This is a genomic window from Bacteroides sp. (genome assembly GCF_028690125.1).
Taxonomy (GTDB): domain Bacteria; phylum Bacteroidota; class Bacteroidia; order Bacteroidales; family Bacteroidaceae; genus Bacteroides.
On the sequence record NZ_JAQVBV010000031.1, the window covers coordinates 1 to 53918 of the forward strand.

79 protein-coding genes (1 of these 79 running past the window's edge) are annotated in these 53918 nt (G+C 39.6%); 2 read left to right on the forward strand and 77 right to left on the reverse strand.

What is annotated here, in order from left to right; translation table 11 throughout:
- A partial coding sequence (locus tag PHO71_RS17765) for a hypothetical protein (protein ID WP_300205893.1) occupies window positions 1-194 on the reverse strand: 194 nt, incomplete at its 3' end.
- A gap of 88 nt (window positions 195-282) precedes the next feature.
- Window positions 283-516: a hypothetical protein gene (locus PHO71_RS17770; RefSeq protein ID WP_300205895.1), complete on the reverse strand. Its 234-nt coding sequence runs from the start codon at window positions 514-516 to the stop codon at window positions 283-285.
- Window positions 517-948: 432 nt separating this feature from the next.
- Between PHO71_RS17770 and PHO71_RS17775 the strand changes: the two genes are divergently transcribed.
- A complete protein-coding gene (locus PHO71_RS17775; RefSeq protein ID WP_300205897.1) occupies window positions 949-1239 on the forward strand; it encodes a hypothetical protein in 291 nt (96 codons plus the stop codon).
- On the forward strand, window positions 1236-1508 hold the full coding sequence (locus PHO71_RS17780; RefSeq protein WP_300205899.1) for a hypothetical protein: 273 nt from the start codon (window positions 1236-1238) through the stop codon (window positions 1506-1508). Before PHO71_RS17775 ends, PHO71_RS17780 begins: the two co-directional genes overlap by 4 nt.
- A gap of 227 nt (window positions 1509-1735) precedes the next feature.
- Here PHO71_RS17780 and PHO71_RS17785 read toward each other — a convergent pair whose 3' ends face one another.
- The 75 genes from PHO71_RS17785 to PHO71_RS18155 all read right to left on the reverse strand — a co-directional run.
- Entirely contained in the window at window positions 1736-1975 is a 240-nt protein-coding gene (locus PHO71_RS17785; RefSeq protein ID WP_300205901.1) for a hypothetical protein, read from the reverse strand.
- Window positions 1976-2117: 142 nt separating this feature from the next.
- The gene (locus PHO71_RS17790) at window positions 2118-2288 is read right to left on the reverse strand and encodes a hypothetical protein (protein WP_300205903.1); all 171 of its coding nucleotides are present in this window, start codon (window positions 2286-2288) and stop codon (window positions 2118-2120) included.
- A 14-nt stretch (window positions 2289-2302) separates the two neighbouring features.
- A complete protein-coding gene (locus PHO71_RS17795) occupies window positions 2303-2593 on the reverse strand; it encodes a hypothetical protein (RefSeq protein WP_300205904.1) in 291 nt (96 codons plus the stop codon).
- A gap of 60 nt (window positions 2594-2653) precedes the next feature.
- Window positions 2654-2845: a hypothetical protein gene (locus tag PHO71_RS17800; protein WP_300205905.1), complete on the reverse strand. Its 192-nt coding sequence runs from the start codon at window positions 2843-2845 to the stop codon at window positions 2654-2656.
- A complete protein-coding gene (locus PHO71_RS17805) occupies window positions 2835-3008 on the reverse strand; it encodes a DUF6011 domain-containing protein (RefSeq protein WP_300205907.1) in 174 nt (57 codons plus the stop codon). The genes PHO71_RS17800 and PHO71_RS17805 overlap by 11 nt, the downstream gene beginning before the upstream one ends.
- A gap of 137 nt (window positions 3009-3145) precedes the next feature.
- Window positions 3146-4087, reverse strand: coding sequence for a DNA polymerase III subunit delta (gene holA, locus PHO71_RS17810; RefSeq protein ID WP_300205909.1), 942 nt, complete (start codon window positions 4085-4087; stop codon window positions 3146-3148).
- Window positions 4084-4905, reverse strand: a complete 822-nt coding sequence (locus PHO71_RS17815) for a hypothetical protein (protein ID WP_300205911.1) — start codon at window positions 4903-4905, stop codon at window positions 4084-4086. The genes holA and PHO71_RS17815 overlap by 4 nt, the downstream gene beginning before the upstream one ends.
- Window position 4906: 1 nt before the next feature.
- On the reverse strand, window positions 4907-6826 hold the full coding sequence (locus tag PHO71_RS17820) for an AAA family ATPase (protein WP_300205913.1): 1920 nt from the start codon (window positions 6824-6826) through the stop codon (window positions 4907-4909).
- The gene (locus PHO71_RS17825) at window positions 6826-7077 is read right to left on the reverse strand and encodes a hypothetical protein (RefSeq protein ID WP_300205915.1); all 252 of its coding nucleotides are present in this window, start codon (window positions 7075-7077) and stop codon (window positions 6826-6828) included. Before PHO71_RS17825 ends, PHO71_RS17820 begins: the two co-directional genes overlap by 1 nt.
- A gap of 44 nt (window positions 7078-7121) precedes the next feature.
- Window positions 7122-7397, reverse strand: a complete 276-nt coding sequence (locus tag PHO71_RS17830; protein ID WP_300205917.1) for a hypothetical protein — start codon at window positions 7395-7397, stop codon at window positions 7122-7124.
- A gap of 1 nt (window position 7398) precedes the next feature.
- Window positions 7399-7740 (reverse strand): hypothetical protein, encoded by a 342-nt coding sequence (locus PHO71_RS17835; protein ID WP_300205919.1) that lies wholly within the window; start codon window positions 7738-7740, stop codon window positions 7399-7401.
- Complete coding sequence (locus tag PHO71_RS17840) at window positions 7737-8087, reverse strand: hypothetical protein (RefSeq protein ID WP_300205921.1); 351 nt, start codon at window positions 8085-8087, stop codon at window positions 7737-7739. The genes PHO71_RS17835 and PHO71_RS17840 overlap by 4 nt, the downstream gene beginning before the upstream one ends.
- 56 nt (window positions 8088-8143) lie before the next feature.
- Window positions 8144-8347 carry a hypothetical protein gene (locus tag PHO71_RS17845; protein ID WP_300205923.1) on the reverse strand — a complete coding sequence of 68 codons (204 nt, stop codon included), beginning with the start codon at window positions 8345-8347 and terminating at the stop codon, window positions 8144-8146.
- Window positions 8348-8503 carry a hypothetical protein gene (locus tag PHO71_RS17850; protein ID WP_300205925.1) on the reverse strand — a complete coding sequence of 52 codons (156 nt, stop codon included), beginning with the start codon at window positions 8501-8503 and terminating at the stop codon, window positions 8348-8350. It lies immediately after the preceding gene.
- Window positions 8500-9048: a DUF6011 domain-containing protein gene (locus tag PHO71_RS17855; protein ID WP_300205927.1), complete on the reverse strand. Its 549-nt coding sequence runs from the start codon at window positions 9046-9048 to the stop codon at window positions 8500-8502. The genes PHO71_RS17850 and PHO71_RS17855 overlap by 4 nt, the downstream gene beginning before the upstream one ends.
- Before the next feature lies 1 nt (window position 9049).
- A complete protein-coding gene (locus tag PHO71_RS17860) occupies window positions 9050-9268 on the reverse strand; it encodes a hypothetical protein (RefSeq protein WP_300205929.1) in 219 nt (72 codons plus the stop codon).
- Complete coding sequence (locus PHO71_RS17865; protein WP_300205931.1) at window positions 9265-9567, reverse strand: hypothetical protein; 303 nt, start codon at window positions 9565-9567, stop codon at window positions 9265-9267. Before PHO71_RS17865 ends, PHO71_RS17860 begins: the two co-directional genes overlap by 4 nt.
- Before the next feature lie 63 nt (window positions 9568-9630).
- On the reverse strand, window positions 9631-10761 hold the full coding sequence (locus PHO71_RS17870; RefSeq protein WP_300205933.1) for an AAA family ATPase: 1131 nt from the start codon (window positions 10759-10761) through the stop codon (window positions 9631-9633).
- The gene (locus PHO71_RS17875) at window positions 10762-11349 is read right to left on the reverse strand and encodes a hypothetical protein (RefSeq protein WP_300205935.1); all 588 of its coding nucleotides are present in this window, start codon (window positions 11347-11349) and stop codon (window positions 10762-10764) included. It abuts the gene before it with no gap.
- Window positions 11346-11900: a hypothetical protein gene (locus PHO71_RS17880; protein ID WP_300205937.1), complete on the reverse strand. Its 555-nt coding sequence runs from the start codon at window positions 11898-11900 to the stop codon at window positions 11346-11348. Before PHO71_RS17880 ends, PHO71_RS17875 begins: the two co-directional genes overlap by 4 nt.
- Before the next feature lie 13 nt (window positions 11901-11913).
- Window positions 11914-12396 (reverse strand): hypothetical protein, encoded by a 483-nt coding sequence (locus PHO71_RS17885; protein WP_300205939.1) that lies wholly within the window; start codon window positions 12394-12396, stop codon window positions 11914-11916.
- On the reverse strand, window positions 12396-13163 hold the full coding sequence (locus PHO71_RS17890) for a hypothetical protein (protein WP_300205941.1): 768 nt from the start codon (window positions 13161-13163) through the stop codon (window positions 12396-12398). Before PHO71_RS17890 ends, PHO71_RS17885 begins: the two co-directional genes overlap by 1 nt.
- Before the next feature lie 13 nt (window positions 13164-13176).
- Window positions 13177-14280, reverse strand: coding sequence for a hypothetical protein (locus PHO71_RS17895; RefSeq protein ID WP_300205943.1), 1104 nt, complete (start codon window positions 14278-14280; stop codon window positions 13177-13179).
- A 14-nt stretch (window positions 14281-14294) separates the two neighbouring features.
- Entirely contained in the window at window positions 14295-14867 is a 573-nt protein-coding gene (gene folE, locus PHO71_RS17900; RefSeq protein WP_300205945.1) for a GTP cyclohydrolase I FolE, read from the reverse strand.
- The gene (locus PHO71_RS17905) at window positions 14868-15521 is read right to left on the reverse strand and encodes a radical SAM protein (RefSeq protein WP_300205947.1); all 654 of its coding nucleotides are present in this window, start codon (window positions 15519-15521) and stop codon (window positions 14868-14870) included.
- A 2-nt stretch (window positions 15522-15523) separates the two neighbouring features.
- Complete coding sequence (locus tag PHO71_RS17910) at window positions 15524-15886, reverse strand: 6-carboxytetrahydropterin synthase (protein ID WP_300205949.1); 363 nt, start codon at window positions 15884-15886, stop codon at window positions 15524-15526.
- A 61-nt stretch (window positions 15887-15947) separates the two neighbouring features.
- Window positions 15948-16793 (reverse strand): hypothetical protein, encoded by an 846-nt coding sequence (locus PHO71_RS17915; RefSeq protein ID WP_300205951.1) that lies wholly within the window; start codon window positions 16791-16793, stop codon window positions 15948-15950.
- Window positions 16794-16842: 49 nt separating this feature from the next.
- Window positions 16843-17853: a hypothetical protein gene (locus PHO71_RS17920; protein ID WP_300205952.1), complete on the reverse strand. Its 1011-nt coding sequence runs from the start codon at window positions 17851-17853 to the stop codon at window positions 16843-16845.
- 15 nt (window positions 17854-17868) lie between these two features.
- Entirely contained in the window at window positions 17869-18417 is a 549-nt protein-coding gene (locus PHO71_RS17925; protein ID WP_300205954.1) for a hypothetical protein, read from the reverse strand.
- Entirely contained in the window at window positions 18414-18800 is a 387-nt protein-coding gene (locus PHO71_RS17930) for a hypothetical protein (protein ID WP_300205956.1), read from the reverse strand. The genes PHO71_RS17925 and PHO71_RS17930 overlap by 4 nt, the downstream gene beginning before the upstream one ends.
- A 78-nt stretch (window positions 18801-18878) precedes the next feature.
- Window positions 18879-21182 carry a DNA polymerase gene (locus PHO71_RS17935; RefSeq protein ID WP_300205958.1) on the reverse strand — a complete coding sequence of 768 codons (2304 nt, stop codon included), beginning with the start codon at window positions 21180-21182 and terminating at the stop codon, window positions 18879-18881.
- The gene (locus PHO71_RS17940) at window positions 21183-21839 is read right to left on the reverse strand and encodes a hypothetical protein (RefSeq protein WP_300205960.1); all 657 of its coding nucleotides are present in this window, start codon (window positions 21837-21839) and stop codon (window positions 21183-21185) included.
- Window positions 21840-21893: 54 nt separating this feature from the next.
- Window positions 21894-22448, reverse strand: coding sequence for a helix-turn-helix transcriptional regulator (locus PHO71_RS17945; protein WP_300205962.1), 555 nt, complete (start codon window positions 22446-22448; stop codon window positions 21894-21896).
- 100 nt (window positions 22449-22548) lie between these two features.
- Window positions 22549-23538 (reverse strand): toprim domain-containing protein, encoded by a 990-nt coding sequence (locus PHO71_RS17950; RefSeq protein ID WP_300205964.1) that lies wholly within the window; start codon window positions 23536-23538, stop codon window positions 22549-22551.
- 130 nt (window positions 23539-23668) lie between these two features.
- Complete coding sequence (locus PHO71_RS17955) at window positions 23669-24955, reverse strand: DnaB-like helicase C-terminal domain-containing protein (protein ID WP_300205966.1); 1287 nt, start codon at window positions 24953-24955, stop codon at window positions 23669-23671.
- Window positions 24952-25527, reverse strand: coding sequence for a hypothetical protein (locus tag PHO71_RS17960; protein ID WP_300205968.1), 576 nt, complete (start codon window positions 25525-25527; stop codon window positions 24952-24954). The genes PHO71_RS17955 and PHO71_RS17960 overlap by 4 nt, the downstream gene beginning before the upstream one ends.
- Before the next feature lie 113 nt (window positions 25528-25640).
- The gene (locus PHO71_RS17965) at window positions 25641-25955 is read right to left on the reverse strand and encodes a hypothetical protein (protein ID WP_300205970.1); all 315 of its coding nucleotides are present in this window, start codon (window positions 25953-25955) and stop codon (window positions 25641-25643) included.
- Window positions 25956-25969: 14 nt separating this feature from the next.
- Entirely contained in the window at window positions 25970-26596 is a 627-nt protein-coding gene (gene thyX / locus PHO71_RS17970; protein WP_300205972.1) for an FAD-dependent thymidylate synthase, read from the reverse strand.
- Window positions 26562-27071 (reverse strand): dATP/dGTP diphosphohydrolase domain-containing protein, encoded by a 510-nt coding sequence (locus PHO71_RS17975; RefSeq protein WP_300205974.1) that lies wholly within the window; start codon window positions 27069-27071, stop codon window positions 26562-26564. Before PHO71_RS17975 ends, thyX begins: the two co-directional genes overlap by 35 nt.
- A 65-nt stretch (window positions 27072-27136) precedes the next feature.
- Window positions 27137-27967 (reverse strand): helix-turn-helix domain-containing protein, encoded by an 831-nt coding sequence (locus PHO71_RS17980; RefSeq protein WP_300205976.1) that lies wholly within the window; start codon window positions 27965-27967, stop codon window positions 27137-27139.
- A 152-nt stretch (window positions 27968-28119) separates the two neighbouring features.
- The gene (locus tag PHO71_RS17985; RefSeq protein ID WP_300205978.1) at window positions 28120-28428 is read right to left on the reverse strand and encodes a hypothetical protein; all 309 of its coding nucleotides are present in this window, start codon (window positions 28426-28428) and stop codon (window positions 28120-28122) included.
- A gap of 2 nt (window positions 28429-28430) precedes the next feature.
- Complete coding sequence (locus PHO71_RS17990; protein WP_300205980.1) at window positions 28431-28844, reverse strand: hypothetical protein; 414 nt, start codon at window positions 28842-28844, stop codon at window positions 28431-28433.
- A 59-nt stretch (window positions 28845-28903) separates the two neighbouring features.
- Window positions 28904-29206, reverse strand: a complete 303-nt coding sequence (locus PHO71_RS17995) for a hypothetical protein (RefSeq protein WP_300205982.1) — start codon at window positions 29204-29206, stop codon at window positions 28904-28906.
- A complete protein-coding gene (locus PHO71_RS18000; RefSeq protein ID WP_300205984.1) occupies window positions 29199-29420 on the reverse strand; it encodes a hypothetical protein in 222 nt (73 codons plus the stop codon). Before PHO71_RS18000 ends, PHO71_RS17995 begins: the two co-directional genes overlap by 8 nt.
- Complete coding sequence (locus PHO71_RS18005; protein WP_300205986.1) at window positions 29410-29982, reverse strand: hypothetical protein; 573 nt, start codon at window positions 29980-29982, stop codon at window positions 29410-29412. The genes PHO71_RS18000 and PHO71_RS18005 overlap by 11 nt, the downstream gene beginning before the upstream one ends.
- Before the next feature lie 12 nt (window positions 29983-29994).
- Window positions 29995-31635 (reverse strand): DEAD/DEAH box helicase, encoded by a 1641-nt coding sequence (locus PHO71_RS18010; protein ID WP_300205988.1) that lies wholly within the window; start codon window positions 31633-31635, stop codon window positions 29995-29997.
- A 107-nt stretch (window positions 31636-31742) separates the two neighbouring features.
- Window positions 31743-32210 carry a YopX family protein gene (locus PHO71_RS18015; RefSeq protein WP_300205990.1) on the reverse strand — a complete coding sequence of 156 codons (468 nt, stop codon included), beginning with the start codon at window positions 32208-32210 and terminating at the stop codon, window positions 31743-31745.
- A gap of 61 nt (window positions 32211-32271) precedes the next feature.
- Window positions 32272-32670 carry a hypothetical protein gene (locus tag PHO71_RS18020; RefSeq protein ID WP_300205992.1) on the reverse strand — a complete coding sequence of 133 codons (399 nt, stop codon included), beginning with the start codon at window positions 32668-32670 and terminating at the stop codon, window positions 32272-32274.
- A gap of 18 nt (window positions 32671-32688) precedes the next feature.
- Complete coding sequence (locus PHO71_RS18025) at window positions 32689-32826, reverse strand: hypothetical protein (RefSeq protein ID WP_300205994.1); 138 nt, start codon at window positions 32824-32826, stop codon at window positions 32689-32691.
- Between the two features lie 135 nt (window positions 32827-32961).
- A complete protein-coding gene (locus PHO71_RS18030; RefSeq protein ID WP_300205996.1) occupies window positions 32962-33501 on the reverse strand; it encodes an N-acetylmuramoyl-L-alanine amidase in 540 nt (179 codons plus the stop codon).
- Window positions 33498-33803, reverse strand: coding sequence for a hypothetical protein (locus tag PHO71_RS18035; RefSeq protein ID WP_300205998.1), 306 nt, complete (start codon window positions 33801-33803; stop codon window positions 33498-33500). The genes PHO71_RS18030 and PHO71_RS18035 overlap by 4 nt, the downstream gene beginning before the upstream one ends.
- A 352-nt stretch (window positions 33804-34155) precedes the next feature.
- The gene (locus PHO71_RS18040; RefSeq protein ID WP_300206000.1) at window positions 34156-36627 is read right to left on the reverse strand and encodes a hypothetical protein; all 2472 of its coding nucleotides are present in this window, start codon (window positions 36625-36627) and stop codon (window positions 34156-34158) included.
- Window positions 36627-37601 carry a hypothetical protein gene (locus PHO71_RS18045; RefSeq protein WP_300206002.1) on the reverse strand — a complete coding sequence of 325 codons (975 nt, stop codon included), beginning with the start codon at window positions 37599-37601 and terminating at the stop codon, window positions 36627-36629. The genes PHO71_RS18040 and PHO71_RS18045 overlap by 1 nt, the downstream gene beginning before the upstream one ends.
- Window positions 37598-37903 (reverse strand): hypothetical protein, encoded by a 306-nt coding sequence (locus tag PHO71_RS18050; protein ID WP_300206003.1) that lies wholly within the window; start codon window positions 37901-37903, stop codon window positions 37598-37600. The genes PHO71_RS18045 and PHO71_RS18050 overlap by 4 nt, the downstream gene beginning before the upstream one ends.
- Before the next feature lie 29 nt (window positions 37904-37932).
- The gene (locus PHO71_RS18055; RefSeq protein ID WP_300206005.1) at window positions 37933-38451 is read right to left on the reverse strand and encodes a hypothetical protein; all 519 of its coding nucleotides are present in this window, start codon (window positions 38449-38451) and stop codon (window positions 37933-37935) included.
- 18 nt (window positions 38452-38469) lie between these two features.
- Entirely contained in the window at window positions 38470-39084 is a 615-nt protein-coding gene (locus PHO71_RS18060; RefSeq protein ID WP_300206007.1) for a phage tail protein, read from the reverse strand.
- Window positions 39085-39087: 3 nt separating this feature from the next.
- A complete protein-coding gene (locus PHO71_RS18065; RefSeq protein ID WP_300206009.1) occupies window positions 39088-39912 on the reverse strand; it encodes a putative phage tail protein in 825 nt (274 codons plus the stop codon).
- Window positions 39913-39949: 37 nt separating this feature from the next.
- Complete coding sequence (locus tag PHO71_RS18070; RefSeq protein ID WP_300206011.1) at window positions 39950-41044, reverse strand: baseplate J/gp47 family protein; 1095 nt, start codon at window positions 41042-41044, stop codon at window positions 39950-39952.
- A gap of 31 nt (window positions 41045-41075) precedes the next feature.
- On the reverse strand, window positions 41076-41498 hold the full coding sequence (locus tag PHO71_RS18075; RefSeq protein WP_300206013.1) for a DUF2634 domain-containing protein: 423 nt from the start codon (window positions 41496-41498) through the stop codon (window positions 41076-41078).
- The gene (locus tag PHO71_RS18080; protein WP_300206015.1) at window positions 41495-41857 is read right to left on the reverse strand and encodes a DUF2577 family protein; all 363 of its coding nucleotides are present in this window, start codon (window positions 41855-41857) and stop codon (window positions 41495-41497) included. The genes PHO71_RS18075 and PHO71_RS18080 overlap by 4 nt, the downstream gene beginning before the upstream one ends.
- An 8-nt stretch (window positions 41858-41865) precedes the next feature.
- Window positions 41866-42903: a hypothetical protein gene (locus PHO71_RS18085; RefSeq protein WP_300206017.1), complete on the reverse strand. Its 1038-nt coding sequence runs from the start codon at window positions 42901-42903 to the stop codon at window positions 41866-41868.
- Window positions 42875-43636, reverse strand: coding sequence for a phage baseplate protein (locus PHO71_RS18090; protein WP_300206019.1), 762 nt, complete (start codon window positions 43634-43636; stop codon window positions 42875-42877). Before PHO71_RS18090 ends, PHO71_RS18085 begins: the two co-directional genes overlap by 29 nt.
- Window positions 43629-45485, reverse strand: coding sequence for a tape measure protein (locus PHO71_RS18095; protein WP_300206021.1), 1857 nt, complete (start codon window positions 45483-45485; stop codon window positions 43629-43631). Before PHO71_RS18095 ends, PHO71_RS18090 begins: the two co-directional genes overlap by 8 nt.
- Window positions 45486-45676: 191 nt before the next feature.
- Window positions 45677-46060 carry a hypothetical protein gene (locus PHO71_RS18100; RefSeq protein WP_300206023.1) on the reverse strand — a complete coding sequence of 128 codons (384 nt, stop codon included), beginning with the start codon at window positions 46058-46060 and terminating at the stop codon, window positions 45677-45679.
- A 33-nt stretch (window positions 46061-46093) separates the two neighbouring features.
- Window positions 46094-46549 carry a phage tail tube protein gene (locus tag PHO71_RS18105; RefSeq protein WP_300206025.1) on the reverse strand — a complete coding sequence of 152 codons (456 nt, stop codon included), beginning with the start codon at window positions 46547-46549 and terminating at the stop codon, window positions 46094-46096.
- A gap of 18 nt (window positions 46550-46567) precedes the next feature.
- Window positions 46568-47917: a phage tail sheath family protein gene (locus PHO71_RS18110; protein WP_300206027.1), complete on the reverse strand. Its 1350-nt coding sequence runs from the start codon at window positions 47915-47917 to the stop codon at window positions 46568-46570.
- Between the two features lie 14 nt (window positions 47918-47931).
- Window positions 47932-48381: a DUF6838 family protein gene (locus PHO71_RS18115; protein WP_300206029.1), complete on the reverse strand. Its 450-nt coding sequence runs from the start codon at window positions 48379-48381 to the stop codon at window positions 47932-47934.
- 11 nt (window positions 48382-48392) lie between these two features.
- Window positions 48393-48746: an HK97 gp10 family phage protein gene (locus tag PHO71_RS18120; protein WP_300206031.1), complete on the reverse strand. Its 354-nt coding sequence runs from the start codon at window positions 48744-48746 to the stop codon at window positions 48393-48395.
- Between the two features lie 83 nt (window positions 48747-48829).
- Complete coding sequence (locus PHO71_RS18125) at window positions 48830-49222, reverse strand: hypothetical protein (RefSeq protein ID WP_300206033.1); 393 nt, start codon at window positions 49220-49222, stop codon at window positions 48830-48832.
- Window positions 49216-49590 (reverse strand): hypothetical protein, encoded by a 375-nt coding sequence (locus tag PHO71_RS18130; protein WP_300206035.1) that lies wholly within the window; start codon window positions 49588-49590, stop codon window positions 49216-49218. The genes PHO71_RS18125 and PHO71_RS18130 overlap by 7 nt, the downstream gene beginning before the upstream one ends.
- Window positions 49591-49614: 24 nt before the next feature.
- Window positions 49615-49821, reverse strand: coding sequence for a hypothetical protein (locus PHO71_RS18135; RefSeq protein ID WP_300206037.1), 207 nt, complete (start codon window positions 49819-49821; stop codon window positions 49615-49617).
- Between the two features lie 15 nt (window positions 49822-49836).
- Window positions 49837-50913 (reverse strand): major capsid protein, encoded by a 1077-nt coding sequence (locus PHO71_RS18140; protein ID WP_300206039.1) that lies wholly within the window; start codon window positions 50911-50913, stop codon window positions 49837-49839.
- Window positions 50914-50947: 34 nt separating this feature from the next.
- Window positions 50948-51616, reverse strand: coding sequence for a hypothetical protein (locus tag PHO71_RS18145; protein ID WP_300206041.1), 669 nt, complete (start codon window positions 51614-51616; stop codon window positions 50948-50950).
- 30 nt (window positions 51617-51646) lie between these two features.
- Window positions 51647-52294 carry a phage scaffolding protein gene (locus PHO71_RS18150; RefSeq protein ID WP_300206043.1) on the reverse strand — a complete coding sequence of 216 codons (648 nt, stop codon included), beginning with the start codon at window positions 52292-52294 and terminating at the stop codon, window positions 51647-51649.
- A gap of 92 nt (window positions 52295-52386) precedes the next feature.
- On the reverse strand, window positions 52387-53918 hold the 3' portion of the coding sequence (locus PHO71_RS18155) for a phage portal protein (RefSeq protein ID WP_300206045.1). The gene runs 94 nt beyond the window's last position; the window shows 1532 of its 1626 coding nt (coding positions 95-1626); its start codon lies off the right edge, out of view — the gene reads right to left on this strand; its stop codon occupies window positions 52387-52389.

A 53918-nucleotide genomic window follows, 5' to 3' on the forward strand; every position in this document is an offset into this window, starting at 1 on the left:
GTTCTTATAAAATCTTCGAGGCGTTGTCTATTGTTGTCGGCTATAAAATAAGCACGACCTCTTTTCCTTGTGTACCTTATTGTGCTTACTCTGCGTTTGCCTGCAGTATTACCATTATAGTAACGATACACTACTTTATCATACGGTCCGCTGTGGTCTATCCCAATAATTCCGTATCCCCCGAATTGTGTCATTTGTTTATAGACCAAAACTTTTTCATTTAGGGTTGATATATCCTTTGGTTGAATGTGTAATCCTTCTCTTGACACGATTATTCCTCCCTTACCTTTCTGTTGTGAAGGTCAACACCAGTTTGTTATTGCTATCATGAACTTCCGACAGCAGTTTTCCTTTGGAGTTTACTCTGCTAACAATCTTAAAGGCTGTTACTATTTCTCCGTTATCTCTTTGGTAGATTGTTGTTGTCATTCCGTCGGTCTTTGCTCTCGGCCCTCCAGCAACTTTGCTTTCACGCCCGTCAATCGAAGCCTCTACCCAAAAATTTCTTACTGCCATTTTCTTTGCACCTCTTTCGTTTTTTGTCGGTATCGGAAGTTGCGTGTGCAACTTCTTTCTACATCTTAATTGTAGCAGGCGAAACAGGGAATAGCACGAACATTATATCACCCTAATCAAAAATCTTTCGGTTTTTAAACGGTTTGCTTCAATTATATATATAGCACTCAAAATCCGCTGCTTTCCTCAACTATTTCTGCGAAATTTTAGGAATGAGCTGGGGTAAGCTGTTTGCACGAACAAACACAAGCACAACTTTCTTCCCCTTGCTTAAAACGCAATCTCGTAGACGGGTTTTTCACACCAATTCACAAAATATTCAAAAACACCTTAAAATTGTCATTTAGGGTAGTATAATGTTATGTACTTCTCCGTTTTAGCCTGTTATGCTTATAGTAGAGAAAAGAGCGTATGCAATTTCTCCAATAAAAAATGAAAGAAGGAATGAAGATGTTATTATTCCACAAGAAAGACAGCAAGGATTATTTGACAATCGCCGGGAGTGCTATGATACTGCACGAATTTCCGGAGGAAGAAGAAACCACTGAACAAGTTTCCTTAGTGCTGAGAAACAAAGACGGTTCGGATACTAAAATACGATTTGACAAGATAGACGGAGAGTGGTTAGAGGAATATGACTCGGACCTCAAAGACTATATAATGGATTTTCTTAAAGGAGACCTCGCGGTAAGCAAATACAAGAAAGGAGATTTATATCTATGATTATCAAAGACCGGGAAAGTAAAGACTTCGTAATTATAGGACCGGGGGTTGATTACTGCTCCTTGCACGAACACAATCCTAGTAAGTATACCAAAATGAGAATAACCACTTTATGCTACACCGAGTTAAGAAGAGCTACGGTTGTTATCTCTACATTTAGTGAAGGAAAATGGGACACCTCAGAGTATGTGACAGACGAGGTGTATAAGGAGAACTATAACAGAATTGTTTCATTCCTCGGCAAAAAAACTACAGAAACTGTTTACTAAAGAGGACAGAGGCTTCAACCTCTGTCTTTTTATTGTGGTAATTTTAGAACAACCTCGAGGGGCTCACCTGCCGTAGGCCGACTGGGGCTCACCCGGGAGGTCTCCTTGTGGAATTAGGTTATGTACCCCTACGGCTATGCCTACCGCTGTTTGAGAAAACGGACCAGGACCACCTTTGCACTTTACTGTTTGTGCCTTAGGTTGGGCCTGGTCCACTTTTGCACTTTTCAAATATTAAAAATTCCGAGTGCATAACAATACATAGCAACCCGATAAATAATCTCCCTACGAATAGCATAGCCATTAGACTTTTCCATACATAACAAGTCCTCACACACATAGCCGTAATGTCCGGCGGGTGTGTATTTTTTTCTGTACTCGTCTGCCTTAAAATAATATTCCTCAAGCATTACACCGTATGTTGTGTCTTTGAAAAATTCCTTTGATAAAGAAATTGCCTTAGCCATCTGTTTCTCGGTCTCTAATTTGCTATCCAAAATCCCTAGGTACCCATATAAACAACGCTCAATATACCTATATTGCCAGTTGTGCAGTATCCTCAAAATCCCTCACTCCTTAATCATCAACTCACATAATTTTTCCAGTTTATCATTCTTCATTATTAGCGTCCTTTTTTAACCTAAAATTACTTAGCACGATTAACTCCTTACGACAACCATAACAAGGGCTTCCTTTTTCCATTGTTTCGTCACAATACACACACTCCCTACAGAAGTTGTAGCCTTTGATTTTGTCTGTTTTCTTATCAATCGCTATCATCAAAAATTCCTCCCTTATTTATATCTAAAATCAATACCGAGTTCTTTGTTGACCGTTTCCTCAATCTCTGCGAAATCAACATAACCTTCATTAACTGCGTCAAAGATTTCCTTTACCTGTTTCATAAATCTTTGACCTCGCTGCTCTCCAAATCCCAATTTGTCGTGCAAGCAAAGAGCTAATACAACGCTGTACCGGTGTACTGTCATTGAGATTGCTTTCTTTATCTCTAGGTCTAGGATTGCAGTTAGTTCTGCTTCGGATATTTTTCCGTTGAGTATTTTTCTCTTAGTTTCTCGGTTCATTGTTTGTCCTCAACTTGCATTTTAGCCAGCATCTCCTCAAAGCACTTGTTTTTGTGCCCATTAATTGTTCAACTCCTTACTTATAGATAAAGATATTTGCCTAATCTTTTTCAGGTTGTCTTTTATAAGTTGGTTTTTTCCGTATCTTGCCAGCCACTGCTTTTCACCCTCGGTAATCTTCTTCTGTATTTCTTTTTCTCTTGCCTCGGCTTCATCAAGAAGGTATCTTATCACCGCATACTTATTCATCATCTTTCTTTCCTCCAATCTCAAACAAAACCATTGAGTTTGCTTCTCTTACCGCTGCCTGTTCCTTCATCTCTTTCTTCAAGCAAGTATTACCTATTCCTTGCAGTTTCACTTTTGCATTTTTCAGCCTGCGATGACATCTTCGGCAATGTACAACCTCGTTCATCTCCATGGTCTCCTCCTACCGCAGTATAGCATTTGTAACTGCATTGTAATTTTCCTCCTTTGCGATACTTGTGCTCAGGTTGTAAAAAAAACCGTTTCCCACAAACACTACAAAACCTTTCCCGCAAATCAATCACCTCATAGAATGTTTATTAGTAAGTAATCTACCGCAATAATTGCTTCGATTTTACCCGTTTTAATACCTTCTTCTACTGATTGTAATAAACGCATAGCCCTTACCATTTCGTCAATCCCATAAGCACCGCACATTTCTTTGGTCTTGCGAATTTGCCAATTAGTTAAGCCTGTTTTTTCTTCTAAATCACTTTCGCCGCGTGTTGAAACAACTAAAAGCATATTTTTAAAGTTATTATACAAAAGTTTGACAATGTACAAAGCGTTTTGAGCTGGGTTAATTATCTCTTGCAACAAAGTATATGCTTGTGTTTTTTCCCGTCTGCACACGCAGTTTACGAAGTCAAAAACAACATCTACCTGCTCTTTGCTAATCAACTTTGCTCTAACCAGCGATAGAAATGCTTCATTTACCGTTATCTCTTTAGCCTTAGCATAAGTGTAAATTTTATCAACCTCAAGAAGTATTCTGCTGTAATTACACCCGCACCACTCAGCTAAGTTTTTACAAAATCTCATTTCCATCCCAGTTTCTTGACTAATCCTCTTTGATAAAATACTTTCTGCCACGGGATCGAATGTAGTAATAATCTTTTCGTGGGCCTTATAGAACTTCCCCCGCTTGTCAAGCTTATTGCATACTAAAATTACGATGTTATCCCCTTGTGCTGTTTCAGATAACAACTGGGGCCATATCTTCTCTTGCTTCATATACTCCGTATCGTCGATAATGACATAACAAGTCGGCACAGAAAGCATTGATTTCGCTTGCAAATTGCCGAAAACCGAGCTAACAGAGTCCGTGTAGGTCAGCTTAGTTTTTGATATATCGGCAATCTTAATGATATACATCTTACGAACTTCAACTTCTTCCCCAGTGAAAACATAAAACTTATTAGTCACTCCGGCTTTCAAATCGGTTTTTATCTGAACAATGTTTCTCATTCTTCCACCATCCAAACACTTCGCATATCGAGTATCCACATATCTACTAAGGTTTTCTTGTCTATGCCGTTTATCGACAGTTTTGTAATAACACCTCCGCAGAGCTGTATCGTTTTATGATACCTAATATCAAAGTCCTCAAGATTGTGCAAGCATAAGTTCATTATTGCCCGCATAAACAACTTAATGTCCCAGCCTTTTTCTTCGGGCTTGTATGCGAACCTTCTTCCAATCTTTAGAGCGTTTGCCCCGTTTACTACACCTATGTTAGCAAGAACAAGCTCAGTAAATTCCTTAAATGCGGTAATATCCATTTCTGCAAGCATATCAATATCCCCAGGGGAAACAGACAGCCCTCGCACATAGTCTTTTACTTCCGCGGTCATAGTATAACCTTTCTCGTCTATATACTCCATCAAGTCTTTATATGAGTATAAATCCATAGGCAAATCATAACTGCGACTTAGTAATGTTGGTAACACATTTCTACGGTCTTTTGCTGTTATGATAAAGTAAGCTTGCCGGGGCGGTTCTTCTGTTACTTTCAATAATGCGTTTTTGGCGTTAATGCTCATATCGTCTATATTCGGGAATAAGTAGATTACAGGTTCGCCTTGCTTGTATGCAAGTGATATAATTTCACGAACTTCTTCTACCTTTATTCCGCAGACTATAATAGGAACGCCCATTCGTTTCGCTATTTCTTTAGATAGTATTTTCTTCCCGCTCTTTTCACAGCCAGTAATAAGAACAAATCTGGGAAACCCTTTTGCTATCAGTTTGTCAACATTTTCCAAACATTTTATTTGACCTATCATATTAGTCCTCCTGACATAGCATAATCAAAGATGCCTCAATTAAAGCTTTTGGAGTAGTGTCCCACTTTAATGTGTTGTTCAGCTTAATGGTTTCTCCTAACAAATACTTGATAAATTTAAAATCTCTAAGCTCGGTTAGCTGTTTAGCATAAGTATCAGGCATCTGTAAGAATTTAAAGTCACCAAATAAACAGTATTTAGCTAAGTCTAATAAGAACTGTTGGTATTGCTTCATAAACTGCTTCAAGTCAAGGCCTCTACGATACACATCCTCAATAAGCAGTAACGCTTTGTCCGCCTTGCAATCAAGAATGTGGTTTGTTAGGTCAATGAAAGTATCATAGTCTACTGTTCCTAATGCTGTTGTGACATTCTCAACTGTTATTTCAGGGTCATAGCTTATACACTTATCAAGCAAGGTAATCGCGTCCCGCATACCGCCGTCTGCTATTTTTGATATATACTCCAATGCGTTTACTTGATATGTTACTGCCTCGTGTTTACAGATAAAGCGGAGTCTTTCAACAACAGAGTCAAAGGTTATTCGTCTAAAATCATATCTTTGTACCCTTGATAGAATTGTTGCAGGAATCTTCTGAGGGTCAGTTGTGCAGAAGATAAAGATTGTTTGGGCCGGTGGTTCTTCAATAATCTTTAGCATAGCGTTCCAAGCACCTGTTGATAACATATGACAGTTATGAACAAGAACACCATTAGCATAGTATGATGAATGGTCGCTCACTTCAAGGTCATAGAGTTCGATATAACCGCTATCTCTTTCTGTATCCGTAAGATAACTGTCAAACAATCTGTTAGGATTTCCTCGTTCGTAAAGCGTAACACTTTCCACCCCAACTCGGTCAGCAAATCCGTTTTCTTCAAATCTTTTAATGTGTTCCTTTTCGACCTGTGGTTTTTCCCATCCACCTCTATCGCCAACTTCATTTCGGGATAAGCAAGGTCTACTTTGTATGATGTTGGGTACCCAAGTCCCCTCGGTACTTTTGTAGGAACTGCAAATTCTAACACCCAAGCACTCGGTAAGGCCTGGTACAGCTTTATTTGCGGTACTGTATAGCTCCCGTTCCCGCCTCGATTGTATTTCAGATTGTCTAATGTTCCGTTCACTGTTTTGGTTTCTATCATCTTCTGAATAGTTTCTTGGGAGTTCATCGGATTGTTTTTTAGCATCCGAGAACTGCTCTCTGCTCGTTGCTGTTTCCCTCGTGCTGTCTGCATTGTCCGGTGTTCTGTTATCGCTATCTGTTTCTTCATACACTCTTTGGAACAGGTCTTTCTCTTTGTCCGACTTACAAATGGCACTCCGCAAACTTGGCAAATCAAATCTCTCATATAATAACTCTCCTTTGTTGAGTAGCTTAGCTTCTACCCACCCGTCTTTTGTGAAGAACAGATGGTCAATGGTTGTAAGCATATGTGAACCATCTGTCAAAGTTATTATACACAATCTGTCCAAAGAAATCAAGTTCTTAAAAACATTTTTTACCGTTCCTTTTCCTGTCAGGTTAAGAACAGTATCACCAATAGCAACATCTTTGATAGCCTTGCTTCTATCGGGGTAGAGTATTTGGGTATCTCGATGAAAGCACTCGTCCAGGATGTAGATTTTGAATTTGGAGTCGATAGCTTTAAACTTCGCTCCGTCAATTATTTCCCGAACATTCTCTACCCCGTTATTACTTGCGGCGTCAATCTCAATTGGATTGCCTTGCCCTTTATTTAGCTCATTCGCAAAAATGCGGGCACAAGTAGTTTTACCTGTGCCTGCGCCGCCGGTAAATAGATAACAGTTCTTTTGTGTGCCCGTAGCTAATTGTTCCTGCAATATCGTTTTTATCTCGCCTTGCTCCACAACATCATCAAAGGTTTTTGGTCTGTACTTTATTGCAAGAGCTTTCATTAGTTCATATCCTTCTTTCCTTGGATTATTTGAAATGACTTTCTAATCTGGTCTGCGTGTGAAAGACCTTCATCTTCTCCTAATTCACAAGTGTCATGGAGGTATTTAATCTTAGCCAATGCTTCATCAAAGGTAATCTCGTCTTGTACTGCTAAATCTTTTACCAGTTGAACGAAAGCATACATAACCAAAGCCTCTTCCCCAGTGACAACTAACCTTGCTTCGCCCTCTTCATTAAGAGTAAATGCCACAGCACACTCTTTACCTTGTAATATTTCTTCAACGCTATCCAAAATCAGTTGCCCCCTTCGTCTTTTTTCTCAGATTTTTTCCTCAATGCAAGAGCAAAGATTGGGTAAACTTGCAGGAGGTGAAGAATTGTTTCCTCTGCTTTCTTGCCGTTTGATTTGGAGAAATTCTCAACAATATTCAGTAGCCCGAATATAATCGCTGCCCCTGTTCCTTTGATAGTAACTACTGTATTGCCGTCCTCGTCACAAACATAACTTACTTCCGCTTTCGGCCCTGCTTGAATAACTTTGTCCCTTCTTTCATCGGTTGTCGTTTCCATTTTAATCTTCCTCTTTTCTGTAATACTCTTGTAAATCCTTGAACTCTTTTTCCCCTATGATATAATAGTTTTCCTTATTCCCCAAACCGCCAAAGTTGAAAGCTACTGCCCAGTGGGCTTTACCAATCCCAATAGCTTCCTGTTTCAGCTTCTTTATCCAGTCTTTCTTGATAGACATTGACGCCTTCTCAGTTGTCTGGGTTTTGCACTCAATACAAAAGTCCTCTGTAACAACATCACCCTTATCAAACGCTGTCGCACCGCTATTGGCTTGCCTTTTACCGGCAACAACTTTAGCTACCTGTTTTTCTTGTGCATTACTAAATACTCGGGTTGCAATCATATAATATCCTTAATAACAAGAAGCCCCGGTTCAATACCTAACCTTCTTGCAATATCCCCTTTAGTAAGTATAACCTTAGTCTCTTCTTCTTGTTGCCAAATAGTTATATGGTCGATTTTATGGAAACTTTGATTATCTCTAAGTAATTTAGGTTCCATAACTTGCACAATATCATAGTTAGAATCTCCGTTACGCATACAAAGGGTTTCCTCATCATACTTTGATAAACTCATAGTACCCTCAGGTCGTATGAATTTAACTTCGCCATTACGGGTAGTACCTAATTTGTAACGATTTCCGTTTCTTACTATAACTAACATACCCGGTTTAATTTCTGACAGTTTCATAGTTTCCCTCTCTCTCTTTTTATTAATTTAGTCTTACATATAATATATTGAAAAACTCAATATTCCTTAAAGTCAATATAAGCAAAACCTGAAAGCTTCGCGTTCTCTTTGCTTTCCTCAATGTGTGCTGAAATAAATTTAGTAGCCTCTTGCTTTGTTGTCTTTTCAAACCTGTGTGGTGTGTTTTCCTCTATAATACGGATTACAATTAATTGTTTTGCTGTTGGTAGTTCTACTAAATCATCTAATGGTATCTGCATTTAATCCTCCAACTTTTGGGACCAGCAATCTTTTCTATCCGCCCCACGCTCGTCTGTGAACGCATAAGCCTTTTCCTTTATCTCGTCAATATTGTCCCCTTCAATAATTACCGAATCTTCACAGCCCCACACTTTGTAATGAATCCTAAATTTCATATCAATTCCTCCATATTCTCTATCGCGGATTTTATTATCCAACCGTTCCACATAACATTTTGCAGCTGCTTTCTGACTTCTGCCACAGCTTGCCTAAGCTGTTCCTCTGTTTCAAACGGGTTAATATAGCTATGATTACCACACTCAGGACCTACTCCAAAGTATTTGCTAACGGGGTTAGTTAATGTCCTGCCGCATACTAAACAATGGTCCGTTACCTTTTCAGTTATGTCCCCGTGTAGTTCCATTTTGAACATTCCTTTTGTTTCTTGAACTATCTTTCCGACCATTGTTCTCATTGGCATTGGCGTATCGTTATTCCATTTAGTATGGAAATCAAATTCTGGTGTAGCTGGTTTAGTCATATATTGTCGAACTGTTACCTTAAATACTTTATCTACTTTTGGCTCTACAACCGTCGGCTTAATGCTAATAGTTAATTGTCCTTGATAGTCAGAAAAAGCTTTTATGGCTTCATCTATATTAGCAAAGTCTTTTCCGTTTACTGTTAATGCCCCTTTATAGTCTGCTATTAAGTGTAACATCTTAGTCCTCCGTAATTTCAGCTAAATCGCATATCAGAATATTTTGGTGTACTTTTTTACCGTCGGGGCGAATTCCAGCAACTGTGTAAACATCACCAACGGTGTACACATCAAAAGGCTCTACCGCAGTTACTATTTGACCTTCATTGAAGCGGTGATACACTTTATCAACACCTACATTAATAACCTTATACTGCTTGCCTGCTTCTATCTTTATCATAATGCCGCCTCCGCCTTAGTTCTTTCTTCTTTGCTGAGCCTATGAACAAGTGCTATCCAGCGTGAGTAAGTCATATCAGCGGGCCAATCATCTTCTTCAATATGCCTTGCTAAAAATTCTCTTGCCTTCATTGGGTCACCTTGTCCGCAGTATAAGATGTGTCCCCAACTCTTCCCTTTGCTTCTTGACCTCTTGATTAAAGAGATACAATCGTGGTAAATCATTTTGTACGGTTCTCTTAGTTTTGTCGCCACTTTCAACAACTCCTTCTTCGTTTTAGTATAGTAAATTTGTATCATTTACTTTAATTCATTATATCACGACAAAGAGAAGGACAGCAACATAAATCGCTGTCCCTCGTGTTAGTTTTCAATAACCTTATTAATCCTCTCTACAATAAAGTCCTTTAATTCCGTATTCTCTTTTAATAGGTCGAGAACAGCTGGTCGACCTTGAACTTTGATAACATCATCGTCACCATCAACAACTACTTCTCCTGTTTCTAAATCAACGAAATTAAACCAGCTACCAGATTGTTGCACAATACCTAATGCAATACCTAGGTCTACAATGTCTGAAATCACATCGACCCCGGCGTCATATTTGAGTGTATAATAGCCAACTCGTCTATCTGGTTTGCAGACCTTTGTTTTTACAATGGACATTTTAACAAGATTTCCCACAGGGTTCTCTGCCGACATTTTCAGCTCGTTGCCCTTTTCATCGACAAAGGCTCCTTTTTTGAATAGCAGGCGGACCGAGCAATTATGCTTCCAACCTTTGCCCCCTGTTGTAGTTAATCCGCCATATGAGCTATTCATATCTTCCCGCACTTGATTGATACCGATTAGTGTGCAGTTGAATTTTGAACAAGACAATTCAGCCTTTTTACTAAACAAGGTTAAAGCAGCAGCAATCCCGCCGTAAGTCTTTTCTTCCATTGTTTTCTCATAAGCTTGGGCAGAAAGCATAACACCTAAGCTATCAATAACAACCAGGCCTACTTCATCGGTTTCAATAAAGTTTAAGAGCATTTCAAAAATCTGCTCCGCTGTTTGTGTCATTGGTTTCATTACTAACATACTATCAACATCTACCCCGATAAGTTTTGCCCAATCTTCATCTAAGGTATTTTCACAATCTGCATACAGAACTATTTTAGCACCCCTGGCCTTGAGATAGGACAACCGCTCTTGCTGTGTCTTATTAGGCTTTTCCAGTTCGTTGAGTGCATCAACTTCCTCTTGCCACTCTCTAACGAATAGCTTTTGGGCGTTACCAACAATATCAAGAGCAGTTGTTGTTTTACCGCTACTTTCTTCACCTGCAAACTCAACAAGTCGGCCTCGAGGAATTCCGCCGTATAGCATATAGTTTGCTCTTGGGCTACTGAATGGTATTCTTTCAGATGGTATCATAGCAATACCTTTTGCTAAAATACTCTCTTTGAACTTCCGATTGTACTCCTTAATTAGACTATCAATCTGTCCCATTTAGTCCACCTCACAAGTAATGAATTTTCTGCTTGCTAGGTAATCACACAAGTGGACAAATTTCTCAGCAGAGCTAAATGGCTTAGGCATTATTTCTTGCCCAAATTTGTTTGTGTTCCATTGCCCCATATGTGACCTAATCAAATCACACATTTCCGGCACAACATTCTCTATGAACAGCTGGTATGCAACCGGGCCGTGTATAGTTTCTAAGTAGCCAGCACAATCCGCTAAACACTTCTCAACAAAAGCACAAGCAAGCACTGGGTGTTCCGTTGCTGTCCATTGACTATTTGCGTCACCTTTCTTAATAACATCGTGGAGAATAAGGGCAGAGATTATAGTATCGTGCGGAAGATGGCTGTACTGTTCTAAGCGAAGAAGTTCCTCCGCTATCCTGACCGCCGCTTTCGTGTGTCTTACTAATCCTCCGTTACCTAGTGTGTAAGCTGGGTGATATTTACCTGTTGTGCTTGCAGGCATCGTGTAGAAATACTCCGGCGCCCTAGCTAAACAATAATCAACAAAGTCCTTTACAATGTCGCTATCAATAAAGCCTAATTCTGTTTCAAATGTCCCATTCTTCATTTCCCACTTATCCTTTCTGCTGATAATCTCGTCATTTCGTACTCGGTCATTCTTCTTGACATAACCTTTTTAACGCTCTGCAGGACTTCGTTAGCCGCTTCCATGCGAAGCTTAACCTTCTTGTAAGCTCGTTGGTAAACTAAGTGTGTTATGCCTTCATTTTGTGATGCCAACTCTGCTTTTGCGGTCTTATCTGCGATAGTCCCCGGTGCGTCACTAAAGACTTCGTTGAATACCTCAGTTTTTATTGCCCGAGCAACATCTTCTTTTATTCCTAAGCTCTCTTGTGCTTCACCGGTAAAGTATAATAGCACTGGAAGATTAAGAGTGAAATCATCAAGCTCTCGGTCAGTGGGTGGGATTTTCTTATCATCTAAAATGTCCTTAATCAATTTAATGTAATCATCAAGGGGCTTGCAGTAGTCACTTACAAGCTTATCCACTACATTGTCAAGGGCTCTGCTGTTATCTTTTATTCTAGTCTGGATTTGTCTTATAGCTTCGCTGTCTATTTCACCAGCTAAAGCTAAACTGCTGTCCTTTTTTGCCATTTATTGTCACCCCTTAAAAGTAATTCTGCAAATCGTCCAAGAACTTCTTACCCTCATAGCTAAAAAGTATACGCCTTTTAACCCCGGAAACAGGAACATTCTGCACAGTTCCTTCTTTTAGGTCTTTAACATTCAAAGACTTTGCGTCCTCAGTGCGTAGTCGGTCAAGCTCTTGAATGGGGACAAACGCTGTAATATCGTGGTCGATAAACCAAACAATCACTCCCGCAAATACTCCGGTTATCTTTGCTTTCTCTATCAAGCCACTCCATTGCGCCTCAGTAATATCACCTTTGAAATTTAGTGTGTTCCCGTGCTTGCTTTTGCACTCAATGTACACGAAGTTTGGGGCACGAAAGACACCAAAGTCACAAATGTTTCTTACGCCGGCAAAGCCAGCCATCGGGTCCGGATAGCGGTCGATACTTGTATTAGGTACTTTTGAAAGGGCTACAAATATTTCGTGTTCAAATTCCTTCCCTCTATTAACTGCCATTACTTACCAGCCTTTCTGCATGACTCCTTGTAGTCACAGTATGCACAAGTTCGTTTATCAACATCTTCGGGGAACGGTGGTACAACAAAGCGATTCCTGTAATCGTCACAAGTTTCAATCTTACCAATTAAATCCATCTTCATCTCCGGTGTTACCTCTAATATATAAGCTTTCTTATCACAGTTGTCCCTATTCTCATATAAGAACATAACTTTGTCTATCCCGAACGCAACAGAATACGCTGTGCCCTGGGGTATATGCTCATCTGCTACATTCGTTCTGCTCTGCCACTTATATATTGTCTCCGTCTTAATTTCGAGGATATAATACTGGTGACAATACTTTATAATTCCGTCACAGAGAAAGCTCATATTTAACTCAGGATAGAACAACTTTGTTTCCATACCTTGCTTAGAAACAATCTTTAGGTGTGTGAGTTTGCGTTGTTGAATAAACTCGGCAACATCAATATATTCACATTCAACTCCTAATTTGTACATTCCTGCAATAGCTTCCTGCAATCGTGCGTGTCTATCCGAGCCTGTTTCACAGATGCCAACTAAACAAGCATTTGCCCCGGAAGCGTCACGCTCTTGCCCTGTAACTTGAAAATACATATTCCTTATGCACTTCATAGATGAAGGCTTATAAGTTCGGGAAGGTTTTCGCTTATTGAGAGCTTCGGTCTTCTCAATAGCCATCTTTAAGTCGGAGACGAACGCCTGGTTTATAGGCAGTTCGTTATTCGCGACTTCTATTAACCGCATAATATTTTTTAGACTACGCTGTTGGGCCATTATCAGTTACCCTATCATCTTCAAGCAACGCCGTAATTTGAGTTACTTCCCCAGATACCATTTTGATAGCTTTGGAATGCCCAAAGTATATCTCAATGTTCTCCTCTGCAATCGCGGATACTTGTGGTTGCCACAACTCAATATTGATACAGCAGGTAAACGGGGTAATAGTGGCAGGGGCAGTATATAATATTTCCTCGATACCTGTGCTTTGCTTACTGCTAATCTGCAAGCCTTTTTCTGTAAATGTAAGATACAGCCCATTCTTGTCATATGGGGTAATAAACAGCAACAAGCGGTCTAATACAGCGAGTAACTGGGATTTTGAGATTTTGCAAGAATTAGGGAAGTTCGCGGACAGATAACCTTGCATTCCTGCTACCGGGAAATTCTTTAATTCGTCGTTAAGTTTAGCTCCGCGGACAATAACATTCTCAGTACAGAACTCAATGTATTTGTCCGATTGCCTTACAATGATATTATCTTTGTCGATTACCGCAAGCAAATCAACAAGCTCTGCAGGAAGAAGGACAGGTTGAGCAAACACTTTCAAGTCAGAAGCACACGCCTTAAAGCCGTTAGTTGTTAAGATATTCTCACCTACATAGTAAGCTGTTAAGCAAGGAACTTCCATTGTCTTTGCCAAAGATACCTTGTTTACTGTGAGCATTGTCTTGATAGTTTTTAAATTGGTTGTAGTTTGTTCCATATCCCACTCAATATTCTTATCTCTAATCACAATGCCGTTTCCTTCTTCATCAAGAGGAATTTCAAGATTGTACTTACCATTACCAACAACTTCTAAGCTGGTGTCTTTAACTGTCAAAGATATATTATCCGAAGTCATTTTAGCTACCAACTTACTAAAAATGTCCGCTTGAACAACTACATAGAAATCTTCACCTTGAATGTCTTTAGCAAGCACCTTCAAATTGTTTGTTGCGTCCGTTGTAGTCAAGGTAAGAGTGTTACTCTTTAGCTCAATCGCAATCAACCAGGTAATCGGTATCATCTTATTGTTACTTGCCCCTTTGATTGCTTTTGATACTAACTCCTGCAGTTGCAGGGTTTTTACTGTTAATTTCATCTGCTTTCCTCCTGTTAAATCAGACTATAAAACTCTTGCCTTAGTGCCGCGTCAGTTTTAAACGCTCCGCTGATAGCACTTGTTTTTGTTATTGTGCCGGGCTTCTTTACCCCTCTTGCTGTCATACACGAATGTTCGCCTTTGATAACGATAATAATATCTTCTGTGCCTAATATCATTTTAAGCACTTCCATTATGTCCATTCCGATACGCTCTTGTAACTGCAATCGTTTACTTACCAAGTCCGCAATTCTTGCTACCTTTGATAGCCCAATCACTTTACCCTTCGGTATGTAACCTACAGAAACATCCATATTGTACATAAGAGCAAGATGGTGTTCACAATAAGAGAAGATTGGGATATGCTCTACAACAACAAGGTCACCGGTTTCAACATCTTCAAAACACTTGTTGAACATATCGGCAATTTCTTCATTTGTGTACTGCATACCTTCAAACACTTCGGCAAACATTTTAGCTACACGCATAGGTGTTTCTCTTAACCCCTCTCTGCACGGGTTATCTCGCAAAGCTTCTAAAATATTTCTTACAGACCTTTCAATCACAACGGTATCAATGGTCTTCATTTAAACACCTCGCATTGTTGGTTCCCAAACAATTTTGTGTAGTTGCACCTGCAATCTGCAATCATAAAGTTCAGGTCTTGCTAATATAAACTGGGCAATATTTACAGGCCGTATTTTATTAAACACAGGACTGACAAACTTTTGTGCTTCAATTTGGTTCTCGACTATGATAGCTGACATCTCGAACAAATCTGTGGTTGAACCAACAACAAACTTTAACACATCCTGCGGGCGTAACAGAGATAGGTTGGGCTTGCACATAAGCTCATTCATACCGCTGCTTGGGGACTTCCAGTCCATCGTTATGATAACATTATCAAAGCGAACAAACGGCTCAATATCTATGCTACCGTTTGTTTCAATGTTTACCTGATACCCGTTGCTTATCAGGTCATAAATTAGCAATCGAATATCACGATGAATAAGCGGTTCTCCGCCGGTTAGCGTTACACGCTTGATATTTGGGTACCATCGTTTACAATGCTCAACTATTTCCTCTGCCGATTTCTCAGTATATTCAGTACCTGAACAACTATATCTCGTATCACAATAGCTACACCTAAGATTACAGCCAAAAAGACGAATAAAAATAGTAGGATAGCCTGCTCTAACGCCTTCCCCTTCGATACTCTTAAAAATTTCATTTACTAACAATATTAGTCCTCCTCGTAGCAAGCTATATTTCCGTTGCTTTCCTGCACAGTTACTTTGTAACAAAACGGAACATTGTCACAAATCAACTTAGCTATGTTTTCTGCTGTTGGGTTAATTCTTATGAACTCCCCACCAACTGCCTTGCCGGGCATTAGTTCATTCAAATACTTGTGGTCAAAATGGTCAGAAACATTTCGCTTGATTTCCGCAAAGTCAACAACCATACCATTATGGTCAAGACTTGCCGATTTGCAAAAGACAGTAACAATCCAATTGTGACCGTGCATATTACTGCACTTGCTTTCATAATCCAATTTAAGTTTGTGTGCCCCAGCAATCTCTAAGGTCTTTTGAATATAATACATTTGATTTCCCCCTTGTGTCATTTTTCTCTTACATATAATATATTGAAAAATTCGTCATTCCTTAAAACAAAGCCTTCAAAACATCATTAAAATTTTCAGGCCCTTCGTACTGATAAGCTTGGGCAATTTGATATGTGTATGCCATATTAAATTCAGACCGAACAACAAAATCACCTGCCAATTCATCTAGGTTGAAACCCAGCTTCTCAATCTCAGCCATTACAATATCCTGTTCGTGTTTAGTCTTGTATCGCAAATTCTCGCCTTTTACATTGCCGGAGCTTACATTAACCGGACCAAAGGGGGTAAGAATAAAGCCGTATATTGCGTACTGTAAATGCGAGGTGCTGTCTGCACTAAAGAATGGAAACTTCTTTAGTGTACTTAATACTGTCATACCCAGACAATGTACTTTTATATCAGGGTTAGAGCTTGCATGGATTGTTTTGAATATAGTATCAAAATAATCCTCTTGTTTCTTTGTTGACACACCGTGTCTACCGCCTATGCACATATATGGTATACCTGTACCATCTTCAAACTTAAACTCCAACATCTGCTTTAGATATTCAAGTTTCTCACCGAAATGAAAAACAGGCAAAAGCTTCTTAGGCTCGTCTAACCGCTCTATCATATATAGATAATTTTTCCAACTGTATTCAGCGGAGTCTTTTGCAGTTTCGTGATTAAGTATTGGAAAAGGAATTTTGTCTAACTCAATCCAATACTCAATCGTAGGGTGAGCATTGATATACGCAATATACTCGTCTATATCAATCTTTTTACCGCTATGGGCAACAGAGAAAGCACCGCTGTCAATTAACAGCGGGCCTCTGTCAGGTTGCTCTAAAAAGTATTCAATTTCCTTTTTATCCCCTGCGAAAGATAGTAGCCTCGGTGCTTTCATTTTGAATATCTGTTTATCCCCTTTATGTACCTTCCCGGCGTAAAAAAGATTAAACATTGTACCCCTCCGATATTAACTCAGTAAGCATCCGATTAATTGAGTTTGCCCAGTACTTCAAGTTTGGGTAGCCTTCCAATGGTTGCGGAATATCCCCAGTAAGCACCCCTTTCAACATCAATTTGAGTTCTTCAAAGGTGTCATACCGCCACTCATATGGTACGGTCTCTTTATAGCTTAGACGATTAGGCACAAGTGCGATATTGCCCAAAGCCATTGCCTCCAATGTTGAATACCCAAAAGTTTCCTGCCCAGCAAAAGATAGCATTATCTTGGATTTTGCCAGTAGCCTAAAGTATTCGTCACGAGTTGTTGTGTCCTTCATTGTATAGATGAATTTGAAGTTAGAAAGCTCTGGCATTTTTGCTATTTCATCAAAAAGCCACGGCTGCTTCTCAGGCACTATCCTATGTGGGAATACAACCAAATTTTCTTTTTCAGTTACAGGGAACCGCTTTCTTAGTTCTTCTGCGTAGAACGGCAATCCGGTAACTTTTATTTTGTCCTTACAACAAATAGGTGTGTTCTCCATTATTAGATGTTTGTGAAATGCTGTGGCAACAAATATCATATCAAATTCGTTAAACCAACAACGCTCTAACGCCGCACCCCAACTACGCATTCCGTTCTGACAAGTAAAGTCGTATTGGTCATAAGTTCCTGCATGAAGAACCCCTACAATCTTGAAGTCTATCTTAGTCATATTCCTAATATAGAATAAGCTCTCAATGCCCGGAAACCACAAATCCGAGAAGAATATTACATCGTTATTCTTTATTCTTCCGCTGTTAATTCTATGAATTATTTTGGATAGCTGGGAAAGTTTATAGATGTGTGTTCCGCAAGCGTCAAGCACACAGCCTGGTTGCAAAACAGAAGTTGTTTGGTCTCCTAAGATAGTTTCTGACACAATCCCCCTATCTTTGAAAGCTCGCTCATACTGCTCAACCCAATCAGCAGTATAACGGGTTTCGTATGGTTCTATCGGTATATGAAACAGCATTTTCTATTCCCCCAGTCATTGTTTTTTCTCTCCTTGATAATCACTAAATATCAATTGGTCCTCTTTGTACATACCGTCTGCCACTTCTGTGATAGAATTGCTTGTTTCCGATGTGAACTCCGTGAAGAAACATTCTTTCCCAGTATCTACCTTATAAGTTAGTTTGTTCATCAGAATATCAGCAGGAACATCAATTTCCGGTATATCAGTTCGGACTATCATTTCAAAATCGTTACGGTCCATCATGAATCGGAAGTCCGCAGTTTTGAACCACATATTCGGCTCAGTAGTTTCTAACGCTATGCTGATTCCTGCATTTCTGCAAGTGGACAACAATCGTTCAAACGCAGAAGGTTTAATAAAGATTACCTCAACTTTGCCAGCTCCGAAGTATATGCGTTCCACTATGCCGTTATAAGTAGCCCCGCGGTCATTGTATGGGGTTTCAAGCAAGTTGGTGATAAACATACAAGCTTTATCCTCTAACCTAGCACTTTCAACGAACAATGTAGTTTCACCTATATGTTTTGAGCCTTCTTTTTCTTCCCCAATCCATATTCTCATAGCTCGCTACCATTTAGGTGGAAAATCGCACCGTTCTCTCCATCTTCATTTACTTCAACCGTAATATTTCTTGCTCGCTCAAACCCACTGTTATCAATTAACCAACCGTATTTCTTAGACAGAGCCTGAGCTAACTGCTTAGCTAATCTTTCGCAAGATTTTACTTCTGGACTTATTGCACACCGAATAACTGCACACAGTTTTTCCACTTCTCTTTTGACTAAAATAAATTCAAGCTCCCTATCTAAATGCCCTACTTCGATTGTTGCTTTTACATGGAACATATGTCTGTGCGGAGTTCTTAGAAACGCAACAGCTTCTGGAGCGTCGGGGTAACAATGCACATCCTCAAACTGTGTAGTTACATAAATAAATGTTTTCATATTTCTCTCCTTTTATGTCTTGACTTGTGATTTTTTCTCTCTAAATAATATATTGAAAAAATCACAAGTCCTTAAACTTTATACTATTTTTATTTCTTCCCCATACCATCTGTCTGTGATTTCTATGTCACATTTACTCGGTATGCTTAATTCTTTTGCCGCCGCAATCATCAAGCTTCTGAACAATTCAGATGCCTCTTCAAGATTTTCTATCGGGCATTCACCAATAAGTTCGTCGTGGACCGGTAATAGTAGACGGAAACCTAACTCTCTTAGTCTTGTATTTCTACCTATCAACAGCATAGCAATCTTTGTTTGGTCAGCCGCGGAACCTTGTACTCTGCTATTAACACATTGACGAACAGCCTCAGCTATCTTCCCAGTGTTATCTATAATCAGAATGCCTTCCCGTTCTTTTGCTTGCCAAATAATCCTTTTGCGTTCATCTTGCCCTCTTGCCTTGTTCATCTTGCTGGTATAAAGACGAACCATCTGAGGGTCAACTTCTACCTGTGTCATATCGGTATCAAAGAACGGGTCAAAGTTTTCAACCTTTTTAGCGTCAGTATACATAAACACATACGGTTCAAGATTGATATTTGGCAATCTTCTCTTTCTTCCCCAGAAAGTTTCAACATATCCTCTTTCTCTCGCAGATTTTTCACTTTCTTCCATAAGCTTTTTAAGCCCGGGGAACTCTTTCATAATCCTGTCATAAATCTTCTGAGCTTTTTCTACGGAGATATTCAAGTCTTTTGCAATCGCAGGTATGCCTTTTCCGTAAGCAACACCTAAAACAATCGCTTTTGCAATACTTCTACGCTCTTTGCCCTCAGGGTTCTTAGAACCATCAGCTCTGAACTCCAAACATTCATCATAAGTAGTATCAAAAGCTATCGCCGCAATCTCAACATACAAGTCCTTGCCGTCTAAATAAGCCTGTATCATCTGCTTATCCTGTGACAAGTGAGCCATCAATCTCGGTTCCTGTGCTGAATAGTCAGATGAAATCATAGCATAGCCTTCGGTAGCCATAAACATCTTACGAATGTCCTTATTATGTGACGGAATATTCTGCATATTAGGCTCGCTACTACTGAAACGCCCAGTATCTGTGCCGTTCTGATTGAAGTTTGCATGAACCCTTTTCGTTTTAGGGTTTGCGATATTCGGCATTTTATCTATATAGGTACTTAACAGTTTCTTAATGCCCCGATATTCAAGCAGACACTTAGCAAGAGGAATGTCAATTTTAGACATAATTTCCTCAGCTGTTCCTCGAGGGTTTTTCTTATCTACAGCTTCAACCCCAATAATGTCATAGAACAGAATTGCTATTTGTGTCGGGCTTGAAATATTGATAGGTTCAGAAAGCTTACAAGCATAACCTTGTTTATCTCTGTAAGCTTGTATCTGCTTTTCATAGGAACAAGTTAATGCGACAAACTCTGCTTCCTTATCATCAAGTTTCTTATGATATTCCTCTGAAAGTTTATAGGCGTACTCATAATCAAGAGCAACCCCATTATCTTCCATTTCGGCAACATACGGAACCAGCGGCATTTCAATATCCCAAAAAACTTTTGACACCTTTTCAAGTGATTGCTCTTTGCACTCTACTGTTCCCGGGGTCAAAAAGGGAAGTTGAAACTTGAATAGCTCATAGGTTATGATAGCGTCGTGTGCCGCATAAATATACCCAACATTTACTGGTACTAATGCAAAAGATATTCCTTTAAACAAGCTATCAAAACGGAAAGCGTCACCTTCGCCTTTCATAACATACTTTTTATACAACGCTTTCAGATTAGCCTCGGGCTCATTCTCATTCAACATTCTGCTTGCAATAAAACCACAGTAATACGGTGTAATCTTAACGCCGACTTGATGCCAAATAACCCGGGCATCAAACTTGGCGTTAAACAGAATAAATTTTACTTTATTATCTTCCAATCGTTGTAACTGTGCCTTTGCACCCTCGACCGGCATTTGATTATTTGCTTCTTCTAAGGTAATGTAACTTTTGTGGTGTAGCGGGACATACACCGCTTTCTGCCCTGGGGTGTACAAACTGAAACCGACAATATCGTCACGCATTGGGTCAAGTCCTGTTGTTTCTGTATCTATTGCGACTTCCCCATTATCAATACAGGCATCAACATATTTAGCTAAGGCTTCTTCATCGCGGATAACTAAATAATCATTTTCATATTGCCCTAAGTTCTGATTGACGAGTGCGGTTATAGTTGAAATCTGCCCCATCACCCCGTTGCCGCCTCGCACACTAACCGTGGTCTTCGGCTTGGGTTGATTTACCTTTTTTATTAGGGACAAATCTCCCGCTTTGGAATTCCGCTGCGGGAGATTAAATAAGTTGTTCAATTAGAATGCCTGCCTGCGTGTTCTTGGTGTTTCATCTTCTGCCGGTACTGCTCGTCTCCGCGGAGTGTCACCGGCTGTATTTGTCGCACCTCTTTGTTGCCCTTCAACTGGGAAAAATCCGCTTTTAACATAAAACTCCAATTCATCAAAAGTCTTGTCAAGAATAATGCTACCCAACGGATTAACAGTTTCCGGTAAATCTTCCAATTTTGTGTCATCTACCGAAATTGGGAACGGTTGATATGTTGTGTTTTTGTCACCAGCTTTACCATTACGCTCAATCTCAATTACTGCACCAACAAGCGGATTGTAACGAGTGAACAACCCAGAAATCCATTGACCGAAGCCACGACCTCTTTCCCAAACTCTTACGATTTGGTCCTTAATGTCATAAACCTGAACAAAGAATTTTACCTGTATCTTAGACTTCGCCGCACATAACGGGCAGTTGTCAATTGGCTCATTATAAGTTCTCAAACAATTAACATACCGCCTCTTTCCGTCAACCTCAATTTCGTGTAGTGCATAACCTGAAAGGTCAGCAGATGTATCATACATAAATCTGACCTGTGCAACATCCTTGTCATTCTTCAATGCAAAAAAGTTGCTACCACCACTACCATAATTCTCGACTTCATTCATACCAATTTGTGCCATGTTTGTCATTCCTCCGTTTTGTGTTTTTATTAAAGTCAGCTTTCGCTGGAACTTTCATCTTATCTTTACTCTTAGCTGTTTCCTTATATTTGTCAAAGTCATTTGGCTTACGCCTAAAGTTTCTGCAATCTCTAAACTGGAATAACGGTTTATTACTAAATAACAAAACTGTTTTTCTCTCGGTGTTAGATTGCTGTCTGTTTCTATATTTAACCACATATCATCAATAGTGGGGGCAGGGGTGTCAAACCCAAGCTCTACTGCTTTGTCAAGACTATCGGTGTACATATGTACTTTTCGTTTTTGCATTGTCAAAGCAACGGTTTCTTCTTTAAATTTATTTCTTAGGACTGCCCCATAATAAGTAGAAAACTTTCCGTTTTCTTCCGCTTTAAATGTTCGTAGGCAATACTCTAATTTTTCTACTGACCAACTAGCAATATCTTCCGCTGTTAACCCGTAATATTCATGGGATATTGTTACCGCTAATTTAAAAACCTTGTAAAAAATAGTTGCAAAAATTGTATGGTTGAGTGTAGCTTGATACTCTACTGCAAGCCTCTCTACCGGCTCATTGAGTTTCTCTGGAACTACATAGCGTCTAAACATCTTTACCGTATTATACACAATATCAACCCCATTTATGTTTTTTGTCGTTTTACTTTACACTAATATTATATAACATAAATGAAGATAATACAAGCGAAATTTAGAAATATTTTTTTAAGTTTATAAATTCCTCATACGATAAATCGTTTATATCTTTTCCCTTATCTTCAATCACAACCTCAGTTATAATCTTGTATTTGCCCAAAGCTTTTTTAAATCTTTCCGAAGCTTTTCTACCTGCGGAGTCTGGGTCAAAAGCTAAGATGTAGTTTCTAACCGGTAACCTTTTTAGCTGCTCATATTGAAAATCAGTTCCTGTCCCCAACAAGGCTACTGCACATTTTCCGTAAACATAGCAAGTCAGAGCATTTATTACGGATTCACAAATATAAACCTCTTTGGCATCTTTCGGCAGTTCATACAACCCGTATACGGGCTTATTAACACCTTCGGGGTAATGAAACAGTTTTTGGTGTATTGCTCTGCGAACAAAAAAGAGTGTTCTTCCTTGTTCGTCACGAACTGGGAAAGTTATGCAAGGAATACGAACATCTTTCAGCATAAAATCCTTATCATAGCCCACATCGAACTTCTCTATGATTTCATCAGTAAGTTTCCGCTTATACATATAGCTGTGTATGTATCTGTATCTGTTTAGTTCGTATTCGCTAATGTATTCGTATGCACAAGCTTCTTGCCCCAGCTTACGAGCGAAATTTAGAGCAAGGTCTTTTCTGTATTCAACAGAAATAGTCAAAAAATTCTTAACTAACCATTCCCTCCCGTAATTTCCTATATCATCATACCCAAAACAGTGGCTAATCATTTCTTCTATTGTAGCAGAGTAACCACAAGTGAAACAATGCACTAACCCGGTATTGTGAGGGTCTTTTGGGTTTTCTGTAAGCAATCCACACGAAGGTCTTCGCTCTTGCCCGTCTTTATGAATAGGGCAACTGAACTGAATATTATTAACACCTATTTTAAATTCAGCAAATCGCTCTATTCCGTTTGCGTGTAGTTGAGCCTTTAGTTCTTGTAACACCTCGAAAGGCGTTGCAAGAACTGGCAGATTATTTACGAATAGCACTTTACTATCTCCTTAATACAACGCTCACAGTAATACTGACCTTTTACTTTACGCAGCGGGCCGTGGGACCTTCGGCATACTTTACAGACAACCGTTTCTGTTTGAATTGGGTTAAACATTTTTTTGCTCATTAAAACACATCCGTTCCGTCTGTAAATGTTTTTCGTGCTTCCTTTATTTTCTCTTGTTTCATTTCTTCTGGAGCAGAATCGTCCTCAGCTGGAATATAACTAAATATGCCGTTATCAATATCCCAAAAATAAGTGAGCTTTCCGTTTGTCGCTCCGTCCCTGTTCTTCTTTATCCCAAATTCTATCCCTGCACCACTTTGTCGCAAAGCAATTACCTTTGTAGCGTTCTGTGCAACACCGTCACTATCCCGAATATCTTCAAGTTCCGGCGTGCCACTTTCCCCTTCTTGCCTCACACCATTTCTGTTTGATTGGATTACAACAAGAATAGGTATACCTAACTCTAAACTCAATGACGATAAGTCCTCGCTTATGTTTGTTAGGCTTGTAGTTTTGTTGTCACCTTTCTTGTGTCGTTCATCTGACAGATATGTTATACCGTCTACCCCGAGAATATCAAGTTTGTTTTCTAAAACAAATGTCCGAAGTTTTGACACAGTGACTTTGTTCCCAAACTCTCTAGGGGTAGCTACCACAAAAGGCTTCTCTTCCTGCTTCAGCATTTCAATATAGCCCGAGTAGTTCTCTACAGGCTTACCTCGTAGTAATGCGGTATTAGAGAAGTTCTTCAATGCGGTGTCAAATCTGTACCCTATCTTTACTGCTGACATCTCTGGACTAATATATCCCACTCTATACCCGATTGACCAGGCGTGGCAGAGTGATTTTGTAAGCACCCACGACTTACCTTGCCCCGTTCGTGCGAAGAATACAACAAACTCTTCACCTCTTGCCCACCCATTTATTATATCGTCAAGCTCTCTGAACCCAGTTGTTATGAACCACGGCTTTTCTGCGTTCAGCTTTTCCTCGTAGACCTTCAACCGTTCCTCTGCTTGTGTAATAATATTTGTGCCAACATTACCAGTTCTAGGCTGGAGTGTTTCCATTTGTGAGCGTAGATAGTCTACTGCGGCGACGGAATCTGTTTTCAACAACTCTGCAACTTTCTGCACGACCGTTACTGATTGATAATACAGATGTTCCTCAAACAATGTGTCGAGCAGATATTTGTCAGACTCCGTAACCTCGACAATAGGAAACTCAGGAAAGCTTGATATAAATGTTTCTTTGTTTGGAACATTGCCATATGTTTTCCAATGGTCATAGATAAAGTTAAACTCTTTCTCATACCCCATAAAGTGTTCTTCAGCAAGACTATTTTTAGTTATTAGTGTAATATCTTGGGTAGCGACAACCTTGTTTAACAACTGTATCGTTATCATCGGGCACCTCGCTTATCTATCCCGACTAATTCAATTCGTCTACTTTCGTTATACACCCTACTAGCAAGACGATTTCCTAATGCTGTGAAAATGCTGTTGTCTACTAAATTACCTGTGTAAATATTTGCTTTGCCCGCAAAAATACGCTGGTCAATATAAGTAAGCAGGTTAGCGTGGTCATAATCTGACAGCTTAGTTGCGGCAATATCGTCCCATATTACAACATCTACACCGACTATTCTTGCTCTCAGCGTTTCAAACTCATGGTCACTATTCGAGATACCATCCCGTATCTTGAATAAGAAGGTGGGCACATTAACAAATATTCCCCTAACCCGAAATCCATTACCTGCCCATATTTCATTAAAGTATTGTTGTAACAACTTGACCGCCCATGATGTTTTCCCATTACCAAAGTTCTTACTGCAAATATAAAGGTTGTGACCATCTTCAACAAAACCAACAATCCCTTTCTTTATTTCCTGCAACTCAACAAACGCTTGATAATCTTGTTCTGGCGGAATTAATAATTGCTTGTACTGACGGTTCTTAGGTAAACCGCTTGTACTCATAAGAAAGTGCATTTCCATATACCGTATGCAACTATCTTTACATATCGGGCTATTGTACTTATCGCACACATCCTTGTACCAGCAATTTTTCCGATTGAATGTGTATTCGTACATTAAGAAAGCTCCCAGGCTCTGCCGTACATACTTGATATAGTCTTTGAGTAGCCTGCTCGTCTTGCCTTAAGCATTTTGATGAAGTCAAATATTTCTTCTTTGCTTTCCGCAATCCAATAACCACCACCGCTTGTTTCTTTACTGCATATAGGGTGATGTTTACGAAGGCTTGATATTACAACCTTTAGTTCCCGTGGCTTAAGTTGTGTCTGAAAACACAGCTCCCTTTGCGGTATTGCATTGTTTCTGCCTTTGGGAATGTGACTCAAAACTCGTTCCTTAAGTAAATCAAAGTAATCCCGGTTCTCTGTCATAAACAACTCTCCCCTTATCGTGTTAAATAATCAAATAGCACTGGGCCTAATACTTTAGATAATTCTTGACGGAAAATAACAATTAATTCTCGCATCTGCGGATGAGCGGCAGGGGAACCTCGCATTATGATAAAATGTCGCCATTCCCTTAAATTAGCTGTCATAATTATATCTGTTTTTAACGAGTTCGGCAAGACAGCTCTCGCTTCCTGAGCAGTACAACCGTCTTGTAGCATATTGAAATATTCGGTTTCAGCACAAGCCATTGCAATCTCCCAATGCTTATATGCGTCCGTACCTTCTGTTAAATAGAATGGCTTGATGACAGTTATCTCACTACCGAAATCTTCTTTAGCGTAATTGCAATATCGGGTGCTTTCTTGCGAATAGCTTGCAAGACGGTGACGGACAATCTCGTGAGATACACCTCTGTCACAGATAAACCTTACAGTAAACGAGAAGTGCTCCATAACGCTTTCGTGTCTATTCAAAGTAAGCCTTCTTATGAAATCCGCGGCACTATCTGCTGTAATTCGCCCTTCAGACTTATAGCAGTTTCTTCCGCACAGCTCTAATTTCTTTAGGATTGCGTCATTGTCCAGTTTATCAATTATCTCTACACTCGGGTTCACTATTAACATTTGTTCTCTCCTTTGAATATTCATTTAGTTCTGGGTGCATAGAACAAGTGGCGATTGCACAGATTAAGTTCCACAAGACAGCTCGGTCGTGTCTTTCATTATTGTCCATTCTAATCCATTTTACATAGTGACGAAGAGCCGAATTAACGAAAGCTTGTAGTGGTATTCCTTTTTCCCAATTACGCTCACCATACTTCTTTGTGCCTTCTTCAAAATGGATACTTACTTCGATTGTTGCTGTTGAAAAATCACCGCCGAATACATTTTCAATCGCACATTGTAAAGCACGATATAACCCTTCTTTATAGCCTGTTTGCATAAATTCATCAATACCTAAAAAGAAATCTCTGTGTACATCGGAGAATAAATTCGCAATTACTTTTAACGGGAGCAAATCCATTCTTCCTTTACCTTCTTGAATATCACGAACAGCCCCAGTTGAAAATTCTGTTCGTGAACCACTATCTTCAATCACATTTAAGCACCTCTCTCTTTTCGTTTTTATTCTACATAATAATATATTGAATATTTTTGCATTCCTTAAAACTTAATTAAATTTCCGTGTTCATCTTTTGCTAAAACTTCTTGGACTTCTTTAACTGATTTTACTTCCCTGCCTGCTGTGTTGTCAAATGATGGTCGGGAAAAAGCTTGCTGTCTGTTCTTTTCCCAAGGTGCAATAATTTGTAGATAGCCTCCTGCGATAGCCCCTGTTACTTTTTCGATTGCTAAATCAATATTGCCTTTCGTGTATGCTTTCAAATCATCTAAAATAATTTTCCACTGATTGGGCTGTAATCCTTTTTTCAACCGTATACTAAAGTACTCAAAGAGCTTATCCTTTAAATCCTCGTTTTGTGTAAAAGCACTAATCATAGCTTTCATTGTTACTATATCTTTAGCCTTGCTTTCTTTTTTAGTTTTAGTTACCGGGAATAAATTTTGGGTAAAATCTTCTTTGTTATTAGTCTTTGTTATATGCTTTGCTATATCCTCACTGGATTCAAGTATACCCCTACTTGTTTTCAGTGATACCCCCCCACTGTTTTCAAGTATACCCCCCACTGTTTTCAAGTATACCCCCTCGACAGGTACTAACCTTAAAATGCGTTTGTCTATTTCCATTGTTCCTTGCTTATATACTAATGTTATACTAACTAACTTCTTTTCTACTAAGGAACTAATTATTGCACTAACCCTATTTTTAGACAGCCCAAAAAACTCTGCAAAGTAAGCGTTGCTTGCAAAACATCCGTCCTCATTGTCTAAACTACTTATTTCAGCCAACATTACTTTTTCTTGGATTGTAAGTTCTTTAGCTAACCATAAATCTCGCGGAATCCATATTCCCTTGAAAGCTCTTTCTTGCATTTCGTTCTCCTCGTTTCGTCTAAAGATATTAAAAGGTACAAGCGAGTTCGTGGCTCAATCTTGTACCTTTTTGTAGTAATTATTAGTTTATTTTAGAACTCTACCACGAATAGAAGTCCTTGGCTAAAGTATAATCATATAAGCAAACTAAATCAACGGCTTTTCTTCATCATATCCATTGCTAATTCTACTTGCTTATCTACCTCAGCATTAACGGTGTCCCAAAGCTGTTCTCTTTCATGGACTAAATCTTCCTCAGAAAGAATACTCGGAACAGCCCTTTCTTCTATGTACTCAAAAGTAAAGAAGTTATCCTTGAGTTTTATGGACAGCCTGCTATGGGCTTCAATTTTAGTTGTTGTGGCAAAGTGTGTGTCAGGCGGGAGTTCTGGTCTACCTACGCTTGGCTCTTCACCTTCGTAGCACGGTTCGTTTTTCGGGTCGGTCATAAAATTTGTCATTACTACTCACCTTTCTTTTTCTTCAATATACGAAGTGTGGTTATAATTTTAGTTTCTTTAGCGGGCATAACGGCCGTGGCGTCAATCTCTTTATTGTAGATTGCATTTTCAAGGGCGTCCATATCAACATATTCTTTCTTTTTTATGATGCCTTTTACTCCTAATGCCTTGAGTATTTCAATAAGCCGCGGCTCGTTGAAGCTTTCTCTTTTACTTTCAGAGACCGCAGCTACCCAATCCCCGGCGATAAAGCGGTCAGTTTTTAACTGCCCCATATAATCTTTGATTTTAGCGTTTTCGCTCTCGGCAATTTCCTCTAAATCTTTAAGCTCGGTCTTGTGTTCTTTGTACGAAGGAATAAGCTCCATCAAGTTGTCTTTCAAACTTTGTAGGATTGCTTCTGCCTTAGTGTTCATATTTCTGCCCCCTTTTAGTTTTTCTTACTCATATAATATATTGAAATTTATGAATTTCCTTAAACATCTTTCTTCTTTTTACGCTTGCCCCAAAAATTAACTGTATAAGCTCCCATTACACCTTTCTTACCGTGGGGTAGCCATTTTTTGAAAGCTACTATCTTTGGCAAATCTTCTACTTTCCAATATCTTGTTTGTCTTGGCCCGCAACTTTCAAACATCGGCAGTTCTGGGGTGTCTGCTGGTTTGTCAAAACCGCCGTAGTACCATTTGTACCAAATATTGATTGTCGGAACAGACACATCTAAATACTGGCTAAGTTTAATCGCATTAATATATTTTTCTGATTGGAATTTACTCATTATTTTTCTCTCCTTTAAGTGTAACATCTGCGGTTAAATATTCATCCACTAATGTCATACTAATAATAGATATAAACCCGTGTTTATTAGACAACTTTTTTACGAGGTCATCAGAATCCTTTAGATTGAAGCTACCCTTTGCTTCGACAAACAGACTTCCTACACCCCCGCCTGTTTTGAATGTTACTAAATATAGTTTTGTTTTAGTTCCCATTGTATATAACCTCCTCAATTCTTGTAATGTTGCCCTGTAACCCTAAATGTGACACATCACCAGTTCTTAATACTTTGTTTGAGAGTTTATCCTCGTCTACGATAAATTCAACGATATTGCCCGATATGCTGGCGTATTGATTGTGTGTATCAGTATGTATGTCTTGCTTAATGTCCCCAACTATTACGCTAATCTCTCGCGAATTATCTAAGGTCAATATGAACTCTTTGCCCACTTTGTGCGAATAATATGTTCCCATCGCTACAATATACTTGTTATTGAACTTTCTTAGCCCATTTTCATCAGTTGTTGCCAATCTTTGCAGAGCATATTGTTTCGAGGTTTCATCTGTTATCGTTCTGTAATCCATAAAAGTTTTAAAACTGCCCTTTGTTGCTTTTGGCAATTCATAATCAATGTAGTTTTGTCGGTTACCGGCATAGATAACCTTAACTTGGGGGTTCTCAGCTTTTGGGGAAGTAAAAGTATAAGGTACAAATAGTTCTACAATTACCCCTATAACCACAATCAACGGCAATAAAAGTTTACCTTGCTTATCCATTAAATCATCTCCTTAGCTTAACAGATAGTCAATCATCTGTGCTTTATTTTGGATTGTCTTGCCATCTACTAACATATCAGCCATTGCACCTTTTTGATAAACAAGTTCCTCTATGCGTTCATCAATCGTATCCTTACAGACAAGCGTAACAATGTTTACCGTTGAAGTTGTACCGATACGATGGGCACGGTCTTCTGCTTGTTCTTTATTAGCCCTGTTCCATGGGCTGTCTAAGAAGATAACTGTTGTTCCTGCTGTTAGTGTAAGGCCTGTACCCATAGCCCCGATAGTGCCTATGATACATTTGCACTCGGTTGTGTACATAAATTTGTCCTGCTCTGCCACTCTATCTTTAGTTTCACCCGTAATGATTGCCGGGCTGTACTTAGCTAATCGGGCATACGCCCTATTTGTCATTTCTGTCCAGTTACTAAAAATAATGCACTTCTCGTCATTGGCAACAAGTTCCTCTACAATTTCTTCAAGCCTGTCAAGCTTTGCACTCTCATTAACCGCTGTGCTAAGGATATCAGTGCTTGCTGTTGCCTGTCTTAACCGAATAAGTTGGGCCAACGGGTTAGGGCTGACAGCAATTTTATCAATATTAGCTCGGATTTCTTCGGACACTTCTTTATATATTTTTTCCTGAGATTTGGACATTTCAACATATTCAGTTGTGTGTAGTTTTTCTGGTAAATCAAGTACATCTTTTTTCAATCTCCTAAGCATAATGTCGTTAAGATTAGATTGAAGCTGGTCTAAATTACGATAGCCAACAATTTCATATCCCCCAAACCCGCCCATTACACAGTAGTGGTTTCTAAAAGAGTAGAAAGTGTTGCTTTCATAGCCAAGCCATTTAAGCACAATGTACAAATCCATCGGATTGTTCATCAAAGGAGTGCCTGACAGAGCTATCTTTGTTTCTCCCCTTACCTTCAAAAGTGCTTTACCTTGCTGTGAGGTTGGGTTTTTGCACTTGTGAATTTCGTCCATTATAACCATATTGATATTGCCTAAACTAATTTGTTTTTGGATAGCAGCTACCATCTGCTCGCTTCTGAGGCTTTCAACATTCGTGATTAAGAAATAAGCGTCCGGCAGATTAACAATATCAAAGATTTTATCTTCGGTACTTTTTATTACTTTTCTGCCCTTACGATTAATTCTTGAACCTAAAATCTTGCATTTTTCATTGGAATGCGTCGCAACTTCGCTCTCCCAGTTCCATTTTAGCCCATTAACGCCGCATATAATCAAACAATGCTTGTAGCCATACATTTGTTTCCTTGCAACTGCTATGTCAATAGATTGTTTAGTTTTGCCTAATCCTTGCTCGTCCCCTAACAAAAATCTGTCTTTCTTCAAGCCGTATTCAAAGCCCTCAACCTGATGTTGAAACGGGTTCGTCTTGAATTGAAAACTTTCTGGGGCGATTGTTTTGACAGCTGACCTTGTTTGTTCACCTAAAATAGTTACTTCGTATTTATCAAAGCAGTTCAAGAGTTTTCCCAAGCGTCTTACTGGTATAACCCAACATTTCTCTTTGGCGTCCCATTTTCTGTTTGGCTGTCCTCTGAGAATGTTGACTATATCCATATTAAAGTCAAATTTGACTAAGGCATCTTCACCTGTGACTCTAATAGTAATCATTTTCGTTTCCCCTTTCGTGTCGTTTTTCTTCTTGTATTCATTATATAACGAATTGTTGCAAATGTCAACAAAAAAAGAGCAACCGATTAAGTTGCTCTTTTGTGCTGTTACAGCAGTTCTGGATTACTATAAATATCCCCGACTATATCAATGTTTGTGTTCATCAGAAATTCAAGAGGTCGAGTGTTATTGTCGAATATAGCTCTGCCCTGAAATGTTGGTTTATGAACGAAACGCATTTCAAAACGGGATTTGTCTGCGTTGAACTCAATCACCGCATTGTAATTTTCAAACGGGTAAATATTAGCTATAATAATATCACCCTCATACACAGTAACCGCATTTTTTCCTAATATCCCCACTATTTGGGATAAGGTGCTATCATCAACCGCTGTCTTGGGAAAGTCTTGGTCATCAAACCCTTGTGCGAGATCCGCAGAATAGTCTGCCAGATTTGCACTTACAATGTAGCTGTTATAAGTTATCGGGTCAAGAACTGGGGTTACTGGCATCTTGACAGGATAGCCGTATACCCAAGTCCCACCAGATATTGCTTTTGCTCGGAATGTCCGCATATTACCCTCCTATTTCATAACATATGCAATACCTAAAAGTATTATCTCCAAGTTTTTGAGTTTATTTTGGCGTTCCAAGCTTTTTATCCTCGCTTTGGTCTCCTTCTCGTACTTTTCTAATAATAGATTGGCATTGTTCAATTTCTCGTCGGTTTTCTTCAAGGATACTCTGACAACTTCTGTTTCTTTCCTGGATTCTTGCAATAAGGTCTGCGTTGTGGCTATTAATCCTTTCGAGTTCTCTAAGGATATCCTCACTTCGTCCAATTCGCTGTTCGATATTTCCAAGGCTTGTATCACTGCGGTCAAGCTCTGATTTGCTTTCCCCAAGCTCTGTTCGTATTGAATTAGCTGTGTTTCCGTTATCTGGTATACTCTCTCCGCTGAACACGAGGAAGTAAGCACTGGCAAGGATTGCAAAACAAACAACATACAAAAGGTACTTATAACTTTTAGCCACATTGTGTCACCGTCTTTCTTAGAAGATTACCGCTTTAACTATGAACCCGATAATAAACGAAATTGCACATCCAACATAAAAAGTAGTTTTGGCAAATTTGTTTTTCGCTAAAACTTCTAATTCCTCAACTTTTGCTTGAAATTCATCTTTAGTCATAGTATCACCTCGCTTCTTTTCTTAACTCTGCACTATTATATATGAAAGAAACACTTAAACCGGCTAAATCTCACGCAAATTCTTGTTTTAATCTGGGGTAAGTTTGCTGTCTAAGTGTTTCTTCATACAGTTTAATTAGCCCAGCATAGAAGAAAGATAGTAAAGAGCTTTCCCGCGAATAACAACTCCGCCCTCTCGCATTTCCCCGTCAAAGTCAGGGAGATACCATAAATCCCAACGAGTTTCGGGGTCGCCGCTGTGCGGGCCGTACCCATCTTCCGTAGCGGCTTCACAATGCGTCATAAAATTCTCCGGATTGATTTCAAGTCCGAGAGCTTTGCTTAGCACCGCAACAACCTTAGCCATGGTTTCAATTTGCTCTTTCGTCGGGGGATAGTCACCGAAGTCTGTGTTGTATCCTTCATTTGCAATTGCACCATAACAACAACAGATAGATACACCAACAGCGTCAGAATTTCTTTGCCAAGTGTGTGCTAACAAGTCACACAAATCAATGGTGCTCATAACAATTTTACCGTCACCTGTGATGTTTATGTGATAGCTTGGGAAAGTAGATTGATATTTACCCGCTGTCCAGTGCAAATAAACTTTCTTTATTGCTCCGCACGCACCATTTGCATATTCTTCAAGCTGTTCTAATGTTACCTCTTTCACTTAGTTTCCTCCTTTTCAAGAGTATCTGGGATACCGTTTCTGTCTTTGTCCACCAGATAAGTGGCTAAAAATGCAATAACGGTCGTAGTACCGGCAGAAGTTTTTGTAAAAGTGTCTAACATAACAAGGTCAGGTTTGCCTGTCGTTTTCCAATCGTCAATCCAGGCAATGATAAAAAGCAAAGGCAACGATAAATATAGCGTTGCAAAAACAATTATTACCCACAAAGGCAGTTTAGCTTTGCCAACTTTCGGCAAGTTGCTCACAACTAATTTTAATAACCCTTCGATTTTAGCTATCATTTGCAATTTTCTCCAATACTTCTAATCGGTGCGAAATTGCGTCATTTGCAAGTTCCAGCTTAATAAATCTTGCATCCGAAGCCCTTGACTCTTCCTCTAAGCGTTCACTTAGCTTTTTCATAACGCCTCGAACTTCGTTAACCATCTCACACAGGTTATTTATGCTTTTCTGAAAGGGTTGTATTATTACATAATTTAGTACATTACAAGCATATTGAATTATACCTAATATGCCTAGTATAACTCCAACTACTACTGCACCCACTTCCCAGCTCAATATACCACCTCTCAGACAATGTTTTTGTATATAAAAAGCACTCCCGCCAAAAAGTGCTTATTATTGATAGACAGATTATAAATCCATCTCTTTTGCCGTTACTTCTATTGTCGATACTGCTACATTTGTTTGTTCCGTTGTTACCGATGTTGTTGGGTAATAAGTAGGTACTGTGTTTACCCCTAAATTTTCTGTAACAGGAGTTGCAAGTTGATAAATCATCTTATATGGAGTATAACCTTCATAAGATGCAGTAGGCAAGACAGAAGTTAATCCTGTTAAATCTGTAATCTTACGCCAATTCTTAGTGCATAGGCCGTTAAAAGTATACTTTGCAGATAGTTCATCAGCAGTAAGATTAGTAAAATCTGCTTCTATTTGTGAGCCTGTCGGTAGTTCAAAGACGCGAATGTCTTTAACTGTAATCGAGTTTCCTGCCATTTTATAAAATAAACCAAATATAAAGGTATTAGTAGTAATTGTTGCTTTTGAATTTAAAATTAATTTATTATTTCCTACTGTTTTAGGGGCAGCGGCTGAACTAAATGCTCCTGAACCAGAAACTATTAAATCCCCTGTTGCAGTATTTGACACCACATTATAGAGTAAGCCATATTTAGCAGACGGCTTAATAGCAGTAGTCATTTTTATTGCACTAAAAGTAACTCCATCATCATAAAATGTTACACCACTAGAGGCAAAGGTATAAGTACCACTGTTGTTACTCCACTCTTCCCATGTACTAGGAGTATAAGGAACTTCTGATTTATAGTAAGGAGATGTTCCGTCGGCGTTGCACATCTGCCAGCCATAGAAATAGGCTTTAATTTCTGAACCACTAGGGGTAAAAGAGTTACACCACCCTGTATCATACATATTAGCACTTATATATAATCTTGATTGTACAGATAATGCCATACCATAATCATCAACATAACCTATATTATTATAACCCCCTATCTCTGCACTGTCATATTTATAGGTTAATGAAGCGTTATTTGATGAAGGATAATTAGGTGGTGTATACATATTCCTCTTGCCAGTTAACCCCAAACCAGCGTTTGCTCCCCAATCTAAACTCCCGTCTAATGTTATCCAGTCACTTATTCTTTTAGTTAGAACTCCTGTTCCCAAATCATATTCATTAGCAACACTACCGATTTTCCTTAGAGTGGGTAGGGTAAATTCTTGTGATTGGCTTGCATTATCAGAAACAGTTAAAGTTCCACTAGAGTCATAAACAGTCCAATGTCTTTTAGTAGCTGATAAATCAGAAGTTAACGGTGCAAAATAGGTTGTATACTCGTCAACGGTTAATGCTCCTGTGTTGGCTAACTGTTCGTCTGAATAAAGCTTGCTAGAATAATGTATGTTTGCAAAAATACCATTGGCAAATCTAAATGTACCACCCTGAGAGCCCCAAAACATTTGTTGTAATAATGCGGGGAAAACAGGATTAGTTTTTGTCGCTAGTTTATTACCTTGTATGAATAAAGCAAGCTCACTTGCTGAATACCTTACAGCAAATCTCAATTTCCCAGAAGTATAGCCAGTATCAGCTATACTTGCAACATATTGGACATTATTATCATCCCATACCCCTAACCACCACTTTGATACTTCATGCCATACAGCAAAACCATGGTTTGTACCACTTACACCTCTAAAACTTTCAAACAAACGTACTGGTTCAGTGTATGCAGTAAAATTAACCGGCAGAGTTACATCAAATCTTATTGTTCCTTCTTTTGGTATAGCACTTGCAGGGATTGTTAAACTTTCTGCTGAACGAGTTGTTGGGTGAAAGGAAGTGGGGTAGGGTTTCGCTTCAAGTTGAATGTTTGTGTACCTATAAGCACAAAGAGAACTTGCAACTGCTTGTTTTCTCATAAGTCTTAATTTTACATATGCACACCCCGCAGGAGTAGTAAAAGATAGTGTTCTAATGCCGTCCGTATATGTCAGGGAAGTACCAATTTCTCCCAAAAATATATTGCTACTGTCATAAAACAATAAGGTTTCACAAACTTGCTTATCAGACTGCAAAATAACATTTCGCAAAAAAGACAAGATATACAGGGTAGACGGCGTTACGCCAAATTTATTATCAAACTCTGTGTACCAAAAAATTTCCTTTTCCGACAATTCGATACCGTTAGTAACATTAACCTTAGTGGAAGCGGAGCCATTATCTAAAATAAGCGAAGTGTAGTTAATTAGGTTCGTTGTTCCTTCCTCAACCAGCACACCTTTATCCGCTTCAATTCTCGGTACTCCTGCATTAACTACGCTACCGTCTGATTTGTAAGCCGTACTGCTACGGGTAAAAGTTGGGGGAGTAGTTGCTATAGGCTCAAATTCAGTAACGGTGTTCCCACTAGCTTTTATTTTTGCATAATCATTATATGAATTATTAAAAGTAATGTCTGAACCAGTTTTTGTTTTCTCTGTGTAGCCAGCAATTTTTCTTGCACCTTTATATATACTGGCAGGGCCGTAGTTGCCTCTAAATAATTTACATAGTTTTTCACCTAAATAAATTGGCATTATACCACTTCCTCAAATACAAAATAGAAAGTATCAGCATCTTTGACCGCAGTTTCAAATTCTGTAGCCTCATAAGTAACCAATCTATTCCCGTTTATCTTTTGGGAGTCAACTGCATTAGTTGCATTTAACGCATGGCCTGCTTCTGCTACATAACTTACCCCAAGCTTTTTCCAATTAGCTAATATAGTTGGTTCATTGGTAGCTAAAATATAACTATCAGTAACCACGTCATTTGCAACAATAATAGCTACATCACCTTTTTGAGCGTCTAATAAAAGCATTTCAGAGGTATCAGCAACTGGGAAAGTATCATTAATAGCAATAGCAGGAATTTGAGAAGGGTTTAACTTCCCGTCAACAAGTGTTGCCACTTCATTGCCTAACATTGCAATTAAATCTGCTAAAGCTTGTTGGGCAGTTGTTTTACTTGTATCTGCCGCTTCTGCTTTTGATGTTGCAATACCTGCTTGTGTTGTTGCTACTGTTGCCTTTTCTGTTGCTATTCCAGCCTGCTCAGTTGAAATAACAGCTTTTTCTGTTGCTATTCTTGCCTGTTCCGTTGCAATGATTGCTTGTGCTGAGGCTGTTTCCTCACTATCAAATGCCTCATCAGCTTTTGTAGTAGCAATACCTGCACTAATATTCGCATTATCAGCGAAAGAGATCGCTTCACCTGCCTTAGTAATTGCAATATCCTTGCTGCCACTCGCTGAAATAGCAGAATTTTCTGCCTCTGTTGCTTTTCTGGTGGCAACGCCAGCCTTATCAATAGCAGTATTCATTGCTTGAACTGCCGCAACTACAGTTTCAATAATACCTAAATCTTCAATAGTTCCATTCATATATTCAACAGAAAGCATTCCAGTTTCCTGATTAAGAATTGTCCGCTTGATACTTTCACCTTTTGCCCCAGGAGAACTAAGATTTAACACCATATTAACTTTATTTTGAAAGGGTAATTGCATATTCATTGAGTTACATCCTCCCGTAATACAATTAATATAGTTTCAGAGCTAACAATGATACCATCCTCTGTATACTGAATGTCCATATAAGCCTGACGCTTTTGCCAATCTGCTGTTCCTGACCTAAATAAGTAGGTACCGGGAGTATCAGACTCAGTAATCGTAAAGCTTTTTAATAAGGTTTTTTCAACATCCCGTATTTCACATTTTATATTAAGGGCCTTACCTGATAAAGGTGTTCCGGCGTCGTCCGTTAAGATGCAGCTAAAATCAAAAGTATCCCCTCTTTTAATTATAATCTGTTCCATAATCTTGCCCTCCCTTCACTACAAATTAATTATAGTACGATTTGTTCCAATTCTTCTACTGTACTCGCCACTTCAACAAGAGCTTGCTTAGCCCAGCCCTCTTGCTTACATTTTCCAATATGTAGAGCAAGGTCGTCCATGAACTTCTGAACTTGTGTGGCATTCAAATAAAACACAGTTTTTATAGTGCTACCTTCAGCGAAACCTCTTACAGGTATTACCCCTTGATAGACAGGGTGATTTGCAAAGTCTGGTGATTGGGTAGCCGCATACATTGTCTGCATTGTGCTTTGGGTAGCCTCATCACTATCAAAAGTAACTTCTCCCCCAGTAGCAGTAGAAATAAAGCCACCAACTATCTGCTCTTTGGTTTTTTGTGAAATTTGTTTAAGCTTGAAAACTTTTTTCTCTGCTAATGTGTATGTCGGGTAAACTATTTCAACATCACCAGTTTCCGTGATTTTTAAAAGCTTGCCCTCTGCGTTAGCCTGTGCTGCAAGGTCGGCATACTGTTTTGCGGTATACCCTTTTACTAATCCTATGCTCATTGTTGCATCCTCCTTAAATTAATATTTGATGATGTAATTCATAGCCATATTTACAGGACGATTTTCTTCCGCAGTTGGAACAACCCGAGAAGCGTCAAAACTAAATTCAAAGAAGGCATTATCTCCGCCCTGTGCGGTAGTATTTACTTCCCATTGCTGAGCCCCTCTAAATGCCCCGGTTGCTAGGCCTGTTGCCCTATCGTCCGCGCCGAATCGACCAGTAATGTTCCTAATTGCGTCACCCTGAACGACACCGAGGTCTGCAGAATTACCACCTAAGCCTCGAATAAATACCCCCCGTAAATCTGGAATTTTAAAAGTAGTTGAACCATCACCAGCTCCATAAATGGTCCCGATAGCTGCAAACAGCCCAGCATAAGTTGTCCGTGAAACTACTTGCCCTCTACAGAACAAGTAACCATCAGGTTCAACTGGCGCCGCATAAAACTTGATGATGCCTGGAGGCTCTATTGGAGCTTTTAAGTCCAATAATCCTTGAATTAGGTTGTTATTTGCGATTAATAGTTTTAGAATTCGGTTCCACTCATTAATAGTGGCTGGCATAATCGTTTCTAAATATACCCAGGATTCCTTTACTTTATCTGCTGCATAAGTTATCGTTTCTATGAACATCTGTTACACTCCTTCCTTGAATTTCCAAAGAACTTTAAATTGAGTATTTTCTCCTGTTGGGATAACGAAATCTGAACTGGATAAAGCCTCGTTGCTTGCGTTGTATATGACGCAACTGGTTAAATACGGGTCCTCAGTGGCAGGTACAGCAAATTCAAGTGTTACTGTATCGTCTGTAACTGTTTTAGATTGGAAAGTGCTAATAACAATATCTCCGTTAAGAACGACATGGTCAATTAAGTTCATTGCCGCGGTTGCAGATAGGTTTAAGAACTTTGCTGATAAACTGTTTGTTGCCGCCAATTTGTACACCTCCAAATCTTCTGCTTCATAAAAAGCAAATTCACCTAAGCGCCAAGCCCCTAACTTATACTCCCAAACTGACTTGGAAGATGAAATGGTTTCATTTACTAATACTCTTTGGGACAGCAGCGGTTGATAGATATACACAATATTAGCAGGTTTAACTCTGTGAACTAAAGAGCTAAGAGCAAAGTACCAGTCAATATCAAGTGTTAGGCCTTGAATGTACAGAGTATAAGCGTTGAAGTCTACCCAGCAATTATAGTTTCCTCGCCCCATAATCTTGTCAAGCTGTTGTTTAAGATAAGGAAGTGTAAATGCTACGCTGGAAGATAACCTCAGAAGTACCATTTCTTTTCTTCTATCAATGGTATCACTATAAGCCGGGGTAATTTCTAACAATTCCTCATATTGAGCCACCCCGGATTCATCTGCGTTCTCTACGAATTGTCTATCAAACGCCAATTGAAATTCAGACTCTAACAAGTCTACCGTACCTTGTTCAATCTCACAAAGCTTAGACATTTCATAGACACCATTATAAATAGATGGTACATATTTTTTAAGTTGCACTTGTCAACACCACCCCAGTAAGCTTAGGTATCTGTTGTGTCGCCCCTGTCTGTGTAAGCGTTAAATCTGCTTCCGCGGTGTTTATCGTGCAGGAAGTGACATTCAAGATATGCCCGGCTTCAAGAATTTTAGCAATAACCAATGCTCGGTAAACTGCACTCGCATAGGTGTTTGTTGAGGACGCTATACCCCAGGTAGCTTTTATCTCGGCAATGTACTCGGCTATCTTGGCATCCACATCCGTTTGCACTTGTTCAATTGTATAACCATCAGCAAGCAGAACTGTTGCAGCGATAGTAACATTAACTTCGGTTGGGGTAACAACAGTAACACTATGCCCGATGGGGGCAATTCCTAAGCCTTGCTGTGTATATTCTGTCGGGTCAAAGTATTCTTTTACAAGGTTAATAAAGTCTTGTGTGCATGGGTTGTATTGGCTGTCTAAAATAGAAAGCTTAACTGTGCCTCCGCCATTCCAGACAGGGTAAACTTGAACCGCCCCGATGCCACCGAATTCCTCTGCCCACATTCTGTAATGATTTACATTACCCCCGTAGGGCTTTCTTCGCAGCCACAGTATGCAACGGTCACGCAATTTTTCATCTGTTTCCGTATCCTCAGCAGGTGTAACAATATCAGAAAGAGTTGCTCTGCCTAACCCTGTTATTTGGGTTACTGGGAGTAGATTGCCTACATAGTCATTACCAATGGTTCCAGCAGTTTCACAAGTCAGCAAAAAGATGCCATCTGAAACCTTGCTAGTTGCCGTATAATATACAGGGTTATCTTCGCTGATTGTGCTGAACCTAGAACCGAGTGAAATATTGAAAGGGCTTTCATTATCATAAACACAAGCACATTTTCTCACCGCATAAGTAGCTGGTGACCTTGTAATCCCGTAGTTGCCTACAATAACATCAAGAGCTTCCCCTGCCGCTGTAAATATGTTCGTGTTCTTATAATAGAGTTGCAGGTCTACATATAAGTTTGTTGCCACAACAGCAAAGGGGGCTAATGCGTCATATATAACGCTCCCTTGACGCCTATCAATGTCAGAAGGGGCTAAGGCAAGAGCTAATGCCATTATGTTTTCATAAGTCTTTTCCTCTAAATAATCATAATACAACTTTGTTCACCACCGTTTCTTCGACAACACCAAAGATTGTTGTTACTGAAAATTTTATAACCACGCTGTCAATCTTATCTCCGCGTTCCGCAGTTACGCTGTCAACGCTAATTATACGGTTGTCGTACTGTAAGCCCTCTTTTAAAGCTTCGGTAATATCCGCTTTAAGATAATCAAAGCCTAGCCCGATGTATTTTTCTAACCCGATACCGTAGTACCAGTCATAGATTAGATATGCGTACCGTTCAGTAAGCAAGATTTTTGTGATGGCTTGTTTTATAGCCTCAGCCCCATCTATCATACCTAAAATTCTTCCGGTTGTTAAATCTAATCTGTAAGTAAGACTTGGCTGATATATTTCCTTGTTAATATTAGCTAAGTCCTCTATATCATTTGAAAAGTATGGTATCATTCTCTAAAGCCCTCCATTTCTACTCGTTGGGCAATATAGTATAGCTGACCGTTGTTAAATCTAAAACAGACAACCTTGTCGCCAACTTGCAAGCCTCTCCAAACTTCAATTTCTTCGGTTTCATACCCTGTTAAGGGGTGATAACAGCCTGTGTGTTTATGAGGTATCGGAAGAACATACCTTTTGCACATCGCCCCTACTTCAATAAGTTCGGAAGGAATATCAACATCAAAACCCTCTACACGAATGGCAATCGGACTTACGCTTGTAACTGTTGCGTAAATCCTGTAAGATTTCTGTTCGGTTGGCTCTTTGCAGATTGTCTTAACTAAATCAACTACTTCTTCAAATCCTGCCATTTTACCACCTATTTCGTTGTGTCTGTCGTTAGGAATGCACCAATATCATCAAGCTTTTCATAATCTTCATCACGAGGAACTTCAACTTCCAAATCCATCGTGTGCATATCGTTGTCAAGCCGATGGGTACAGTGGGAAACAATTCCCCGCTGTATATAAGTATCCTCTAACGCATTTTTTAACATAACCCAAATACCTTTACCTGCTCGAATGTCCCAATTCCCAATAGCTTTAAAGGATATTTTTCTTGTTTCATGGTTGCAAAGTTTTAGCTTGGCATACATTTCAATAACAATCTGCTCTGGGGTAGCCGCTTCATCAATCGTTTTAAAAAACTGCAAAGTACCCCAACGCTTTTTGGTATTCGAGTTGAAAATTATTCTATTCTGTCGAACCTGAAGGTCCTTGTTCTCTTGCGAGTATTTTATTTGATTATAGGTATCTTTGTCAATAGATTTGGAGAAGTCAAAACTGAACACTAAGTTATTGTCACCAAATGCCCAATCCGTCATGTACCTTTCCGCCTCAAATAGCTCTAAAACACCAAAATCGTCCCAAACAATATACCGTTTCATTTCATTTCGGATAGTAATGCCTATCCCCCAACTAATTATATCATATAACGATTTGTTGTCGTGTATTGTAATCGGCAATTCTGTTTTTGGGGTGTCACTAACCAAATGTTTTAGCTCGAACCTTTTGCATAACGCTGTAAATAGCGTTGCTAAAGTATCACCTCGGGATATATACACATCATTATTCTTTAGATACCTCAGTTGGTCATAACAGGTAAGCTTTATTTCATCGTGTTCATCCGCATTCATTTCAAAAATATAGCCTAGAAATAGTCCTTTATCACCGTCTAATATTTTTATTCTTCCGCCGTTGTGAAATTTTACATTCTTGTCAGCGATTACGGTTAATCGAACTTTGCTAGGCTGATTTTCGATAGCGGTTGAGAGGGTAAGCTTGTGAACTAATGATGTGATATAAAAACTTTCGTCCTTCGCTATTTGGTCATAATCTTGATATTCTATTGTTAGCATCTTTCCTTACCTCCGCAGGGATTTCTAAAGTTTTTCCGGCTAAATTTTCTAATCCACTACCAATTATACCTTTAGCCATATTGCTTGAAAGTATCCCTTTGTAGTTAGTTCCGTCACCAGTTAGCCTACGAGCAATCTCCCATATCTTTTCACCTTCGCTTACTTCGTGCTTAGATGGAATAGTTACTATCCCAAGCTCTGCGTCCGTGTTCGTCAGCTCTGTTTTAGTAACCTTTGTTATTTTGCCGTTAGCGTCCCGTTCAACTGTTACTTTAGTGGCCCCGTATCTTACCCACTCTTTAAGACTAAGTTCAAAATAAATATCATTATGCTCTCCAGCCTTGCGGGTGAAGGTAAATCGCTCAACTGCCATCATCATAGAGAAGTCTAAGTCTGTTATTACCAGCTTGAGGGGCTTCTTTTCTTCTTGTAGCTTGGTGAAAAACGATACATAGTATTCTGGGTCATATCTCTCTTTTTTCCACAATGCAACTGATTTTAGAACGCTATATACATTAAGATTTGTTGGGAGTATGCTTTCAGCTTGAGGAAAGTATGAAGAAATTTTTAAGCTTCTTAACCCCGGTGTTCTAAGAATGTTTATTTCTCCTAAATTAAGGACTTCTTTTTCCTTATTTTGCCCTTTACGCTCAACCTTGACTACCCCCGGGTTAATGGGGAGTGTGATTACTTCCCCGTTTCCTGAAAAATAAAATATAATTGTATTAGTCAAGTATCACACCTCCCCTTAGATTGTTTTTGAGGGCGTCTATGAACTCTTGGTTAACCTGCCTAACAATGCCGTCCACATCGGCGTCTTTGTGAACATCACCAAAATTTACGGTCATTTGTGGGGTTACCTGGCTGTAATTTAGCTGATATTCCCGCATAGCTAAGTCTTTAAGAAGAACCAAATCCTCGTCATAGATTTTAACGCTGTCAAGCTTACCGCCTTTAACATTTACTGGGAGCCCTGAGCCGTCTAACCCCTGCATTCCTTCAAATCCTGGAACATTTAACCAGCTACCCATGTCTTTGATACGCCGTTTAAATAAGTCTGCCTGGTCTGCTATGCTACCGGCTTTCAAGTAGGCATCATATTTCATCGTATTAGGGTTCCACTTGTCTTTTTCAGATACCCCAAAATCAATCTTAAGTTCTTCTTTGCCCATTGCTCTCCGAACGATATTGATTATGTTCAGAGCCCCACTAAGGTTATTCAGTAGTTTTTCCACCCAAATAATCGTGTCAATAATTATGTTCTGAAGGTTGCCAAAAACTTCTGCGGAGTTACTCGCAAACGCCTGAAACGCCGCCTTAGAACTAAATATGACGCCTAAGAATACACCAAACATTAACGCGGCAGTCGCAATCAGAGGGTTAGATAAGAGAAATGCACCCGCTGTGATTAACGCAGAAGCTGCCCAACCTGCGGTTGCTGCCGCCACCCGATACATTGAAGGAATAGTGGAGATTATCAACAAAGTTGTGATAGCAGAAAGGGCTCCAAAAATCTCCCACAGATTAGCACTAATGAATGAGATAACAGAGACTGCCGTTTCTGACAATTCTGACATTATTGGGTTGAAAGCATAAGTAAGCTTATTTGCCATCTGTGTACAAGCTTGCTCAAAAGTTGTAGGCATACGATTAAAGGCTTCATCAATATCTCCGCTAAAATTGATAATGGCGCCTTTCAGAATATCAGAAGTTAACCTACCCTCTTTACCTGCTTCTTTCAACAGCCCTCTTTCAATGCCTGTATACTTTTCTAATGCGTCCAAGAGCAACGGAGCACCCTCAGAAATAGATTTGAACTCGTCACCTTGTAGTTTACCAGATCCCAATGCCTGGATTAACTGCAAGGTAGAGTTTCTTCTCATTTCAGCGGTCGCACCCGCAACCGTAAACGATTTAGAAACAGTTTCAGCAAACCGAACCATTTCTTCAGTACTATTGAAATACCGCTTAGCCGCTACACCTATCTTAGAAACATTGCTCGCCATTTCCCCGTATTCTGACCTACTGCGTTGAGCCGCTGCATAAACCATATCATTTGCTCTTAGTGCTTCGGAGGTTGAGTTCGTTGCGATAGCCATTTTAGCTTGGGTGAGTATAAAAGTATCACCCATTTCTAATATCTTGCCGGGCAACCTTGAGATAGTATAAAGTAAATTAGTTAGTGAATTACCAACGGTAATACCAAATACTAAGCCTTTAAAACCAGTTGCCGTAAAATGTTTATCTAACTTGCTTAAATCTTTTTGCAACGCCCTCATAGGTTCCCCTGATTGCTGTGCTAAAGAGTTCATTCGATTTAATGCGGAAGAGAAAGTGTTAGTAGCGGCGGTTGAGGCGTTAGCCACTCTGGAAAATACTTGGTGCTTATCTGCGGTGTGTGATAAGGAACTCGCCGCATTTCTAAGGGCAGTATACTTAGTTTCTGTTCTATTTACAAATTCCCCAGTTGCATAGTTAGCCATATTCATCTTGTCGGAGAACAGCTCTACTTTGGCAATTATGCTGTTAAGGGTTTGCGTAAATCTATCCTCTAACGATATTGTTTCTCTAATTTCAGCCAATGTATCTCACCTGCCTTGTGGCTAAGTTTTCATTTTCCTTCTTTGCTCTTCTTCTGCTTTTATTTTTAGCTGGATACAAGCAATTAGAAAAGCTTTTTCTTCAAGGGGCATTTCTAAATATTCGTGCGGGCGATATTTAAGATTAAGGACGGCGTACATACAGTAGTTTGCATCGCCGTCCCCGCCCTCAATTAGTTTTTTGCTTGTTCGACCTTTTTATTAATATCAAGGTCAAACTCGCTAAGTTTACTAATTTCTTCTGCCAAAGCATAGAACTCTCCGGACAAGAGAACTTTTCCTAACAAATCTTTTGGATTCGTTACCCCGAATTGTTCTAACAATGTAGCACTTTTGAAGTTTGGTTCAACAGTATTGTTGATAACCATTAACTCCATAAGTTTTGCTCCGTCAGATTTCGCTACTTTGGAATACTCCGCAAATTCGTCTTTGGTTACTGCACGAATTACAAACGGGGTAGGAATGCCTTTTATCAATACCTCTTTGGTAAGATTGGCAATATCTCTACCCTTGAAAAACTCCACAAAACTTAAATTTGATGTTTCTTTCTTAGCCATAATAATTATTCCTCCTTCGATTTTGGACAAATCTTACAGGTCGTCAAAGCCTTCATAGTTCAGTACTTCGCTGAATTTGAACGGAATGGATTCTTCCAATACAGCATCCTCAGCATCCAACTTAGCAATGTCAATGCTGTCAATAGTTACCTTACCAAGAGTTGTTCTTTCAGTACCGCGGCCACTACCTTCATCATCTACTGTAATAGTAAGAGTAAGGCTTGGGGCAATACCTGTTTTGATGTAGTTTATCATAGCTTTCCGGAAGTAGCTTGTCATATAATAACAAGTCATAGTGCCTGAGCCTTTCCACCCCAGATATTTATTGCCGGGGGCCATGTCACCAATAACTGGGACTTCTTTCTGACTTATGGTAATTTTAGCGTCGATTTTCTTGACTTCCATCGCAAGACGAATTTCTCCGTCTAAGTTCATCCAGATTTCACCAAGCTTACCATTGATAGTCTGTTCTCCGTTAATAAATGGCATATATTTTTACCTCCCTTCTTAGCCTTTCACTTCAACATCTAAATACAGAATTTCCATTGCGTCGAGTACTGGGAGCTGATAGATATTACCTGTAACGGCGTCAATCTTGTCACCTTTTGCAACAACGATATGGTCTTCCGGTACATAGTCAGAGTCAACTGCCTCAATACGTTGTAATTCCTTAATATAAGCAATTACATCTGCTTTGAACAAAGCTCTACCTGTAGTGCTGTTACCAACTTTACCAACATAGCTGTTTTCCCAAACTGTCAAAACAGAAGTCGCAATCTCGTCCATTACACGAATAGCACGGTTCTTGCTAAAAGTGTAGTCTTTAGTTGGGGTGAAAGATGTAAAAGTATTTATATCCTTCTCAACTACGATTGTACCGTCTTGCTTAGTGCTAATTAAGAACTTACCTTTGCCAAGAGCTACGATAATTTCTTCATTAGTTAATTCTCCGGTAATACTTACAGCGTCATTGACGGTTTTATAAGTATTGCTTTCATTGATTTTTGCACCTGCAGTAATGCCTGCGACAAAAGCTGGGAACATTTGAACCGTAATCGTTTCTGTGGCTGTTTTGTAGCCCTGGTCAGAAGAAATTACACCCTCATAGTCCGCAGTTTCATAATTGTATGTACAAAGTTGTACCTTACGACCATTATCGTCCCGCATATTTTTGATAAAGGTCAAAGCAAGCGGATTGATTGTTGCATGGTCCTCAATAAGTGCCATGGTCTGCCATTTTGCAGTTTTCAGCAAGTTAAAGTAAGCTGGGTAAGCTGTGGAGTTTGTAGCTGTACCGTCAGTACCGCCAGTGAATACAGCACTTGCTACCTCAACAAGTGGTTGTTCCGAATCTGTGAAAGTCACGAAGTCATTATCAACCAAATCTGCAACAGTAGTAATCTCCTGTGCATCAACTTCAAGCCCGTCAAAGAAAGTTGTTACTCTAAAATTGCCAGTAACAAATTTGCTGTCCGCAACTTGAATAGTGAGCAAATCACCTTTAGACCCTGCATATTTAGCAGTAGCAACGAACGCCGTAGCATTAGCAGAAGCTTTCACGCCGCCTGTAGTTGTACGATACACTAAACATTTGTAGCAGTTTTGGAGTATCAATCTCAACGCCAAGCTGTCAGCTGTATCAAACGCAGTAAAACCAACTTTTGCACGGCTCTTGCCGTCAACTAAGTCACTGGATAGAACCTCAATCAATGAGCCTTCCGCACCCCATTTCAACGGTAATGCGATTGTGGCAATACCTCTGTCGCCTACCTGAATAAGCGGAGTAGCGTATGCTCGGAAATTAGTATAGGCACCGGGCCTAATTTTAGTCTGGGATAACCAAGTTCCACCTGCCATTTAAGTCACCTCTCTTATAAAATAAATTCCAATTCTGTCATTTTGGGTTCCTCAACGAGTTCTCTTTTAACCTTAAAGTCATAAGTAACATAAAAGAGTAAAACCTCGTCCTGAATTTTATATTCTAAATCACGCCCCCAGCACGGTAACGAGGGGTAATTTATCATAGAATTAGGTAGATTAATACTTTCAAGAACATCAAGTAGTTTTTCTCCGACAGTTCTGCATTGGGAATACTTATCAGTATTTTCTGTTGGGTGGAATCGAATAAGCATTGACGCGGTGCGTTTAAACCAATTCTTAGCTATCCGCTCTTGCTGTTGTGTTATGCAAGAAACAAAAAAGCAAGGTTTAACCAAACCTTGTTCTACCTGGTCCTTGTATATATTCGGAGAGGGAGAAAAGGAAGAATGAAGTTTTACCGATATTGCACTAATAACAGTATCTCCAGTTACTTCTGACATTTTTTATCCTCCTATCTCATTCCAAGACCCATTTTTTCTAACCTTGCTTGAAGCGCCGCATCCGCGTATATTTTTGTTCTTCTCACAACATAGTTACCGTCAACCCAACCGGTCTTCACCCGCATACCTGATTTTTCCCCGGGGGCATAAATAAATCTCTTACCTTCCCAGTGACCTGGCACATAGTGTCCCTTCTGCATAAATCCTCCTTCAACATAGCTTGCGTAAGGTAAATCATTTCGGATTTCGATACGCAATTTCTTGTGTGACGCCTTAACTAAATAAAACGCCTCAGCAAGCTCACCAGTTGGATAGGTCTGTTGTGCCTTAACATCTTCAAGCCACTGCTTGCCTACTTTATTCATCGCAATAACCCTACGCCTTATAGCGGTGTTTTTTACTACCCGCAATAGCTCCGCGTATCGTCTTGATGTAACTGTACTACTCATTAGGCATCACCGTCTACTATAATATCAACTTCCATGTGAGTTTCATAGAGCATTGGGGCTCCCGCTGTTCCGATATATTCTACTGATTTTACCCCTTTAATTATCTTAGTAAAGACAATCTTGTCGCCCTTAACAATATCTTTATCGGGGTCACAGAAGATACGAAACATAAAACGAACCTCATTACTGACTTCCGTTTTAGGGAGTGAACGGTCTGGGAAAAGTCTGCTAATTCTGCAAGGAATGTCAGAATAAGTCGGGGTAGCAGGATAACCAGTAGTGGTTGTAAAGTCAGCGGCAACTGCTGTGCCAATCCTATACACATCTACTAAATCATCGTACATACCGTTAAACATCTTTCTAACTCCTGACAAATTAAAGAACTTTACCATACCATTCTCCTAAATTTTTGAAGTTGAGATTTGTACTCCATCGTAATCCTATCAAGATTAGCCGAATGACTTTCAAGGGCTTTAGAAGTCTTTGTAGTCCTGGAAGTATTACCCAACCACAATTCTGTGTCACCTAACTCTATTTTCTGAATGTCGTTGATACCGATTGTTTCGTTGTCACCAGAAGTGTCAAAGTCTGCCCCACTAACCTTAGTGTACAGCAGTAAATCAACTGCCATATTGGCCCAAGTATATTTCAGTTCCTCCGGGATAACAGATATGTTGCAATAGTTCTTTATGACCTGTCCCACTTCATCTACTGCTAAAAGCATATCTTCCTCTAAAATAAGGTCGTCTTTGATTTTCATTTGGACTATTTCCAATACCGTCAATTAGACCACCTCGTTCTTTTTCTTTCTCCCTTTGGTTACTGGTATAACTTTTACTTCGTCTTGGACAGAATTTGGTACAGCTTCTACTTTAATCAGACCGTCCGCTTTGAGGCTATCAACATCGCTGTCAATAACCTCAACTGCGGTCTGGGAAGTATAAACTACACCAAGATATTTTACTGTCCGGGTAAAATATACTTTGGTCATTTATAATCCCTCCAATTAAAATGCTTTAATTACATATACATCGGAAATACGCTCGAAGGAGGGAAGAACGATTTCTGATACAACTGTTTGCACATTAACTGGATGGGGCTCTTTGATGGTAGTTACTGCAATACCTGTGCCAACAATGCTGACAGAAGCATTTGCAGTACCGCTTAACAAGTCGAACTCTTCCGGAGTAGTGCCGTACCAAGTGTTACCAAGAGTGTAGCCAGGCAACAGAGTTGCATAACCATCTGGGTAATATTTGTGGTCTATGCCGTGTTCGTCTTTATACATTTTATCGTAAACGATAATCGTTAAGCCGGTTTCAGCTTCCACGAACTGACGAGCCATTTGACGGGAAACGATAATGCTGGAAGCACCCAACGGGTTGATTGCTTTAGCAATACTTTCCGAAGCCAACAAGCCTTTCAAAGTGGTTGTGTTCATCAACACGCGGGTTGGGCGAACGCCGAAGGTTTCTGCCATATATTCGCAAGCATCCTGCAAGTCATAGATTGGAGTAGATGTAGCTTTGTTTGCAAGCGTCCATTTTGCATTACCTGCGAGTGTAACATTGTTTTCAGTAGCCCAAGCACCGTCAACATCAAAGTTGTAATCGTAAGCAACCGTACGACCGCTATCTGCGTTAGCAGATACAGAGATTGTACCATTTACAAGCAAGGACATACGCATACGCTCTGCTTGAACCTGAGCACCATCAATCAAACCTTTGACATCATCAAAGATACGCATAATGGTCGGTTGAGCAAAACGAATGTCTTTTGCTAAAAGAGTTTCAATGTCTTGGCGGTCTTTTTCACCGATACGCATTGCCTCACGGAAGAATGGCATATTAGTGGACAGCTCGCTCACGCCGATACGGTCTCTCAACGGAGCCTTAGTATCGAAAGCGGAAGGCTGCAACGCTACTGGGAGATTATTGCGACCTTTAATCCAAGCAAGTTCAAGACCGTTTTGTTTGCTCACTGGGAAAAATTGAGCACCAATCATCGGGTCTTGCATATGGACATTAATGTCTGTCCAATAAGCGGCAAGAGCCTTACTTTCAAAAATATCATAAATATTCATCAGCTAATTAATCCTCCTGTTTTGTTATTCCGTATTACGCTACGGTTGCGATTGTTACTGCAGCAGCTGGTTCCTGACCAGTAGAGATTGCGGCAGCTTCTGGAACCACTGTAGTAGAACCTGCGACAGCAGCGGCAGAGTTTTTGGTTGTGATGGTGACATAAGTTCTGTCAGCAGAAACAACAATCGATTTAACTACAACTTTATTAGTGGTCTCACCCGCAATAGTCCAGTTAGTAAGCGTAGCCGCCGCGTCGCGGAAAGTTGCACCAGTCAAGTATACATTAACAGTATGCTCAACATCTTTGGCTTCACCTACAGCAATTTCAGCTTCCTTGCAAGTCAGAACCAAGCCCATATCAATAACAGGATTGAAAGTGATTTGTTTCATAGCGGCGAGAGCATTTGCGGAAGGAAGTGTGGGAAGAGCTGCGGTTTTAATAAAACCGTGAATAACAACTGCCAACATAGCGTCGGATTGAGTTACATCATAGTCATTCAAGACTACACCGATTGCTGTGGCGTCATTTGCAGGATAAATTGTACCTGCTTTAATCATATACTTACCATCTTCCAATACAGCAAGACCTGGGGCGTTTGCAGTTGCTTTGGCGTGTTTGAAGCCGAGAGCAACATAATGGTCCGGAATAGCTAAAATCTGTTTAGCCGGGCCTCCGTACACGATTTGTTCCATTTTCATCATAGCGTTATATTCCTCCTGTTTTCGTAATTACTATTCTTTCTTTTCGGGGTTGATACCCATCATGCTCAATTTAGATTGAGCTAATGCCATACCGAAACCAATTGTTTGGTCTTCCTTCGTTTTAGGACTTGGCGGAGTTCCATTATTCGGAGGATTTCCAATTGGTTTGAACCCGGTAAATGGGTTTTGGTCACCGGCTTTTACCGCATTAAACAAGAATGATTTCTCAGTTTTAATTTTATCACTCTGTTCTTTGAAGCCTCCGGTAATTTTGCCTGCTTCGTCAAGAGTAATCTTTGACATATCAAACAGACCCATTACCATATCGGCGTCATGCGGCCTACTGAACTCGTCGGCTAATAAAGCGACTTTTACAGCGTTTTTCTTAGCCTCGCTTAGGAGCTGTTCTTTGAACTTAGCTTCTTTTTCGGAGTTCGCGGTTTCAAGTGCAGTAATTTTTTCTTGGAGCTGTGTAGCTGTTCCTTCAAATTTTTTCAATTCTCCGATTTGAGTATCTCGGTCTTTTACTTGACTTTTGACCTCTTTCAGCTCATTGGTGATTTCGTCGAAACGATGTTTCGGAACGAAGCCCTCCATTACTGTTTTGTTGGCTTCTAAAATCTTAATAGCCACTTCTTCACTTGCCCCCATTGCCGTAAGCTGTTCTTTTGTTAGCATATAAAATCTCTCCTTCTGATACTACGCTTGGTATCGCGGTCTCGTCCGCGGCGTATCATTATATATATTATACTACTTTGGAACACCTAAAATTATTGTAATTCTTTTGTCTTGCCCCTGTCCGGGTCTTTCTGTGATTTCATCTTCTGTCTGGCTATGCGTTGAGCTTTGGTTGCTTTGTCAACAGTAGAAGCTATCGGTGTATTTAGAATTGCAGTATCTTGTTGGAGCTTTTCAAGAATTTTAACCTTCTCTGCTTTCTCCTTCTCAATCTGTTCCAATTCTTCTTGTGCATTAGTAACCCACGGATGATTAGCAACGATTGTCCTGTCACTAATTATGCCTACGCTGTCAGCACTACTACCAATAACCTCTTTCTCATTAATAATAACATCAATATTGAAAGATGGGGTAACATTAACTGAGCGGAAGTCACCTTTACCTTTATTAGCGGCATCTACACGAATGAACCAAATAATCTGTTCAATGGCAAATGTGAACTCCGTAATCATACCGCTTACATCCATATCCAAATCAGCATATCTAAATTTAAGAGCTACACCCGACACATTGCCAAGCGTTGTTTCTTGTGTGTCAACTCCGCTACCTGCTTCGTAAATGTCTTTACGCAATCGAGAAAGATGGCCCTCAATTGTAGTAATGTCCAGCTTAGTTTCGAGTGTATCCACATCACCGTCCCCGGCCACGAAAGCAGTTCTGTATGTGTTAATATTTTGGGTAAACTCCGCTTTATCAGTACCATCATAGTTCTTAACAACTTTAATGCTGTTAGGAATATCTTTTATGGTGTTTGAGGTAGAAGAAGTTATTTCGTCATAATCATCTACTAATGGTTTGATTAAATCAAGAAGCCCAACTTCGTCAGAGTTGTATTTGAACGGAATGAACGGAATGTTTTCCCAAGTGGCTTCCAGAGCGTCATACTCTTGTTCTCCTGCGGCATTAACGATAGGAACATTGTTGCTATCCACTTTAGGTTTACTAATAGTGAAGTGACCTTTAAGTGTTGCTGATTGGTCAGGGTCATTAATAAGCCCTGTGTCGCCCATTTCGTAATACCAAACACCTTCAGCTGTGTGGTATTCAACTTTCATAACATCTGTTATTGTGCCGTCAGCCTCATATTTTGTGATTGTGTATACCCTGATAACAGCGTCCAACTTTGTATGGTCAGTATCTGCCCAAAACGCAATTACTTCATCGGAAGGGATATGCTTGAACCTTAGATTGCCTCCTTTGTCATAGTAAGCTTGTAGCCAAGATATACCTGTTTGACAAGACTCCTTAGCTAATACTTGCAAGCTTCTGTGCAGGTCAATAGTAAAGAACTCCTTAAGTATCTCCCTGAAGCTTTCATCCTCACAAGTAAGACTTAGCTGTTTACCTAAAAGATAATTGACCTTTTGATTTACAAGCTTACGGAAGAACGGGTGACTTAGCTTAGCGTTACTAAGATTTTTCTCCTCTTGTTTTACACCTAACCTATCAATGTAATAACGCTTGTGGTCTTTAATATCATTTCGGTTCTTGTAGTATTCTTTAGCCTTTTTAATGTCAGCTAATTTTTTGCTCAAAATCCAATTACTAATGTTGGATTGCAAGA

Excerpts from the sequence above, each read along its gene's own strand:
- PHO71_RS17930 (WP_300205956.1), bottom strand. The coding sequence starts at position 18,800 with ATGAAAACATTTATTTATGTAACTACACAGTTTGAGGATGTGCATTGT.
- PHO71_RS17785 (WP_300205901.1), bottom strand. The coding sequence starts at position 1,975 with ATGGCTAAGGCAATTTCTTTATCAAAGGAATTTTTCAAAGACACAACA.
- PHO71_RS18130 (WP_300206035.1), bottom strand. The coding sequence starts at position 49,590 with ATGAAAATCAAAGACGACCTTATTTTAGAGGAAGATATGCTTTTAGCA.
- PHO71_RS17795 (WP_300205904.1), bottom strand. The coding sequence starts at position 2,593 with ATGAACCGAGAAACTAAGAGAAAAATACTCAACGGAAAAATATCCGAA.
- PHO71_RS17860 (WP_300205929.1), bottom strand. The coding sequence starts at position 9,268 with ATGATAAAGATAGAAGCAGGCAAGCAGTATAAGGTTATTAATGTAGGT.
- PHO71_RS17910 (WP_300205949.1), bottom strand. The coding sequence starts at position 15,886 with ATGTATTATATTCAAAAGACCTTAGAGATTGCTGGGGCACACAAACTT.
- PHO71_RS17965 (WP_300205970.1), bottom strand. The coding sequence starts at position 25,955 with ATGACAGAGAACCGGGATTACTTTGATTTACTTAAGGAACGAGTTTTG.
- PHO71_RS17840 (WP_300205921.1), bottom strand. The coding sequence starts at position 8,087 with ATGAAACTGTCAGAAATTAAACCGGGTATGTTAGTTATAGTAAGAAAC.
- PHO71_RS17995 (WP_300205982.1), bottom strand. The coding sequence starts at position 29,206 with ATGAGTAAATTCCAATCAGAAAAATATATTAATGCGATTAAACTTAGC.
- PHO71_RS18145 (WP_300206041.1), bottom strand. The coding sequence starts at position 51,616 with ATGATGAAAATGGAACAAATCGTGTACGGAGGCCCGGCTAAACAGATT.
- PHO71_RS18055 (WP_300206005.1), bottom strand. The coding sequence starts at position 38,451 with ATGAGCATAGGATTAGTAAAAGGGTATACCGCAAAACAGTATGCCGAC.
- PHO71_RS17875 (WP_300205935.1), bottom strand. The coding sequence starts at position 11,349 with ATGAAGAATGGGACATTTGAAACAGAATTAGGCTTTATTGATAGCGAC.
- PHO71_RS18120 (WP_300206031.1), bottom strand. The coding sequence starts at position 48,746 with ATGAATAAAGTAGGCAAGCAGTGGCTTGAAGATGTTAAGGCACAACAG.
- PHO71_RS18080 (WP_300206015.1), bottom strand. The coding sequence starts at position 41,857 with ATGGCAGGATTTGAAGAAGTAGTTGATTTAGTTAAGACAATCTGCAAA.
- PHO71_RS18140 (WP_300206039.1), bottom strand. The coding sequence starts at position 50,913 with ATGAATATTTATGATATTTTTGAAAGTAAGGCTCTTGCCGCTTATTGG.
- PHO71_RS17780 (WP_300205899.1), top strand. The coding sequence starts at position 1,236 with ATGATTATCAAAGACCGGGAAAGTAAAGACTTCGTAATTATAGGACCG.
- PHO71_RS17945 (WP_300205962.1), bottom strand. The coding sequence starts at position 22,448 with ATGTTTAGACGCTATGTAGTTCCAGAGAAACTCAATGAGCCGGTAGAG.
- PHO71_RS18040 (WP_300206000.1), bottom strand. The coding sequence starts at position 36,627 with ATGCCAATTTATTTAGGTGAAAAACTATGTAAATTATTTAGAGGCAAC.
- PHO71_RS17940 (WP_300205960.1), bottom strand. The coding sequence starts at position 21,839 with ATGGCACAAATTGGTATGAATGAAGTCGAGAATTATGGTAGTGGTGGT.
- PHO71_RS18150 (WP_300206043.1), bottom strand. The coding sequence starts at position 52,294 with ATGCTAACAAAAGAACAGCTTACGGCAATGGGGGCAAGTGAAGAAGTG.
- PHO71_RS18135 (WP_300206037.1), bottom strand. The coding sequence starts at position 49,821 with ATGACCAAAGTATATTTTACCCGGACAGTAAAATATCTTGGTGTAGTT.
- holA (WP_300205909.1), bottom strand. The coding sequence starts at position 4,087 with ATGAGAAACATTGTTCAGATAAAAACCGATTTGAAAGCCGGAGTGACT.
- PHO71_RS18035 (WP_300205998.1), bottom strand. The coding sequence starts at position 33,803 with ATGATAGCTAAAATCGAAGGGTTATTAAAATTAGTTGTGAGCAACTTG.
- PHO71_RS17775 (WP_300205897.1), top strand. The coding sequence starts at position 949 with ATGAAAGAAGGAATGAAGATGTTATTATTCCACAAGAAAGACAGCAAG.
- PHO71_RS17820 (WP_300205913.1), bottom strand. The coding sequence starts at position 6,826 with ATGAAAGCTCTTGCAATAAAGTACAGACCAAAAACCTTTGATGATGTT.
- PHO71_RS18070 (WP_300206011.1), bottom strand. The coding sequence starts at position 41,044 with ATGGCATTAGCTCTTGCCTTAGCCCCTTCTGACATTGATAGGCGTCAA.
- PHO71_RS18005 (WP_300205986.1), bottom strand. The coding sequence starts at position 29,982 with ATGGATAAGCAAGGTAAACTTTTATTGCCGTTGATTGTGGTTATAGGG.
- PHO71_RS18100 (WP_300206023.1), bottom strand. The coding sequence starts at position 46,060 with ATGGCTAAGAAAGAAACATCAAATTTAAGTTTTGTGGAGTTTTTCAAG.
- PHO71_RS17855 (WP_300205927.1), bottom strand. The coding sequence starts at position 9,048 with ATGTTACACTTAATAGCAGACTATAAAGGGGCATTAACAGTAAACGGA.
- PHO71_RS17865 (WP_300205931.1), bottom strand. The coding sequence starts at position 9,567 with ATGATACAAATTTACTATACTAAAACGAAGAAGGAGTTGTTGAAAGTG.
- PHO71_RS18015 (WP_300205990.1), bottom strand. The coding sequence starts at position 32,210 with ATGCGGACATTCCGAGCAAAAGCAATATCTGGTGGGACTTGGGTATAC.
- PHO71_RS17805 (WP_300205907.1), bottom strand. The coding sequence starts at position 3,008 with ATGAACGAGGTTGTACATTGCCGAAGATGTCATCGCAGGCTGAAAAAT.
- PHO71_RS17920 (WP_300205952.1), bottom strand. The coding sequence starts at position 17,853 with ATGCTGTTTCATATACCGATAGAACCATACGAAACCCGTTATACTGCT.
- PHO71_RS18110 (WP_300206027.1), bottom strand. The coding sequence starts at position 47,917 with ATGGCAGGTGGAACTTGGTTATCCCAGACTAAAATTAGGCCCGGTGCC.
- PHO71_RS17770 (WP_300205895.1), bottom strand. The coding sequence starts at position 516 with ATGGCAGTAAGAAATTTTTGGGTAGAGGCTTCGATTGACGGGCGTGAA.
- PHO71_RS17880 (WP_300205937.1), bottom strand. The coding sequence starts at position 11,900 with ATGGCAAAAAAGGACAGCAGTTTAGCTTTAGCTGGTGAAATAGACAGC.
- PHO71_RS18050 (WP_300206003.1), bottom strand. The coding sequence starts at position 37,903 with ATGGAACAGATTATAATTAAAAGAGGGGATACTTTTGATTTTAGCTGC.
- PHO71_RS17915 (WP_300205951.1), bottom strand. The coding sequence starts at position 16,793 with ATGAAAGCACCGAGGCTACTATCTTTCGCAGGGGATAAAAAGGAAATT.
- PHO71_RS18115 (WP_300206029.1), bottom strand. The coding sequence starts at position 48,381 with ATGTCAGAAGTAACTGGAGATACTGTTATTAGTGCAATATCGGTAAAA.
- PHO71_RS17815 (WP_300205911.1), bottom strand. The coding sequence starts at position 4,905 with ATGATAGGTCAAATAAAATGTTTGGAAAATGTTGACAAACTGATAGCA.
- PHO71_RS18010 (WP_300205988.1), bottom strand. The coding sequence starts at position 31,635 with ATGATTACTATTAGAGTCACAGGTGAAGATGCCTTAGTCAAATTTGAC.
- PHO71_RS18045 (WP_300206002.1), bottom strand. The coding sequence starts at position 37,601 with ATGAATATGCAATTACCCTTTCAAAATAAAGTTAATATGGTGTTAAAT.
- PHO71_RS17990 (WP_300205980.1), bottom strand. The coding sequence starts at position 28,844 with ATGAACACTAAGGCAGAAGCAATCCTACAAAGTTTGAAAGACAACTTG.
- PHO71_RS17925 (WP_300205954.1), bottom strand. The coding sequence starts at position 18,417 with ATGAGAATATGGATTGGGGAAGAAAAAGAAGGCTCAAAACATATAGGT.
- PHO71_RS18025 (WP_300205994.1), bottom strand. The coding sequence starts at position 32,826 with ATGACTAAAGATGAATTTCAAGCAAAAGTTGAGGAATTAGAAGTTTTA.
- PHO71_RS18065 (WP_300206009.1), bottom strand. The coding sequence starts at position 39,912 with ATGTCTAAGCTTTGTGAGATTGAACAAGGTACGGTAGACTTGTTAGAG.
- PHO71_RS17890 (WP_300205941.1), bottom strand. The coding sequence starts at position 13,163 with ATGCGGTTAATAGAAGTCGCGAATAACGAACTGCCTATAAACCAGGCG.
- PHO71_RS17960 (WP_300205968.1), bottom strand. The coding sequence starts at position 25,527 with ATGAGTACAAGCGGTTTACCTAAGAACCGTCAGTACAAGCAATTATTA.
- PHO71_RS18105 (WP_300206025.1), bottom strand. The coding sequence starts at position 46,549 with ATGCCATTTATTAACGGAGAACAGACTATCAATGGTAAGCTTGGTGAA.
- PHO71_RS18060 (WP_300206007.1), bottom strand. The coding sequence starts at position 39,084 with ATGTTCATAGAAACGATAACTTATGCAGCAGATAAAGTAAAGGAATCC.
- folE (WP_300205945.1), bottom strand. The coding sequence starts at position 14,867 with ATGAAGACCATTGATACCGTTGTGATTGAAAGGTCTGTAAGAAATATT.
- PHO71_RS17790 (WP_300205903.1), bottom strand. The coding sequence starts at position 2,288 with ATGATAGCGATTGATAAGAAAACAGACAAAATCAAAGGCTACAACTTC.
- PHO71_RS18125 (WP_300206033.1), bottom strand. The coding sequence starts at position 49,222 with ATGGTAAAGTTCTTTAATTTGTCAGGAGTTAGAAAGATGTTTAACGGT.
- PHO71_RS17980 (WP_300205976.1), bottom strand. The coding sequence starts at position 27,967 with ATGCAAGAAAGAGCTTTCAAGGGAATATGGATTCCGCGAGATTTATGG.
- PHO71_RS17830 (WP_300205917.1), bottom strand. The coding sequence starts at position 7,397 with ATGGAAACGACAACCGATGAAAGAAGGGACAAAGTTATTCAAGCAGGG.
- PHO71_RS18085 (WP_300206017.1), bottom strand. The coding sequence starts at position 42,903 with ATGCTAACAATAGAATATCAAGATTATGACCAAATAGCGAAGGACGAA.
- PHO71_RS17895 (WP_300205943.1), bottom strand. The coding sequence starts at position 14,280 with ATGAAATTAACAGTAAAAACCCTGCAACTGCAGGAGTTAGTATCAAAA.
- PHO71_RS17850 (WP_300205925.1), bottom strand. The coding sequence starts at position 8,503 with ATGAAATTTAGGATTCATTACAAAGTGTGGGGCTGTGAAGATTCGGTA.
- PHO71_RS17835 (WP_300205919.1), bottom strand. The coding sequence starts at position 7,740 with ATGATTGCAACCCGAGTATTTAGTAATGCACAAGAAAAACAGGTAGCT.
- PHO71_RS17800 (WP_300205905.1), bottom strand. The coding sequence starts at position 2,845 with ATGATGAATAAGTATGCGGTGATAAGATACCTTCTTGATGAAGCCGAG.
- PHO71_RS17845 (WP_300205923.1), bottom strand. The coding sequence starts at position 8,347 with ATGCAGATACCATTAGATGATTTAGTAGAACTACCAACAGCAAAACAA.
- PHO71_RS18000 (WP_300205984.1), bottom strand. The coding sequence starts at position 29,420 with ATGGGAACTAAAACAAAACTATATTTAGTAACATTCAAAACAGGCGGG.
- PHO71_RS17955 (WP_300205966.1), bottom strand. The coding sequence starts at position 24,955 with ATGATAACGATACAGTTGTTAAACAAGGTTGTCGCTACCCAAGATATT.
- PHO71_RS17985 (WP_300205978.1), bottom strand. The coding sequence starts at position 28,428 with ATGACAAATTTTATGACCGACCCGAAAAACGAACCGTGCTACGAAGGT.
- thyX (WP_300205972.1), bottom strand. The coding sequence starts at position 26,596 with ATGTTAATAGTGAACCCGAGTGTAGAGATAATTGATAAACTGGACAAT.
- PHO71_RS17885 (WP_300205939.1), bottom strand. The coding sequence starts at position 12,396 with ATGGCAGTTAATAGAGGGAAGGAATTTGAACACGAAATATTTGTAGCC.
- PHO71_RS18075 (WP_300206013.1), bottom strand. The coding sequence starts at position 41,498 with ATGATACCATACTTTTCAAATGATATAGAGGACTTAGCTAATATTAAC.
- PHO71_RS17870 (WP_300205933.1), bottom strand. The coding sequence starts at position 10,761 with ATGGGACAGATTGATAGTCTAATTAAGGAGTACAATCGGAAGTTCAAA.